At 64.1% G+C, this 56,595-nt stretch carries 49 protein-coding genes, 4 tRNA genes and 1 pseudogene (1 of these 54 only partly in view); 18 read left to right on the top strand and 36 right to left on the bottom strand.

Going from position 1 to position 56,595, the window contains the following annotated elements:
* Positions 1-306: the final stretch of a multidrug effflux MFS transporter gene (locus tag NYR54_RS11870; RefSeq protein WP_261515874.1), read on the top strand. The gene continues 942 nt to the left of window position 1, outside the view; the window shows 306 of its 1,248 coding nt (coding positions 943-1,248); the start codon falls outside the window, past its left edge; the stop codon is at positions 304-306.
* A gap of 46 nt (positions 307-352) precedes the next feature.
* Here the strand turns inward: NYR54_RS11870 and NYR54_RS11865 are convergent, their stop codons facing one another.
* From NYR54_RS11865 to tuf, 12 genes are all read right to left on the bottom strand, one after another.
* On the bottom strand, positions 353-1,180 hold the full coding sequence (locus NYR54_RS11865) for an inositol monophosphatase family protein (protein WP_261515873.1): 828 nt from the start codon (positions 1,178-1,180) through the stop codon (positions 353-355).
* Positions 1,170-2,048 carry a tRNA 2-thiocytidine(32) synthetase TtcA gene (gene ttcA / locus NYR54_RS11860; protein WP_261515872.1) on the bottom strand — a complete coding sequence of 293 codons (879 nt, stop codon included), beginning with the start codon at positions 2,046-2,048 and terminating at the stop codon, positions 1,170-1,172. The genes NYR54_RS11865 and ttcA overlap by 11 nt, the downstream gene beginning before the upstream one ends.
* A gap of 228 nt (positions 2,049-2,276) precedes the next feature.
* Positions 2,277-6,476 carry a DNA-directed RNA polymerase subunit beta' gene (gene rpoC, locus NYR54_RS11855; protein WP_261515871.1) on the bottom strand — a complete coding sequence of 1,400 codons (4,200 nt, stop codon included), beginning with the start codon at positions 6,474-6,476 and terminating at the stop codon, positions 2,277-2,279.
* A gap of 143 nt (positions 6,477-6,619) precedes the next feature.
* Positions 6,620-10,759: a DNA-directed RNA polymerase subunit beta gene (gene rpoB, locus NYR54_RS11850; RefSeq protein ID WP_261515870.1), complete on the bottom strand. Its 4,140-nt coding sequence runs from the start codon at positions 10,757-10,759 to the stop codon at positions 6,620-6,622.
* Between the two features lie 189 nt (positions 10,760-10,948).
* Positions 10,949-11,329: a 50S ribosomal protein L7/L12 gene (gene rplL / locus NYR54_RS11845; RefSeq protein WP_261515869.1), complete on the bottom strand. Its 381-nt coding sequence runs from the start codon at positions 11,327-11,329 to the stop codon at positions 10,949-10,951.
* A gap of 51 nt (positions 11,330-11,380) precedes the next feature.
* On the bottom strand, positions 11,381-11,899 hold the full coding sequence (rplJ, locus tag NYR54_RS11840) for a 50S ribosomal protein L10 (protein WP_261515868.1): 519 nt from the start codon (positions 11,897-11,899) through the stop codon (positions 11,381-11,383).
* 351 nt (positions 11,900-12,250) lie between these two features.
* The gene (gene rplA, locus NYR54_RS11835; RefSeq protein WP_261515867.1) at positions 12,251-12,952 is read right to left on the bottom strand and encodes a 50S ribosomal protein L1; all 702 of its coding nucleotides are present in this window, start codon (positions 12,950-12,952) and stop codon (positions 12,251-12,253) included.
* Positions 12,953-12,956: 4 nt separating this feature from the next.
* Positions 12,957-13,385 (bottom strand): 50S ribosomal protein L11, encoded by a 429-nt coding sequence (rplK, locus tag NYR54_RS11830; RefSeq protein ID WP_261515866.1) that lies wholly within the window; start codon positions 13,383-13,385, stop codon positions 12,957-12,959.
* A 137-nt stretch (positions 13,386-13,522) separates the two neighbouring features.
* Positions 13,523-14,050 (bottom strand): transcription termination/antitermination protein NusG, encoded by a 528-nt coding sequence (gene nusG, locus NYR54_RS11825; RefSeq protein WP_261515865.1) that lies wholly within the window; start codon positions 14,048-14,050, stop codon positions 13,523-13,525.
* Between the two features lie 29 nt (positions 14,051-14,079).
* On the bottom strand, positions 14,080-14,283 hold the full coding sequence (secE, locus tag NYR54_RS11820) for a preprotein translocase subunit SecE (RefSeq protein WP_261515864.1): 204 nt from the start codon (positions 14,281-14,283) through the stop codon (positions 14,080-14,082).
* A gap of 260 nt (positions 14,284-14,543) precedes the next feature.
* Positions 14,544-14,619: transfer RNA gene (locus NYR54_RS11815), tRNA-Trp, on the bottom strand.
* A gap of 168 nt (positions 14,620-14,787) precedes the next feature.
* Positions 14,788-15,963 carry an elongation factor Tu gene (gene tuf / locus NYR54_RS11810; protein WP_261515863.1) on the bottom strand — a complete coding sequence of 392 codons (1,176 nt, stop codon included), beginning with the start codon at positions 15,961-15,963 and terminating at the stop codon, positions 14,788-14,790.
* A gap of 223 nt (positions 15,964-16,186) precedes the next feature.
* Between tuf and NYR54_RS11805 the strand changes: the two genes are divergently transcribed.
* On the top strand, positions 16,187-16,414 hold the full coding sequence (locus tag NYR54_RS11805; protein WP_261515862.1) for a hypothetical protein: 228 nt from the start codon (positions 16,187-16,189) through the stop codon (positions 16,412-16,414).
* A 51-nt stretch (positions 16,415-16,465) separates the two neighbouring features.
* On the opposite strand, the gene NYR54_RS11800 is transcribed toward NYR54_RS11805, so the two are convergent.
* Together NYR54_RS11800 and NYR54_RS11795 are read right to left on the bottom strand one after the other, a co-directional pair.
* A tRNA-Gly gene (locus NYR54_RS11800) sits at positions 16,466-16,539 on the bottom strand.
* An 81-nt stretch (positions 16,540-16,620) separates the two neighbouring features.
* A tRNA-Tyr gene (locus NYR54_RS11795) sits at positions 16,621-16,705 on the bottom strand.
* A 191-nt stretch (positions 16,706-16,896) separates the two neighbouring features.
* On the opposite strand from NYR54_RS11795, the gene NYR54_RS11790 reads away from it, so the two are divergent.
* From NYR54_RS11790 to NYR54_RS11775, 4 genes are all read left to right on the top strand, one after another.
* Entirely contained in the window at positions 16,897-17,739 is an 843-nt protein-coding gene (locus NYR54_RS11790; protein WP_261515861.1) for a TrmH family RNA methyltransferase, read from the top strand.
* 207 nt (positions 17,740-17,946) lie between these two features.
* Positions 17,947-18,022, top strand: a tRNA-Thr gene (locus tag NYR54_RS11785).
* Positions 18,023-18,087: 65 nt separating this feature from the next.
* A complete protein-coding gene (locus NYR54_RS11780) occupies positions 18,088-18,864 on the top strand; it encodes an NAD kinase (RefSeq protein ID WP_261515860.1) in 777 nt (258 codons plus the stop codon).
* A gap of 296 nt (positions 18,865-19,160) precedes the next feature.
* On the top strand, positions 19,161-20,576 hold the full coding sequence (locus NYR54_RS11775) for a DEAD/DEAH box helicase (protein ID WP_261515859.1): 1,416 nt from the start codon (positions 19,161-19,163) through the stop codon (positions 20,574-20,576).
* 43 nt (positions 20,577-20,619) lie between these two features.
* Here the strand turns inward: NYR54_RS11775 and NYR54_RS11770 are convergent, their stop codons facing one another.
* Together NYR54_RS11770 and NYR54_RS11765 are read right to left on the bottom strand one after the other, a co-directional pair.
* On the bottom strand, positions 20,620-21,051 hold the full coding sequence (locus NYR54_RS11770) for a CBS domain-containing protein (protein ID WP_261515858.1): 432 nt from the start codon (positions 21,049-21,051) through the stop codon (positions 20,620-20,622).
* Positions 21,052-21,135: 84 nt separating this feature from the next.
* Positions 21,136-21,876 (bottom strand): rhomboid family intramembrane serine protease, encoded by a 741-nt coding sequence (locus NYR54_RS11765; protein WP_261515857.1) that lies wholly within the window; start codon positions 21,874-21,876, stop codon positions 21,136-21,138.
* A gap of 370 nt (positions 21,877-22,246) precedes the next feature.
* Here NYR54_RS11765 and NYR54_RS11760 point away from each other — a divergent pair, with 370 nt between their 5' ends.
* Positions 22,247-22,882, top strand: a complete 636-nt coding sequence (locus tag NYR54_RS11760) for a PAS domain-containing protein (RefSeq protein WP_261515856.1) — start codon at positions 22,247-22,249, stop codon at positions 22,880-22,882.
* Positions 22,883-22,960: 78 nt separating this feature from the next.
* Complete coding sequence (locus tag NYR54_RS11755) at positions 22,961-23,572, top strand: PilZ domain-containing protein (protein ID WP_261515855.1); 612 nt, start codon at positions 22,961-22,963, stop codon at positions 23,570-23,572.
* Between the two features lie 145 nt (positions 23,573-23,717).
* Here NYR54_RS11755 and dksA read toward each other — a convergent pair whose 3' ends face one another.
* On the bottom strand, positions 23,718-24,134 hold the full coding sequence (dksA, locus tag NYR54_RS11750; RefSeq protein WP_261515854.1) for an RNA polymerase-binding protein DksA: 417 nt from the start codon (positions 24,132-24,134) through the stop codon (positions 23,718-23,720).
* Between the two features lie 250 nt (positions 24,135-24,384).
* Between dksA and NYR54_RS11745 the strand changes: the two genes are divergently transcribed.
* The 4 genes from NYR54_RS11745 (at position 24,385) to NYR54_RS11730 (ending at position 28,201) form a co-directional block, all read left to right on the top strand.
* Complete coding sequence (locus tag NYR54_RS11745; RefSeq protein ID WP_261515853.1) at positions 24,385-24,891, top strand: SixA phosphatase family protein; 507 nt, start codon at positions 24,385-24,387, stop codon at positions 24,889-24,891.
* A 103-nt stretch (positions 24,892-24,994) separates the two neighbouring features.
* Positions 24,995-26,461: a YcjX family GTP-binding protein gene (locus NYR54_RS11740; protein ID WP_261515852.1), complete on the top strand. Its 1,467-nt coding sequence runs from the start codon at positions 24,995-24,997 to the stop codon at positions 26,459-26,461.
* Positions 26,458-27,534, top strand: coding sequence for a YcjF family protein (locus NYR54_RS11735; protein ID WP_261515851.1), 1,077 nt, complete (start codon positions 26,458-26,460; stop codon positions 27,532-27,534). The genes NYR54_RS11740 and NYR54_RS11735 overlap by 4 nt, the downstream gene beginning before the upstream one ends.
* 112 nt (positions 27,535-27,646) lie before the next feature.
* Positions 27,647-28,201 (top strand): hypothetical protein, encoded by a 555-nt coding sequence (locus tag NYR54_RS11730; protein ID WP_261515850.1) that lies wholly within the window; start codon positions 27,647-27,649, stop codon positions 28,199-28,201.
* Positions 28,202-28,274: 73 nt separating this feature from the next.
* Here the strand turns inward: NYR54_RS11730 and folK are convergent, their stop codons facing one another.
* From folK to folP, 3 genes are all read right to left on the bottom strand, one after another.
* Positions 28,275-28,805, bottom strand: a complete 531-nt coding sequence (gene folK / locus NYR54_RS11725) for a 2-amino-4-hydroxy-6-hydroxymethyldihydropteridine diphosphokinase (protein WP_261515849.1) — start codon at positions 28,803-28,805, stop codon at positions 28,275-28,277.
* Positions 28,789-29,148, bottom strand: a complete 360-nt coding sequence (gene folB / locus NYR54_RS11720; protein WP_261515848.1) for a dihydroneopterin aldolase — start codon at positions 29,146-29,148, stop codon at positions 28,789-28,791. The genes folK and folB overlap by 17 nt, the downstream gene beginning before the upstream one ends.
* Before the next feature lie 75 nt (positions 29,149-29,223).
* The gene (gene folP, locus NYR54_RS11715; protein ID WP_261515847.1) at positions 29,224-30,066 is read right to left on the bottom strand and encodes a dihydropteroate synthase; all 843 of its coding nucleotides are present in this window, start codon (positions 30,064-30,066) and stop codon (positions 29,224-29,226) included.
* A gap of 175 nt (positions 30,067-30,241) precedes the next feature.
* Between folP and NYR54_RS11710 the strand changes: the two genes are divergently transcribed.
* Positions 30,242-30,856, top strand: a complete 615-nt coding sequence (locus NYR54_RS11710) for a DUF922 domain-containing Zn-dependent protease (protein WP_261515846.1) — start codon at positions 30,242-30,244, stop codon at positions 30,854-30,856.
* Positions 30,857-30,858: 2 nt separating this feature from the next.
* Here NYR54_RS11710 and NYR54_RS11705 read toward each other — a convergent pair whose 3' ends face one another.
* From NYR54_RS11705 to NYR54_RS11695, 3 genes are all read right to left on the bottom strand, one after another.
* Positions 30,859-31,887, bottom strand: coding sequence for an NAD(P)/FAD-dependent oxidoreductase (locus NYR54_RS11705; protein ID WP_261515845.1), 1,029 nt, complete (start codon positions 31,885-31,887; stop codon positions 30,859-30,861).
* 51 nt (positions 31,888-31,938) lie between these two features.
* Complete coding sequence (locus tag NYR54_RS11700) at positions 31,939-32,259, bottom strand: (2Fe-2S)-binding protein (RefSeq protein WP_261515844.1); 321 nt, start codon at positions 32,257-32,259, stop codon at positions 31,939-31,941.
* A gap of 106 nt (positions 32,260-32,365) precedes the next feature.
* Entirely contained in the window at positions 32,366-32,713 is a 348-nt protein-coding gene (locus NYR54_RS11695; RefSeq protein WP_261515843.1) for an Hpt domain-containing protein, read from the bottom strand.
* A 282-nt stretch (positions 32,714-32,995) separates the two neighbouring features.
* On the opposite strand from NYR54_RS11695, the gene NYR54_RS11690 reads away from it, so the two are divergent.
* A complete protein-coding gene (locus NYR54_RS11690) occupies positions 32,996-37,849 on the top strand; it encodes an apolipoprotein A-IV repeat region-like domain-containing protein (RefSeq protein WP_261515842.1) in 4,854 nt (1,617 codons plus the stop codon).
* Between the two features lie 217 nt (positions 37,850-38,066).
* The gene (locus NYR54_RS11685) at positions 38,067-38,918 is read left to right on the top strand and encodes a helix-turn-helix transcriptional regulator (protein ID WP_261515841.1); all 852 of its coding nucleotides are present in this window, start codon (positions 38,067-38,069) and stop codon (positions 38,916-38,918) included.
* Between the two features lie 239 nt (positions 38,919-39,157).
* On the opposite strand, the gene tgt is transcribed toward NYR54_RS11685, so the two are convergent.
* Genes tgt through NYR54_RS11650 form a run of 7 tightly spaced genes read right to left on the bottom strand, consistent with a single transcriptional unit; the run spans position 39,158 to position 44,041 of the window.
* Entirely contained in the window at positions 39,158-40,291 is a 1,134-nt protein-coding gene (gene tgt / locus NYR54_RS11680) for a tRNA guanosine(34) transglycosylase Tgt (protein WP_261515840.1), read from the bottom strand.
* Positions 40,288-41,364, bottom strand: coding sequence for a tRNA preQ1(34) S-adenosylmethionine ribosyltransferase-isomerase QueA (queA, locus tag NYR54_RS11675; protein ID WP_261515839.1), 1,077 nt, complete (start codon positions 41,362-41,364; stop codon positions 40,288-40,290). Before queA ends, tgt begins: the two co-directional genes overlap by 4 nt.
* A gap of 8 nt (positions 41,365-41,372) precedes the next feature.
* Positions 41,373-41,762, bottom strand: coding sequence for a hypothetical protein (locus NYR54_RS11670; protein ID WP_261515838.1), 390 nt, complete (start codon positions 41,760-41,762; stop codon positions 41,373-41,375).
* A gap of 3 nt (positions 41,763-41,765) precedes the next feature.
* A complete protein-coding gene (locus tag NYR54_RS11665) occupies positions 41,766-42,239 on the bottom strand; it encodes a peptidylprolyl isomerase (protein ID WP_261515837.1) in 474 nt (157 codons plus the stop codon).
* Positions 42,240-42,259: 20 nt separating this feature from the next.
* Positions 42,260-42,844, bottom strand: coding sequence for a peptidylprolyl isomerase (locus NYR54_RS11660; protein ID WP_261515836.1), 585 nt, complete (start codon positions 42,842-42,844; stop codon positions 42,260-42,262).
* Between the two features lie 32 nt (positions 42,845-42,876).
* On the bottom strand, positions 42,877-43,371 hold the full coding sequence (gene coaD / locus NYR54_RS11655) for a pantetheine-phosphate adenylyltransferase (RefSeq protein WP_261515835.1): 495 nt from the start codon (positions 43,369-43,371) through the stop codon (positions 42,877-42,879).
* Positions 43,372-43,417: 46 nt separating this feature from the next.
* Positions 43,418-44,041 carry a LysE family translocator gene (locus tag NYR54_RS11650; protein WP_261515834.1) on the bottom strand — a complete coding sequence of 208 codons (624 nt, stop codon included), beginning with the start codon at positions 44,039-44,041 and terminating at the stop codon, positions 43,418-43,420.
* 289 nt (positions 44,042-44,330) lie between these two features.
* Between NYR54_RS11650 and NYR54_RS11645 the strand changes: the two genes are divergently transcribed.
* Positions 44,331-44,462 (top strand): hypothetical protein, encoded by a 132-nt coding sequence (locus tag NYR54_RS11645; protein ID WP_261515833.1) that lies wholly within the window; start codon positions 44,331-44,333, stop codon positions 44,460-44,462.
* 12 nt (positions 44,463-44,474) lie between these two features.
* Here the strand turns inward: NYR54_RS11645 and gyrA are convergent, their stop codons facing one another.
* The gene (gene gyrA, locus NYR54_RS11640) at positions 44,475-47,246 is read right to left on the bottom strand and encodes a DNA gyrase subunit A (protein ID WP_261515832.1); all 2,772 of its coding nucleotides are present in this window, start codon (positions 47,244-47,246) and stop codon (positions 44,475-44,477) included.
* 326 nt (positions 47,247-47,572) lie between these two features.
* Between gyrA and NYR54_RS11635 the strand changes: the two genes are divergently transcribed.
* On the top strand, positions 47,573-48,205 hold the full coding sequence (locus NYR54_RS11635) for a MarC family protein (RefSeq protein WP_261515831.1): 633 nt from the start codon (positions 47,573-47,575) through the stop codon (positions 48,203-48,205).
* A 355-nt stretch (positions 48,206-48,560) separates the two neighbouring features.
* Here the strand turns inward: NYR54_RS11635 and NYR54_RS11630 are convergent, their stop codons facing one another.
* The 3 genes and pseudogenes from NYR54_RS11630 to NYR54_RS11620 form a co-directional block, all read right to left on the bottom strand.
* Positions 48,561-48,968, bottom strand: coding sequence for a DUF4168 domain-containing protein (locus tag NYR54_RS11630; protein WP_261515830.1), 408 nt, complete (start codon positions 48,966-48,968; stop codon positions 48,561-48,563).
* 246 nt (positions 48,969-49,214) lie between these two features.
* Positions 49,215-49,643 (bottom strand): annotated as a pseudogene (locus NYR54_RS11625) (IS5 family transposase); the annotation flags it as partial.
* A 164-nt stretch (positions 49,644-49,807) separates the two neighbouring features.
* Positions 49,808-50,287, bottom strand: a complete 480-nt coding sequence (locus NYR54_RS11620) for a single-stranded DNA-binding protein (RefSeq protein ID WP_279327510.1) — start codon at positions 50,285-50,287, stop codon at positions 49,808-49,810.
* 875 nt (positions 50,288-51,162) lie between these two features.
* Here NYR54_RS11620 and uvrA point away from each other — a divergent pair.
* On the top strand, positions 51,163-54,087 hold the full coding sequence (gene uvrA / locus NYR54_RS11615; RefSeq protein ID WP_261515828.1) for an excinuclease ABC subunit UvrA: 2,925 nt from the start codon (positions 51,163-51,165) through the stop codon (positions 54,085-54,087).
* A 146-nt stretch (positions 54,088-54,233) separates the two neighbouring features.
* Here the strand turns inward: uvrA and NYR54_RS11610 are convergent, their stop codons facing one another.
* Positions 54,234-55,847 (bottom strand): ATP-binding protein, encoded by a 1,614-nt coding sequence (locus NYR54_RS11610; protein WP_261515827.1) that lies wholly within the window; start codon positions 55,845-55,847, stop codon positions 54,234-54,236.
* Between the two features lie 101 nt (positions 55,848-55,948).
* Positions 55,949-56,302, bottom strand: a complete 354-nt coding sequence (locus tag NYR54_RS11605; RefSeq protein ID WP_261515826.1) for an endonuclease domain-containing protein — start codon at positions 56,300-56,302, stop codon at positions 55,949-55,951.
* Positions 56,303-56,595: the final 293 nt, after the last annotated feature.

Below are 56,595 nucleotides of genomic sequence, written 5' to 3'. Positions count from 1 at the left end.
CCCATCCCCTTCCTTCTCTTTTTCGTTCTATTCTCGGTGTCCATGTTCCAGTTCGGCTGGATGGGCTCGAACTTCAACGCCATCGCCATGGAGCCGCTTGGCCATGTGGCAGGAACGGCCGCAGCCGTGCTCGGCTTCGTGACGACGCTGGGCGGCGGCGTCATCGGCGCCATCATCGGGCAGGCATTCGACGGCACGCTGACGCCGCTCGCCGCAGGCTACTTCATTGTGGGCTTGATCGGGCTCGTGCTGGTGCTTGCCGGCGAGCGCTGGCGGCTCTTCCGGCAGGTCAATCCGGCAGTGTAAAGAGGCCATCGGCCCGGAGGCTGTCAAACGCCTCCGGGCCGTTCCGTCAGCGGGCCCAGAGTTCCGCCCGCAGCGCCTGCCAGCTCTCCTTGTCCGGCGCGACCAGCAGGCCCCCTTCCCTGTGCTGCGGCTCGTATGCGCTGCCGTCGAAACGGGCGACATATCCGCCCGCCTCGCGATGAATGAGTGTGCCGGGAAGATGATCCCACGGCATCAGCTTGGAGTATACGGCGAAATGGGCGTGGCCCGTGGCGATCAGCCGATATTCGTGCGCGGCACAGCGGTAGCCGATGGCTGCGCGGCACTTGGCATGATTGCGTGCCAGCACTGAACGCTCAGGCTCGGCCATGAATTGCCAGGAGATCGAACCGCTCATCTCCGACACCGCGGCAGGCGGGGCGACGCGCACCCTGCTCAAACCTCCGTCCGGCGCGCGAATATGGCTGCCCGCCCCCTTCGCGCCGATCAGCCAGCCGCCCCCGACGGGATCGTGAATGATCCCGGCCACCACCTCGCCCTCCGAAACCACGCTCAGCATGACGCCGAACAGCGGCACGCCGGAGGCGAAATTGAAGGTGCCGTCAACGGGGTCCACGGTGAAGGCGAGCCCCGCATCGTCCAGCGCCGGGAGAAGAGAGGGATCTTCCGCGCAGGCCTCCTCCCCCACCACGAGCGCATCGGGATAGTGCGCCTTCAGCTCCTTCGTGATCGCCCGTTCCGCATTGATATCCGCTTCGGTCACCAGATCGACTGGCGAGGACTTCTCCCGTACCGCATCGTCTCCAAGCCGGCGGAAGCGGGGCATGATCTCGGCTTCGGCGGCCCGCGCCAGCAGGTCGGCGAGCCACTCGATTTCATTGTCGTCAAAGCGCATCCGTGTGCGTCTCCTGATGGTGGGAAAGGGCAAGGTTCGCGAAGTCGAACAGCTTGCGGTCGAGCAGATGTGACGGGCGCACATTCGCAAGCGCCCGGATCATCGTGTCCTTGCGGCCCGGCATCCGTCGCTCGATGTCGGCGAGCATCGCCTTCATGGCTCCGCGCTGCAGCCCGTCCTGGCTGCCGCACAGATCGCACGGGATGATGGGGAAGCGCATGGCCTCTGCGAATTTTTCCAGATCGGCCTCCGCGCAATAGGCCAGCGGGCGCAGAACCATCACGTCGCCCTCGTCATTCACGAGTTTCGGCGGCATGGCCGCAAGCCGTCCACCGTGAAACAGGTTCATGAAGAAGGTTTCGAGAATGTCCTCGCGATGATGGCCGAGCACCAGGGCCGAACAACCCTCTTCCCGCGCGATGCGGTAGAGATGGCCGCGCCGCAGGCGCGAGCAGAGCGAGCAATAAGTGCGGCTTTCCGGGATTTTGTCCGTCACGATCGAATAGGTGTCCTGATATTCGATGCGGTGCGACACGCCGATGCGCGTCAGATATTCCGGCAGCACGTGCTTGGGAAAGTTCGGCTGGCCCTGATCGAGATTGCAGGCAAGAAGCTCGACCGGCAGAAGACCGCGCCATTTGAGATCGAGTAGGATGGCCAGAAGGCCATAGGAATCCTTCCCCCCTGACAGGGCGACGAGCCAGCGCTCGCCCGGCGTCACCATCGCGAAATCGGCTATCGCCTGCCGCACGTGTCGCAGGAGGCGCTTCCTCAGCTTGTTGAACTCCACTGAGGAAGGCGCTTCCGCAAAAAGCGGATGGCATTCCCCATTGCCTCCGGCGTCATCGGCCTCCGGCCGTATCTCCATGTCAAGCAATGCTCGCGGCCTTTCCTTCCAAAATGGCTTCCTGGACGCTGGCCTGTGTTAGTGCCTTTCGCGGCTCTGTTGAAGCCATTCTGTTTCCTGTCCCGCCGCTTGGCGCGAAGCGCACCTGATCCCCTCAAGCCGCCGCACCACAGAGCAAAGACACGGCCTATAAAAAAAGCCGCCCCGAGTGTACGGGGCGGCTCGTGGATGGACGATTTTCCGGCCTGATTACTGAGCCGGCTGATTCGTCATGTCGGCAAGCATGGGCCCTGCGATTTCGGCACCCTGCTCCTTGCGGCGCTCGTCGAGGATCAGCTCGTCGCGAGCGCGCGCGATACGCCGGATCTGGGTCATCGCGCCGCCGGTACCGGCCGGGATGAGGCGGCCGACGATCACGTTCTCCTTGAGGCCCTGCAGCGTGTCGATCTTGCCGGCGACGGCCGCCTCGGTCAGCACGCGTGTGGTTTCCTGGAAGGAGGCGGCGGAGATGAAGGACGGCGTCTGCAGCGAGGCCTTGGTGATGCCGAGCAGCACCGGCTGGCCTTCCGCCGGCTTCTTGCCTTCCTCGATAAGGCGTTCGTTGACCTCCTCGAACTCGACCGCGTCCACGTGGTCGCCGGGGATGTAGGTCGAGTCGCCCGGAGCAGTGATCTCGACCTTCTGCAGCATCTGGCGAACGATCACCTCGATGTGCTTGTCGTTGATCACCACGCCCTGCAGCCGGTAGACCTCCTGAATCTCGTTGACGAGATAGGAAGCCAGCGCCTCCACGCCCTTGATCGCCAGGATGTCGTGCGGCGCCGGATTGCCGTCGAGGATGAAGTCGCCCTTCTCGATGACGTCGCCATCCTGCAGATGGAACGGCTTACCCTTGGGGATAAGATATTCCACCGGCTCCAGCGAGGAGTCGTGCGGCTCGATGATGATGCGCCGTTTGTTCTTGTAGTCGCGGCCAAGGCGCACGGTACCGTCGATCTCGGCCAGGATGGCGTGATCCTTCGGGCGCCGCGCCTCGAAGAGTTCCGCCACGCGCGGCAGACCACCGGTGATGTCCTTGGTGCGCGCGCTTTCGGTCGGGATACGCGCGATCACGTCGCCCGGCTTCACCTTGGCGCCGGCATCCACCGAGAGCACCGCCTCCACCGAGAGCAGGAAGCGCGCGTCGCCGCCGCGGGCGAGCTTGGCCACCTTGCCCTTCTCGTCGAGGATGGTGATCGCCGGCCGGAGATCCGCGCCACGCGGCGTGGAGCGCCAGTCGATGACCTCGCGTTTGGTGATGCCCGTCGACTCGTCCGTGGTCTCCTGCACCGACACGCCGTCCACCAGGTCCTCGAAGGCGACCGTGCCTTCCACCTCGGTGAGCATCGGGCGGGTGTAGGGGTCCCACTCGGCGATGCGCTGGCCGCGCTTCACCTTGTCGCCGTCATCCACATAGAGGCGCGCGCCGTAGGTGACACGATGCGAGGCGCGCTCGTTGCCGCCCTCGTCCAGGATCAGCACCGCCATGTTGCGGCCCATCACGACCAGATGGCCGTCCGAGTTGCGCACCACGTTGCGGTTGCGGATCTTCACCGTGCCCTCGAAGGAGGCTTCGAGGAAGGACTGGTCCACCACCTGCGCGGTACCGCCCATGTGGAAGGTGCGCATGGTGAGCTGCGTGCCCGGCTCGCCGATCGACTGGGCGGCGATGACGCCGACCGCCTCGCCGATGTTGACCGGCGTGCCGCGTGCAAGATCCCGACCGTAGCAGACCGCACAGACGCCGTTACGCACCTCGCAGGTCAGCGCCGAACGGATACGGACCGTCTGAATGCCCGCACCTTCGATCGCCTCCACGTCGCGCTCGTCGATCAGCTTGCCGGCCGGCACGATCACCTCGCCCGAAACCGGATGCACGACATCCTCAAGCGCCGTGCGGCCAAGCACGCGCTGGCCGATGGAAGCCACCACCTGACCGGCGTCCACGATGGGCTGCATGGTGAGGCCCTTGTCGGTGCCGCAATCTTGCACCGTCACGATGCAGTCCTGCGCCACGTCCACCAGACGGCGGGTGAGGTAACCGGAGTTCGCCGTCTTTAGCGCCGTGTCGGCCAGGCCCTTGCGCGCGCCGTGGGTGGAGTTGAAGTACTCCATCACGGTCAGGCCTTCCTTGAAGTTCGAGATGATCGGCGTCTCGATGATCGAGCCGTCCGGGCGGGCCATCAGGCCGCGCATCCCGGCAAGCTGGCGCATCTGCGCCGGCGAGCCGCGGGCGCCCGAATGGCTCATCATGTAGATCGAGTTCATCGGCTTCTGCCGGCCGTTCTCGTCGAACTCGATCGCCTTGATGCGCTTCATCATCTCGTCGGCCACGCGCTCGGAGCACTTGGCCCAGGCATCGACGACCTTGTTGTACTTCTCGCCCTGCGTGATGAGGCCGTCGTTGTACTGCTGTTCGTATTCCTTGGCGAGCGCCTCGGTCTCAGCAATCAGCTTGGCCTTCGTCTCGGGGATGACCATGTCGTCCTTGCCGAAGGAGATGCCCGCCTTGCACGCTTGGGCGAAGCCTAGCGCCATGATGCGGTCGCAGAAGATCACCGTCTCCTTCTGGCCGCAGTGACGGTAGACCGTGTCGATCATCTTGGAGATGGCCTTCTTGGTCATCTCCTGATTGCAGATGTCGAACGGCACGTTCGGGTTTTTCGGCAGAAGCTCGCCGATGATCATGCGCCCCGGCGTCGTCTCGTAAATCTTGGAAACCGGATTGCCGTCCTGATCGACGGTCTTGTACCGGCCCTTGATCTTGGTGTGCAGGGTGACGACCTTGTTTTCGAGCGCGTGGTGCAGCTCGCCCATATCGGCGAACGCCATCCCCTCGCCCGGCTCGTTCTGGTTCATGATGGACAGGTAGTAGAGTCCCAGAACCATGTCCTGCGACGGCACGATGATCGGCGCGCCCGAAGCCGGGTGCAGGATGTTGTTGGTCGACATCATCAGCACGCGCGCTTCAAGCTGGGCTTCCAGCGAAAGCGGCACGTGCACGGCCATCTGGTCGCCGTCGAAGTCCGCGTTGAACGCCGTGCAGACGAGCGGATGAAGCTGGATCGCCTTGCCCTCGATCAGCACCGGCTCGAAGGCCTGGATGCCGAGGCGGTGCAAGGTCGGCGCGCGGTTGAGCAGCACCGGATGCTCGCGGATTACCTCATCCAGAATGTCCCAGACCTCCGGACGCTCCTTCTCGACCAGCTTCTTGGCCTGCTTGACGGTGGACGAATAGCCCTTCGCGTCAAGCCGCGCGTAGATGAACGGCTTGAAGAGCTCCAGCGCCATCTTCTTCGGCAGGCCGCACTGGTGCAGCTTGAGCTCCGGGCCTGTCACGATCACCGAACGGCCCGAATAGTCCACGCGCTTGCCGAGCAGGTTCTGGCGGAAGCGGCCCTGCTTGCCCTTCAGCATGTCCGACAGCGACTTCAGCGGGCGCTTGTTGGCACCCGTGATGACGCGGCCGCGGCGTCCGTTGTCGAACAGCGCGTCCACCGCCTCCTGCAGCATGCGCTTCTCGTTGCGGATGATGATGCCTGGCGCCTTGAGCTCGATCAGCCGCTTCAGGCGGTTGTTGCGGTTGATCACGCGGCGGTAGAGATCGTTCAGATCCGACGTCGCGAAGCGGCCGCCGTCGAGGGGCACGAGCGGGCGCAGATCCGGCGGAATGACGGGGATGATCTTCATCACCATCCATTCCGGCCGGTTGCCGGACTCGATGAAGTTCTCCACCACCTTGAGCCGCTTCAGAAGCTTCTTCTGCTTCAGCTCGGACGTCGTGGAGGCGAGCTCGGACCTCAGGTCGTTCGCCACCTTCTGGAGGTCTAGCGTCTCGAGCATGTGGTGGATGGCCTCAGCGCCGATCATGGCGGTGAAGGAATCCTCGCCATACTCGTCCACGGCCATCATGTACTCCTCTTCGGAGAGGAGCTGATGTTCCTTGAGCGCCGTGAGGCCCGGCTCGGTAACGATGTAGTTCTCGAAGTAGAGCACGCGCTCGATGTCCTTGAGCGTCATGTCGAGCAGCGTGCCGATGCGGGACGGCAGCGACTTCAGGAACCAGATATGCGCCACCGGGGCGGCAAGCTCTATGTGCCCCATGCGCTCGCGGCGCACGCGGGAGAGCGTAACCTCCACGCCGCACTTCTCGCAGATGACGCCCTTGTACTTCATGCGCTTGTACTTGCCGCACAGGCACTCGTAGTCCTTGATGGGACCGAAGATGCGCGCGCAGAAGAGGCCGTCACGCTCCGGCTTGAAGGTGCGGTAGTTGATGGTCTCCGGCTTCTTGATCTCGCCGTAGGACCAGGACAGGATCTTCTCCGGGCTCGCGAGCGAGATCCGGATGGAATCGAAGGTCTGTGCCGGCGCCTGAGGGTTGAACAGGTTCATGACCTCTTGGTTCATGCCGATCTCCTTTGCGGGACGTGAGGTCCCTTAAATCTTCTTGTTCCTGGCGGGCATTCGGCGACACCGCCTCGCTCGTTCGTCGCCGCACCGCTGTCACGGCGCGCCGCAAAAGGCCGCGGCGCGCCGGTATCGCATCTTGGTCACTCAGCCGCTTCGGGCAGTTGCGCCGGTGGCGGGGTATCGAGCCGCGAGTTCTCCAGCTCCACGTTGAGACCCAGCGAACGCATCTCCTTGACGAGCACGTTGAAGCTTTCAGGGATGCCCGCCTCGAAGGTGTCGTCGCCGCGCACGATGGCCTCGTAGACCTTGGTGCGGCCGGCCACGTCGTCCGACTTGACGGTAAGCATCTCCTGCAGCGTGTAGGCCGCGCCATAGGCTTCGAGCGCCCACACCTCCATTTCGCCGAAACGCTGGCCGCCGAACTGCGCCTTGCCGCCCAGAGGCTGCTGGGTGACCAGCGAGTACGGGCCAATGGAGCGGGCGTGGATCTTGTCGTCCACAAGGTGATGCAGCTTGAGCATGTAGATATAGCCCACCGTCACCTTGCGGTCGAATGGCTCGCCCGTGCGTCCGTCGTAGAGCGTCACCTGACCGCTCTTGTCGAGGCCCGCCTCTTCCAGCATCTGGTTTATGTCGGCCTCGTGAGCGCCGTCGAAGACAGGCGTCGCTACTGAAACGCCGCGGCGCATCTGCTCGCCCAGCCGCAGGAGGCTTTCGTCATCGTACTGGCGGACAGGCTCGTTGCGGTCGTTGTCCGGGATCAGCGATTCGATCTTCTGCCTAAGCGGCTTGATGTCGCCGGTCTCGCGATAGGCGTCGATCAGCTCGCCGACCTGCTTGCCGAGACCCGCACACGCCCAGCCCAGATGCGTCTCCAGGATCTGGCCGACATTCATGCGGCTCGGCACGCCGAGCGGGTTCAGCACGATGTCCACCGGCGTGCCGTCCTCGAGGAACGGCATGTCCTCGATGGGAACGATCTTGGAGACCACACCCTTGTTGCCGTGCCGGCCGGCCATCTTGTCTCCCGGCTGCATCTTGCGCTTCACGGCAACGAAGACCTTGACCATCTTCATGACGCCGGGCGGCATCTCGTCGCCGCGCTGCACCTTCTCGACCTTGTCCATGAAGCGCTGCTCGAGCGCCTTCTTGGACTCGTCATACTGGGCGCGAAGCGCTTCGAGGGCGCTCTGCAGCTTTTCATCCTCGACGGCAAACTGCCACCATTGCGAACGCGGATACTCCTCAAGCAGTTCCGCGGTGAGCGTGGTGCCCTTCTTGAAGCCCTTCGGTCCCGCAATCGCCTGCTTGCCGGTCAGCATCTCCGCCAGGCGCGCGTAGACGTTCCTGTCAAGGATCGACTGCTCGTCGTCACGGTCCTTGGCCAGCCGCTCTATCTCCTCGCGCTCGATGGCCATCGCGCGCTCGTCTTTCTCCACACCGTGGCGGTTGAAGACGCGCACCTCGACCACCGTGCCGTAGGCGCCGGGCGGCATGCGCATGGAGGTGTCGCGGACGTCTGAGGCCTTTTCGCCGAAGATGGCGCGCAGCAGCTTCTCCTCCGGCGTCATCGGGCTTTCGCCCTTCGGCGTGATCTTGCCGACCAGGATGTCGCCCGGCTGCACCTCGGCACCGATATAGACGATGCCCGCCTCATCGAGGTTCTTCAGCGCCTCTTCCGAAACGTTCGGAATGTCGCGCGTGATCTCCTCCGGCCCGAGCTTGGTGTCGCGGGCCATCACCTCGAACTCCTCGATGTGGATCGAGGTGAAGACGTCGTCGCGCACGATGCGCTCGGAAAGCAGGATGGAGTCCTCGTAGTTGTAGCCGTTCCAGGGCATGAAGGCGACGAGCACGTTACGGCCAAGCGCCAGATCGCCAAGGTCCGTCGACGGGCCGTCAGCGATGATGTCGCCCTTGTTCACGTGATCGCCCACGCGCACCAGCGGACGCTGGTTGATGCAGGTGTTCTGGTTCGAGCGCTGGAACTTCTGCAGCCGGTAGATATCGACGCCCGACTGGGACGCATCCACGTCCTCCGTCGCGCGGATGACGATACGCGTCGCGTCCACCTGGTCCACGATGCCCGTCCGGCGCGCGGCGATGGCCGCGCCCGAATCGCGCGCCACGATCGGCTCCATGCCAGTGCCGACGAAGGGCGCCTCGGCGCGCACCAGCGGCACGGCCTGACGCTGCATGTTCGAGCCCATGAGCGCGCGGTTGGCGTCGTCGTTCTCGAGGAACGGGATGAGCGCCGCGGCAACCGAGACGAGCTGCTTCGGCGAGACGTCCATCAGATCGACGTTCTCGCGCGGGGCCATCATGACCTCGCCGGCATGACGGCAGACGACGAACTCGTCCGCGAAGCGGCCTTCCTCATCGAGCGCGGCATTGGCCTGTGCAACGTAGTGCTTGGCCTCCTCCATCGCCGAGAGATACACCACCTCGTCGGTGACCTTCCCGTCCACGATCTTGCGGTACGGCGTCTCGATGAAGCCGTACTTGTTCACGCGGGCGAAGGTGGCCAGCGAGTTGATGAGGCCGATGTTCGGGCCTTCCGGCGTCTCGATCGGGCAGATGCGGCCATAGTGCGTCGGGTGCACGTCGCGCACCTCGAAGCCCGCCCGCTCGCGCGTCAGGCCGCCCGGGCCAAGCGCCGAAAGGCGCCGTTTGTGCGTGATCTCGGACAGAGGATTTGTCTGGTCCATGAACTGCGAAAGCTGCGAGGAGCCGAAGAACTCGCGCACGGCCGCCGCCGCGGGCTTCGCGTTGATCAGGTCCTGCGGCATGACAGTGTCGATGTCGATCGAGGACATGCGCTCCTTGATCGCACGCTCCATGCGCAAGAGACCCACCCGGTACTGGTTCTCCATCAGCTCGCCGACCGAGCGCACACGGCGGTTGCCGAGATTGTCGATGTCGTCGATCTCACCCTTGCCGTCGCGCAGATCGACCAGCGTCTTGACCACCGCGACGATGTCCTCCTTGCGCAGCACGCGCACGGTATCAGGGCAGTCGAGCTCCAGCCGCATGTTCATCTTCACGCGGCCCACCGCCGAAAGGTCGTAGCGCTCGGGGTCGAAGAACAGCGAGTGGAACATCGCCTCGGCCGTCTCCAGCGTCGGCGGCTCGCCCGGGCGCATCACCCGGTAGATGTCGAACAGCGCTTCCTGCCGGCTCTCGTTCTTGTCGGCCACCAGCGTGTTTCGGATGTAGGCGCCGACATTGACGTGGTCGATGTCGAGGAAGGGAACCTCATCCACGCCCGCATCCAGAAGCACCTTCAGCGTCTTGTCGTCGATCTCGTCGCCGGCTTCCAGATAGATCTCGCCCGTCTCCATGTTGACGATGTCCTCGGCAAGGTAATTGCCGAGGAGATCGTCGTCGGTGGCGCGGATCGCCTTCAGCCCCTTCTCTGCAAGCTGCCGTGCCTGACGGGCCGTCATCTTCTTGCCGGCCTCGAGCACCACCTCGCCCGTGTCGGCGTCGATGATGTCGGTGGCCGCCTTCATGCCGCGGAAGCGCTCGGCCGAGAACGGCACGCGCCAGTTCTCGCCGTCACGGATGTAGGTGAGACGGTCGTAGAAGGTGGAGAGGATTTCCTCGCCGTCCATGCCAAGCGCCATGAGCAGCGAAGTCACCGGAATCTTGCGGCGCCGGTCGATGCGGGCATGCACGATATCCTTGGCGTCGAACTCGATGTCGAGCCAGGAGCCGCGATAGGGAATGACGCGCGCCGCGAAGAGAAGCTTACCGGAAGAGTGTGACTTGCCCTTGTCGTGGTCGAAGAAGACGCCCGGCGAGCGGTGCATCTGCGAGACGATCACGCGCTCGGTGCCGTTCACGATGAAGGTGCCATTGTCCGTCATGAGCGGCATGTCGCCCATGTAGACGTCCTGCTCCTTGATGTCCTTGATGGACTTGGCGCCCGTGTCCTCGTCAACGTCGAACACGATGAGGCGCAGCGTCACCTTGAGCGGCGCCGCATAGGTCAGGTCGCGCTGGCGGCACTCCTCGACGTCGAACTTGGGCGCCTCGAACTCGTACTTGACGAATTCGAGCATCGCGGTGCCCGCGAAATCCTGGATCGGGAAGACGGACTTGAAGACCGCCTGCAGCCCCTCGTCGGGCCGCCCGCCCTCAGGCTCCTCGACCATGAGGAACTGGTCGTAGGATGCTTTCTGAACCTCGATGAGGTTCGGCATCTCCGCAACTTCCGGAATCTTACCGAAAAACTTGCGTACGCGCCTGCGACCGTTGAAAGTCTGGGTCTGGGCCATCGTCGCTCCTTGCCTGCCGCTTGCCTGCCAATACGAGCCGTCTTCCGAACCCGGTCAGAGAGACGGCCAATCCAAACGGATGAAAACCCGTTTCCTGAAAGCCGCCTTTCCGGCCTTCAGGAAAAAGGTTTTCGCGTCTTCGGGGCCGCTTCGGTCCGCGGGCATGTGCCCGCGGACCGGCGGCTAAAATTACTTCAGCTCGACCTTGGCGCCGGCTCCCTCGAGCTGCGCCTTGATCTTCTCGGCTTCGTCCTTCGCCACGCCTTCCTTCACCGGCTTGGGCGCGGACTCGACCAGATCCTTGGCCTCCTTCAGGCCCAGGCCCGTGATGGCGCGCACTTCCTTGATCACGTTGATCTTCTGGGCGCCGGCATCGGCCAGGATGACGTCGAACTCGGTCTTCTCCTCAGCCGCCGCAGCCGGAGCCGCAGCACCGCCGGCTACCGCCGCAACCGCCACAGGAGCAGCCGCCGAGACGCCCCACTTCTCTTCAAGCATCTTCGAAAGCTCTGCCGCCTCAAGCACGGTCAGGTTCGAAAGGTCTTCCACGATCTTCGCAAGATCAGCCATTGTTCATTTCCTTCAGAAAGTTCGAACTGTGTTTGTGTCTCAGGAACGGCCTCACGCCGCCTCGTCCTTCCGGGCATAGGCGCCAAAAACGCGGGCAAGCTGGCCTGCCGGCGCATTGACGACCTGGGCGATCCGGGTTGCCGGCGTGTTGATCATGCCGACGATCTTGGCCCTCAGCTCGTCGAGCGACGGCAGCGCGGCAAGCGCCTTCACACCGTCCGCGTCGAGCGTGGTCTCGCCCATCGCTCCGCCGAGAATGATCAGCTTCTCATTCGTCTTGGCGAAGTCGTTGGCGACCTTGGGAGCCGCGACCGGATCATCCGAGTAGGCAATCAGGGTCTGTCCCTCGAAGAGGGCCTGAATGCCTTCGGACTTCGTACCCTGAAGAGCGATCTTGGCGAGGCGGTTCTTCGCGACCTTGACCGTGCCGCCGGCCGCGCGCATCTTCGACCTCAGGTCGTTCAACTGCGCGACCGTCAGGCCGGAATAGTGCGCCACGACCACCGAACCGGTGCTTTCAAACACCTTGTTCAGGCTCGCGACAAACTCGCGTTTCTCCGCTCTGTCCACAGCCTTTCTCCAGTTGGCGACGCACCCTTTCTGGGGATTGCCGCCGGGTTGCCTTTTGCCGATCGGGCTTTCCGGTTAAGGATCACCCGAACGACGCTCGAGGATCCTGTCCCCTTTCGCCTTGCCGGCACAAAGGCCAGCCTCGGACAAAAGGCCAACACGGTTCGAACCTTCCACGGCCAGGAGCCTGTCCCAGCGTCATGTCCAGTTCACCCGTCTCATGCAGGCCCCATCAGGAATTAAGGCAAGCCGCCTGCAATCTCGGACAGGATGTCCGGAGGTCTCCCTCCGGCTCCGGGCCGTTGCCGGCCCGGACGGGGTTCGGGAAGGACGCGCCTTCCCGCAATTCGTCTACGACGCCGCGAGCGTCGACAGGTCGACCTTCACGCCCGGCCCCATGGTCGAGGTGATGGCCACGCGCTTCACGTAGTTGCCCCTGGCGCCGGACGGCTTGGCCTTGATGACGGCGTCGGCAAAGGCGCGCACATTCTCGGCAAGCGCCTTCTCGTCGAAGGAGACCTTGCCGACACCGGCATGCACGATGCCGGCCTTCTCGACGCGGAACTCGACGGCACCGCCCTTGGAGGCCTTCACCGCACCCGCGACGTCCGTCGTCACCGTGCCCACCTTCGGGTTTGGCATCAGGCCGCGCGGGCCCAGCACCTTACCCAGCCGGCCGACCAGCGGCATCATGTCGGGCGTGGCGATGCAGCGGTCGAAATTGATCTCACCGTTCTGCACGGCCTCCACCAGATCCTCGGCGCCAACCACCTCTGCACCGGCAGCCTTCGCCTCCTCGGCCTTGTCGCCCCTGGCGAAGACGGCGACCCGCACCGCACGGCCCGTGCCATGCGGCAGGTTGACCACGCCGCGCACCATCTGGTCCGCATGACGGGGATCGACCCCCAGATTCATCGCCACCTCGACGGTCTCGTCGAACTTCGCCGACGCACGCTCCTTGATCAGCTTGACAGCTTCCTCGAGCGCGTACTGCTTGTTGCGGTCGATGCCCTCGCGGCTCTTGGCCACACGCTTGGAAAGTTTCCTTGCCATCTCGTCAGCCCACCACTTCAAGGCCCATGGAACGGGCCGAGCCCTCGACCATGCGCACGGCCGCTTCGATGTCGTACGCGTTCAGATCCTTCATCTTCGCCTCGGCGATCTGCCGCACCTTGTCGCGGGAGATCTGGCCGACCGTCTGCTTGCCCGGCTCCTTCGCGCCCGAGGTGATCTTCGCTTCCTTCTTCAGGAAGTAGCTCACCGGCGGTGTCTTCATGGTGAAGGTGAAGGACTTGTCCTGGTAGTAGGTGATGACCACCGGGATGGGCGCGCCCTTCTCCATGTCCTGGCTCTGCGCGTTGAACGCCTTGCAGAACTCCATGATGTTTATGCCGCGCTGACCAAGCGCAGGTCCGATCGGCGGCGACGGCGTCGCCGACCCCGCGGGAACCTGAAGCTTGAGCTGGCCTGCAACTTTCTTAGCCATATCTCATCTGCCTTGTTGTCCAAGCCAGCTCTCGTCTGAAGAGCCGGCGGTTGCAGTCTGGTGGTGCGGAACGCTTGGGCGCCGGCTCAGCGCCCGGTTCCTTCCACCCTTCCGCTCCGGAAAACCGGAGCCGCCGGTCAGGTCTTCTCGACCTGACCGAACTCCAGATCGACGGGCACGGCACGCCCGAAGATCGAAACCTCGACTTTGAGCCGCGAGCGCTCCTCGTCCACTTCCTGCACATAGCCATTGAAGGATGCGAAGGGTCCGTCGGAGACGCGCACCTGCTCGCCGATCTCGAAGGTGACGGAAGGCTTCGGCCGGTCCACGCCCTCCTGCACCTGGGTCAGAATGCGCTGCGCCTCGGCTTCCGTGATCGGGACGGGCCGGGAGTCGCCCAGAAAGCCAGTCACCTTAGGCGTGTTCTTGATCAGGCTGAACACCGCATCCGTCAGTTCGGCCTTGACCAGCACATATCCCGGAAAGAACTTGCGTTCAGCATCCACCTTGCGGCCGCGCCGGACCTCGACGACCTTCTCAGTCGGCACAACGACATGCTCGATCAGGTGACTCAAGCCCTTCTGGCGCGCCTGCTCCTCGATCGATTCGGCAACCTTCTTCTCGAAATTCGAATAGGCGTGGACGATGTACCACCGCGCAGTCATCTTAAAATGGTCTCCCTTTACCGCCGACTTCACACGCCGATCCCGAGGATCAGCTCGATCGCCCACGCCATGATCTGATCGGCGGCAAAGAAGAAGAGCGCAGCCAGGCAAGCGAACACAAGCACCATCACCGTCGAAATCATGGTCTCCCGCCGCGAAGGCCACGTCACCTTCGCGGTTTCGGACCGCACCTGCTGAAGAAATGTAAAGGGATTCGTGGTCTTGGAGGCCATCTACCGCTCTTGTTCTTGAAACGCCCGGAAACTCCGGAACCTCTGAGTCACGCCGGCCGTCGAACCGCGACGAACTGCTGCAGCCGCCACATACCCAACGCACACACGGCCTTTGTGCCTACGGCTACGCCGCACACGCAACAAAGGCGCGTAAAGCCCTTCGCCGGCTCCACGCACCGTCTGTCTTGGCTCACTACATAATTGCTCTTGCCCTGGGGCGCAAGTGGGTTTCGCATCCATTCGCCCGGCATCCGGGAGGATGGCAGGGGCAGAGGGGCTCGAACCCCCGACCTGCGGTTTTGGAGACCGCCGCTCTACCAACTGAGCTATACCCCTATCGCAGCGCTCTGCTGCCCGATGCTTCTAGAGCCTGAACGGCGATGCTTCAAGCCCGTTGCTTCGAGTCCGCAGCGCCCCGCAACCCATATAAGCAATATTCGCCGCTGCGCCAGACGGTTGCGGCGCGCGTGAAGCGCGCCGCGGTGCCGAGTGCGTACGGCCTTGTTACTCGGTGATGGAGGCGACGATGCCGGCACCCACGGTGCGGCCGCCCTCGCGGATGGCGAAGCGAAGACGCTCCTCCATCGCAATCGGCACGATCAGCTCCACATCCATCGTCACATTGTCGCCCGGCATCACCATCTCGGTGCCCTCGGGCAGCTTCACCACGCCCGTCACGTCCGTCGTCCGGAAATAGAACTGCGGACGGTAGTTGGTGAAGAACGGCGTGTGACGCCCGCCCTCCTCCTTCGTCAGGATGTAGGCCTCGGCCTTGAACTTCGTGTGCGGCGTCACGGAACCGGGCTTCGCAAGAACCTGCCCGCGCTCCACCCCGTCGCGGTCGATGCCGCGCAGAAGCGCGCCGATGTTGTCGCCCGCCTGGCCCTGGTCGAGCAGCTTGCGGAACATCTCGACGCCCGTCACCGTCGTCTTCTGCGTCGGACGGATGCCGATGATCTCAACCTCATCGCCAACCTTCACGATGCCGCGCTCCACACGGCCCGTCACAACCGTGCCGCGGCCCGAGATCGAGAACACGTCCTCGATCGGCATCAGGAACGGCTGGTCGATCGGACGCTCCGGCGTCGGAATGTACTCGTCAACCGCCTTCATCAGCTCGCGAACCGCGTTCTCGCCGATCTCGGGGCTGTTGCCCTCCAGCGCAGCCAGCGCCGACCCCTTCACAATCGGAATCTCGTCGCCCGGGAACTCATAGGACGACAGAAGCTCGCGCACCTCAAGCTCCACCAGCTCCAGAAGCTCCGGATCGTCAACCTGGTCAACCTTGTTCATGAACACAACGATCGCCGGAACACCCACCTGGCGCGCCAGAAGAATGTGCTCGCGCGTCTGCGGCATCGGGCCGTCGGCCGCCGAAACCACCAATATCGCCCCGTCCATCTGCGCCGCACCCGTGATCATGTTCTTCACGTAGTCCGCGTGCCCAGGGCAGTCCACATGCGCGTAGTGCCGGTTCTCCGTCTCGTACTCCACATGCGACGTCGAGATCGTGATGCCGCGCGCCTTCTCTTCCGGCGCAGCGTCAATCTGATCGTACTCCTTGAACTCACCGAAAAACTTCGTGATCGCCGCCGTCAAGGTCGTCTTCCCATGGTCAACGTGACCAATCGTCCCGACATTCACATGCGGCTTCGTGCGCTCGAATTTTCCTTTGGCCATCTCAAACTTCCCTGGGCGGCTTGGTTGGTTTCGGGTTGCGGGGCGATTAGCGACAAAGCCTGAAAAATACAAGCCCTTTACGGCCGGAGAATGCCACATCCGGCCAATCCACAGGCCAAACGGCCACCGCCGGCACCCGTGACCCGTCTTCTTTACATCGAGAATACCGCGCATCATTCTGCAAGAGCAAGGAATCGAAACGCCACTTCCTCAAGGACGCTCCATGTCCCGCAAGAAGCCCCCGCAAAGGCAGACGAGCCAGAAACCCGCCCCCGCAAGGAGCGGCGTTCACATCCATTGGGTCTGGACCCCGCTTGTGGCCGGGCTCCTGTTCGGCGGAACGTCGGGCTATTTCATCGGCCAGGCCGTGCCGGCGGGCGAGAACGGCCTTGTCTCGGACAGGTATGGACGCGGGCCCGCACACCCTCATTACGGCCATAACCACCCGTGACATGAAATAAGCCAGCGCGAAAGAACTTCAGGAAAGCGCACAAACGGCAGATGGAGCGGGTAGCGGGAATCGAACCCGCATATTCAGCTTGGAAGGCTGCTGCTCTACCATTGAGCTATACCCGCTCACCTTACGCACGCCCCTCGCTGGCGGGCGCGGAGCGCTTTCCGTTCGGGCCTTGAGGAAGGTCCCGGACGGGCGAACGGTGGTGGAGGGGGCTGGATTCGAACCAGCGTAGGCGAAGCCAACGGATTTACAGTCCGTCTCCTTTAACCACTCGGACACCCCTCCGAACGGCCACCTTTACGGCAGCCATTATCTGGGAAATGCAGCCGCCCCGGTCAACAGGGCACCGCACTGCGATGCGCCTTATGGCGACCTCATCGGCGAGTGTCAACATCATGTGTGGCCTCGCACAAGAAAATCACACTTGAGCCCCGGGGGCCATGGGCGCGCCGCCCCGCGTCGGCTATAGGGATGCCATGAGCAAAGCCAGAAAGAACGGAACGCCCCAGGACCGTCACTACGCGCGGCTGCGGCGCGCGCATCGCCGCGGCACGGGCAGTGCGCGGTCCACGGACCCCGGCGCGCCGCCGCCGGAAGGCGTGGTCCGCCTTTACGGGCTGCACACGGTCCGCGCGGCGCTCGACAATCCTGCGCGCCGCATCCACCGCATGCTGGTGACCCGCAACGCCGCCGGCCGGCTTGAGCTCGACGATCTTGCCGCCCTGCCCTTCCCGGCCGAACTGGTCGAGCCGCGCGCCATCGACATGCTAACCGGCTCCGACGCGGTCCATCAGGGCGTCCTCATCGAAGCGGATGCCCTTGCCGCAAAGCCGCTTTCGGCGCTTGGGGAGGCCGCGCTCGTTCTGGTACTCGACCAGGTGACCGACCCGCACAATGTCGGCGCCATCATGCGCTCAGCGGTCGCCTTCGGCGCCGAGGCGCTGGTGACGACGGCGCGCCACAGCCCAGCCGAATCAGGCGTGCTCGCCAAGGCGGCCTCCGGCGCGCTCGAACACATCAACCACATCGTGGTGCGCAATCTGGCCGACGCGCTTTCCGACCTCCATGCCGCGGGTTTCCACACCGTAGGCCTCGATTCGGAGGCGGGGCAGCCGCTGGAGCGGGCGCTGGAGGGCCGCAGGCTCGCTTTGGTCCTCGGCGCGGAGGGCAAGGGCCTCAGGCAGAAGACACGCCAGACCGTGCGCATGCTGGCCCAGCTCGACATGCCCGGCGCCATCCGCTCCCTCAATGTGTCCAACGCGGCGGCCGTGGCGCTCTACGTGGCCCGCCGCTTCCTCGATGGCTCGGGGCAGCCCTGAAGGCGGCTCACATGGCCGGCCCAGACGCCTGCCGGTGCCGAGCCGCCTGTCAGAAATATTTGCCCCAGAGACAGCGCGGCGGCCGGCATGATTCCACCCCTGAATTCATTAAACCTGCCCCTCTGGGATTGATCGAGATTTGAACAGGCCCCATCTTCGCGAAGGCGTTTTACTTGGCTGGCGATTGTGCTATCGCGTGCTGGCCATGCCCTTGTAGCTCAGTTGGTAGAGCACCTGATTTGTAATCAGGGGGTCGCGGGTTCGAGTCCTGCCGGGGGCACCACGCTTTGCAGATTCGCATCTGCATGCTACCGGTTGGCATCCGCGAAACCGAACCGCCAGCCCGACATGAACAAGCCGTCCTCGCTCGCCCTCGCCTTCGTCTCGGCGGACACGGAGGATGCCCGCAATGCTGCCGCCCGGCTTTCCGCGCTCTATGGCCAGGAGCGGCCGGAGGACGCGGATGTGATCGTCGCGCTCGGCGGCGACGGCTTCATGCTGCAGACCCTCCACGCCACCATGGGCACAGGCAAGAAGATCTACGGCATGAATCGCGGCACGGTCGGGTTCCTGATGAACGAGTATCACGAACAGGACCTTCGCCGCCGCGTCGCGGAGGCCATTCCGGAGACCATCCGCCCGCTGGAGATGGAAGCGACGGACGCTTCCGGCAGGACGAGCAAGGCGCTCGCCATCAACGAGGTCTCCCTCCTGCGCCAGTCCTATCAGGCGGCCAAGATCCGAATCGCCATCGATGGCAAGGTCCGGTTGGAGGAACTGATCTGCGACGGCGTTATGGTGGCGACGCCCGCTGGCTCCACCGCCTACAACCTCTCGGCGCACGGGCCGATCCTTCCGCTGGACGCGCCGCTCCTGGCGCTCACGCCGGTAAGTCCGTTCCGCCCGCGGCGCTGGCGCGGCGCGCTCCTGCCCAACCGGTCGACGGTGGAGCTCGTCATCCTTGAGGCCGACAAGCGGCCCGTGAACGCCGTGGCCGACCACACGGAAATCAAGTCGGTCACAAGGGTTCAGGTGCGCGAATCGCGCGATCTGACGGCGACGATCCTCTTCGACGCCAGCCATTCCTGGGATGAAAGGATTCTTGCGGAACAATTCCGTTACTAGCGCAAATCCGGGAAAAGCGGTTACAGGCTTTCCCCCCGGAATTGCGCAACTATATTCCTTCAGTGTTTCTGCCAAACACTCAATCCAGCGGCGTCCCAGCCGGCGAAAGGCTGGGCGGGCAAGGTAACATCCCCGCAGGATGCCCATGTTATTGTTGACATTGGCCGCACCAGGCTCTAGGCCCCAAACCCGGGTCGAGTTTCCGCTCGGCCACTCGCGGCATGTGCGGCCACCGCATAGAGCAGTTTGAAGACAGCCACTCAGTGTCAGACATTCAGGAACCCGCACAGCAAGCTGTGACTTTCTCGGACCTCGGCCTGTCGCCGAAGGTTCTTTCGGCCGTGGCCGATGCCGGCTACACCACGCCCACCCCCATCCAGGCGGGCGCGATTCCGCATGCGCTTGCAGGCAAGGACGTCCTGGGCATCGCCCAGACAGGCACCGGCAAGACCGCCTCCTTCGTGCTTCCCATGCTCACGCGGCTCGAACGGGGCCGAGCGCGCGCCCGCATGCCGCGCACACTCATTCTGGAGCCGACGCGGGAGCTTGCCGCGCAAGTGGAGGAAAATTTCGCGCGCTACGGCAAGAATCACCGCCTCAACATCGCGCTCCTCATCGGCGGCGTGTCCTTCGAGGATCAGGAGCGCAAGCTCGAGCGGGGGGCCGACGTGCTGATCGCGACGCCCGGCCGCCTGCTCGACCATTTCGAGCGGGGCAAGCTGCTTCTCACCGGCGTCGAGATTCTGGTCATCGACGAGGCCGACCGGATGCTCGACATGGGCTTCATCCCGGACATCGAGCGCATCTGCAAGCTCATCCCCTTCACGCGGCAGACGCTGTTCTTCTCCGCCACCATGCCGCCGGAGATTACTAAGCTTACAGAGCAGTTCCTGCAGGCGCCCGTGCGTGTCGAGGTGGCGAGGCCCGCAACCACCGCCGCCAACATCGAGCAGTTCCTGGTAAAGTCGGGCTCGAAGCCCTGGGCGAAGCGCGCGCGGCTGCGTGAACTCATCCGCGCGGAAGGTGAAGGGCTCAGCAACGCCATCATCTTCTGCAACCGCAAGACAGAGGTCTCGACGCTCTTCCGCTCGCTCGTGCGTCACGAGTTCGACGCCGGCGCGCTCCATGGCGACATGGACCAGCGCGCGCGTATGACCATGCTGGAAAATTTCCGGCGCGGAAAGCTGAAGCTGCTCGTCGCCTCTGATGTCGCCGCCCGTGGCCTCGATATTCCGGACGTGAGCCACGTCTTCAACTTCGATGTTCCGACCCACTCGGAGGACTATGTCCACCGCATCGGCCGTACCGGCCGCGCCGGCCGTTCGGGCAAGGCGTTCACCCTCGTCACTCACGCCGACCGTAAATATGTGGAAGGCATCGAGAAGCTGATCGGACAGAAGATCCCCTGGCTCGACGGCGATCTCTCCACCCTCGGCGAGGAGGATGAAGAACGCGAAAAGCCAAGGCGCGGGCGCGAGAGAGGCAGAAAGCCCGAAGGGCGCAAGCGCCGGGAGGAAGGCCGGGCCGAGGAGGTCCCCGCGCCTGCCAAGGCTCAGGAAGGCCGGAAGGAAAGCCGCCGCCCCGGCAAGGAGGCTGGTGCGCACAAGAAACCGGACAGGAAACCCGAGCGGCACCTGGAGCCCGAGTCGGAAACGGTCATCGGCTTCGGTGACGCCATCCCCGATTTCATGAAGGTGCCCGGCAAGGCCTGACGGCCTTTCGCCTGCGTCTGACGGGCTTTCGGAAGCTGTCGGCTTACGCCGTGGCGATATAGGTCCGGATTTCCTCCGCCTCGCGCTCCACCTCTTCGATACGGCGTTTGACGACGTCGCCGATGGAGACGATTCCCGCGAGGCGCCCGTCCTTCTCCACAGGCAGATGGCGGAAGCGGCCCTCCGTCATGATCTGCATCACCTCATTGACAGTGTGGCTTTCCCGGCAGACCTGCACGCGTGCGGTCATCACCGCTGAAACCGGTTTTTCCAGCACTTCAGCCCCTTCCCTGCCGATGGCGCGCACGATGTCGCGTTCGGAAAGAATGCCGCTGATGCGGTCATCGTCCACGGTGACGACCAGCGCGCCAATGCGGTGTTCGGCAAGCAGGGACACCGCCTCGCGCAGCGTCCTGCTGGCCGCGATCGTAACCACATCGCGGCCCTTGGCATCGAGAATGGCCTTGACTGTCATGGCGACCTCCTGTCTCACAGCCGCCCCGACCTCCCCCTTCAAAAGCCGGATGTTGCGCCGGAGTGCGAAACTTTGCAAGCAGGCTCAGCTGCCGCTCTCCGGCTGCTGCCGCGGCGAACGGTCGAAAACGGGCAGGGCGAGAAACCCGGCCAGGAACCCGCCGATATGCGCCTCCCAGGCGATGCTGGGCGTGCCGCCGGTCCCGGAACCAAGGCCCACCACCAGGTTCACCACGAACCAGACGGCCAGGAAAACCACCGTCATGCGCGAGCGGAACACGATTGGCACCGGCAGCACAGGTCCCGCAAAGCCCGGCCGTCGCGCGCTGCGATCGATGCGGAAGGCGAAGCGCGCCGCCGCTCCCATCATGCCGGAGATGGCGCCGGACGCCCCCACCAGCGGCACCGGGTCCGAAGGATGAAGCACAAAGTGGAGAAGCACCGCCGCAAGCGCGGTGGCCGCCCAAAAGAAGATGAAGCGGGCCGTGCCGATCCGATTGGCGAGCGGCGAGCCGAATGCCGCCATCCAGATCATGTTGACGGCAAGATGCATCGCACTCCCGTGCAGGAACGCATAAGTGAACGGGCTTGCAAAAGCGGAGGCGTCCAGCGGATAGCCGCCCGTAAAGCGCAGGGGCACGAAGGCAAAATGCAGGATTACCCAAGCATCCGCCGCGGGACTCAGGAGATAGAGCCGCGCCAAATGCACGAGGATGCACAGGCCGATGATGGCCGTCACGATTCCGGAAAGATTGAAGAAGGGCTCGCGCGCCGGAGCCTGTCCGCCCTGCGGCTGTTCCTGGGTGGCGCTGTCGTGGTCGGTCATGACATCCTGCGGATCGGCTTGCTGCAGCCTGCGGTATCAGACCTCACGAAAAAACAGAAGCCGCCCAGCGTTCCCGCTGGACGGCTTCCCGGTCGAGTCCCCGCCTCCTCCCCGGTCGAGTCCCCCGCCTCTGCCACTGGCTAGGCAAGGGCCATGCCAACTTCGGACCGCGGGAGCAGGATCACTGCAAAATGCTTTCAAGTCAGTCGTTTAGGCGATTTACCGCTTCTTTACCCCAACAAACCCTTCCCGTGCACAAACCCATAACGGGACTGGCACGCCTCCTGCTTCTCCTCCAAACAGACGGAAGGAGCGCGGCTCCCGTCCAGATTTGGGACAGGACAAGGCAGGGAAAGTGAGAGCGGCAGGCATGAATCGGGACGGCACCATGGCTTTGTTCCAATATTGGAACAGGCTGCGTGGCAGCCGCCTTGCTCCGCGGCGTACCGAAATAGAACCCGCCGACATCAAGGGGCTTCTCGCCGACACGTTCATTCTGGAACGCGGGATGCGCGGCGAACCCGTCTTCCGGCTTGCCGGCACGCGCATCTGCGCCACCTACGGCAAGGAATTGCGCGGCCTTGTCTTCCCTTCGCTCTGGGCGGCAAGGGATCAGGCCCTTGTGAGCCGCCTCGTCTCCCAAGCGCTGGAGGAATCGACGGTCGCCGTCATCACCTTCGAGGGAAAGAGCCGCGACGGCCGGCTGAACCGCTTTGAGCTGCTCATCCTGCCGCTCGACGGCGGCAGGGAAGGCGCGCGGGCGCTCGGCACCATCCAGCCCTTCATGAAGCCCTACTGGCTGGGTGCCGATCCGATCGTGGAAAACCGGGTGGAAAGCTTCCGGATGCTCGATCCCGACCGCGAAGCGCCCTTCGTTTCCCTCCGCCACGGCATGCCGGTGCCGCCCCTGTCGCCCAGCAAGCAGGAATTGTCGGCCCGCCTCGACGGCTTCGGGCGGCGGATCCGCCACCTCGTCGTCCTGCAGGGCGGGCGGCGCGACCCGTAACTTACCCGTTTTTTAACGTTTCCCGCCTAATTCGCGGATTCATCCGGCGCTTGAGCGGCAGCCGGAGGGGCGGGCACGATGACGGTTTCGGTGGCAACACATCCCATGCCGATGCGGGGCTCTGAGAGGCGGCGTTTTCAGCGGGTAAAGGTCACGCTTTACGGCCGCTACATGCTGCAAGACCACTCCGAGCATCCCTGCCGGGTCATCGACATGTCGCCCGGCGGCGTGGCCCTCCTTGCGCAGCGCACGGGCAGCCCCGGCGAGCGCGTAGTGGCCTATCTGGACCATGTCGGACGGATCGAGGGCCGGATCGCGCGCCTTTTCGACGGCGGCTTCGCCATGACGATCAACGCGTCGGACCGCAAGCGGGACAAGCTCGCGGCGCAGCTCACCTGGCTTGCCAACCGGCACGAGCTCAATCTGTCCGAGGACCGGCGGCACGAGCGAATCACACCCCGCAATCAGGTCGCGACCATCCACATCCCCGGCGAAGGCCGCTATCCCTGCCGGATCGTGGACCTCTCGCTCTCCGGCGCCGCCGTGGAGACGGAGATCAAGCCCGAGGTGGGATCGCAGGTCTTCCTCGGCCCCTTGCGCAGCATGGTTGTGCGTCATTTCGACGGCGGAATCGCCGTCGAATTCGCCGTCGTTCAGGAGCAGAGCACGCTGCTTTCCACCTTTTCCTGATAAGCCGCCCAGGGCCACAGGTAGGTGCGGCGCGCAGGTTGCTTAGCGCAGTTCAAGAAAAGCGGATACCGGTTCTTCCGTCTGGATTGGGAAACTTGGACCCTTTCAGTGGCGTCATGAAGCACCGAAAGGATCCTCAAAAGGATCAGTCGTCGCGATAGATCTTCTCGCGCCGCTCGTGACGTTCCTGCGCCTCGATCGACAGCGTGGCGATGGGACGCGCATCCAAGCGTTTCAAGGAAATGGGCTCCCCCGTTTCCTCGCAATAGCCGTAGGTGCCATCTTCCAGGCGCTGCAGCGCCGCATCGATCTTCGCGATCAGCTTGCGTTGACGGTCGCGCGCCCTGAGCTCGATCGCCCGGTCGGTCTCCGAGGAGGCGCGGTCAGCGAGATCGGGATGATTCGCGCTTTCACGCTGCAATGCTTCCAGAGTCTCGCGTGCCTCCTTCAGGATTTCGTTCTTCCACCTGATGAGTTTGTTGCGAAAATAAGCCCGCTGACGCTCGTTCATAAACGGCTCGTCTTCGGAGGGCACATAGTCGGCATCGAGGACTTCGGACATGGACCTACCCCACAACTTGCCAGCGGCGCCTATATATTCGTGCGCGACAACGCCGACAAGCATAAACGGCATTCAAATAACATAATTGTCAAAAGCACAAAGACTCTTCCGCTCCTCGCCGCAAGTCCGGACGATTTCAGGCTTTTCTGCGCCGTCGGGCCGCCGCCGGCCATTGAGCGGCCGGATTTTGCGCCGCGCGGCCGACAGGGTAACATCGGCTCCGGCAGGCTGCGGGATTCGGGAGGATGTCATGCACCGGCTCTATCTCTTGCGGCACGCCGAGGCATCGAGAACACGGCCCGGCGAGAGCGACGTGGACCGCCCGCTTACCGAGCGTGGCCTCAGCTCCGCTGCCGCCTTGGGCCGGCTGATGCGCGCCCAGGGCCATGTGCCCGCCTTCGTCTTCTGCTCGACCGCCTTGCGCGCACGCCAAACCTGGGATGCGGTCGCCGCGAGCCTTGCCGATCTCGCCCCCGAGACGCTGCACCTGCCGGAGCTCTATCGCGGTGACGCCGGCGACTACCGTGTCATCCTCGCCACCGCGCCGACGGAGGATTCGGTTCTCCTCGTCGGGCACAATCCGGCGATCGCGGAGCTTGCCTCGCAGCTTGCGGCTGGCGGCGAAGCCGGCGCGCTTGCGGCGATGCACGCGGGCTTCCCGCCCGGCGCGCTCGCCGTGTTCGAGGTGGCCGAGCCCTGGTGGGGACTTGCCCCGCGCTGTGCGACCCTTGCGGCCTTTATCCCCCCGCAGGCATGAAGCCGTCTAGGAGTTTCATCAGCGCAGTCCATCGCCTATTGGTTTCATCATCACCTGCCATTGCCTATATGCGGGTAGCGCAACGGATTGAGGATTTCTGGCATTGCCATCGCTGACCACGCTTGCCGACGAGGCGCTGATCGCACTCGACACAATGGCGGATCGCGCCACGGCACTGTGGTCGCCCTCGCTGCGGCTTGGCGTTACCGGTCTCTCGCGCGCGGGCAAGACGGTCTTCATCTCCGCGCTCGTCCACAATCTGGTGCATGGTGGCCGCCTGCCGCTCTTCGAGGCGCAGGCCTCGGGCCGCATAGCCAAGGCCTATCTGGAGCACCAGCCGGACGATAACGTGCCGCGCTTCCAGTATGAGGATCACATTGCCGATCTGGTGGACCGCCGCGTCTGGCCGGCTTCCACCCGCGCCGTTTCCGAGCTCAGGCTCACCATCGAGTACGAATCGGCCTCCGCCTGGGGGCGGATGTTCTCACGCGGCAGGCTTTCCATTGACATCGTCGATTATCCCGGCGAATGGCTGCTCGACCTGCCTCTCCTCGGCAAGAACTACGAAATATTCAGCCGCGAGGCGATGGAGCTTGCCGATCTTCCCGTCCGCCGCGACGTATCCGGCGCCTGGCGCGAGCTTGCCGCCAGCGTCGATCCAGACGCCGACGCGGACGAAGTACTGGCGCAGCGCCTCGCCGAACGGTTCACCGCCTATCTGAGGGCCTGCAAGGAGGATGGGCGCGCGCTGTCCACCCTGCCTCCCGGACGTTTTCTCATGCCGGGCGATCTCGAGGGCTCCCCTGCCCTCACCTTCGCGCCGCTGCCCATACCGGACGGGCGCAAGACCCGCCCCGGTTCCATGCGTGCCCTGATGGAGCGGCGCTTCGAGGCCTATAAGACCCACGTCATCAAGCCGTTCTTCCGCGAGCACATCGCCCGCCTCGACCGGCAGATCGTCCTTATCGACGCCATGCAGGCCATCAATGCGGGGCCTGCATCGGTGGCCGATCTGGAGCGGGCGCTCACGGAAATCCTGGCCTGCTTCCGACCGGGACGCGGCAATCTGCTCACCGGCCTCGTCTCTCGCAAGATCGACCGCATTCTGATTGCCGCCACCAAGGCCGATCATGTCCACCATGAAGGCCACGACCGGCTGCAGGCAATCGTGCGCAGGCTTGCCGAGCGCGCCATCGCGCGGGCCGACTTCTCTGGCGCCACCGTCGATGTGGTCGCCATGGCGGCGGTGCGGGCGACACGTGAAGGAGAAGTCACGCGCGGGGGCCAGCGCCTGCCGGTGATCATCGGCACGCCGCTTGCCGGTGAAACCATCGGCTCGGAGACGTTCGACGGCGAGACGGAAACGGCGATCTTCCCCGGCGACCTGCCGGAGAGCCCCTCCGCCCTGTTCCGGAAAGACGCGCCCCCTCCCTCCGGCGACGCTGCCATTCGGTTCGTGCGCTTCCGCCCGCCGAAGCTGGAACGCACGGCGGAGGGCGTAACCCTCTCCCTCCCCCACATCCGGCTCGACCGCGCCTTGCAGTTCCTCCTTGGAGACAGGCTCTCATGAGCGATTCGCGCCAACCGGCCGCCTTCCCGGTCAAGCAGCCGCCGCAGCCCGCACCGGAGACCCGGAAGGAGCCGCCGCTACGCAGGCCCCAGGCCGTGAGGATCGACGAGACGGTGTCGATCACGCCGGCCGAGCTCGACATATTCGACCAGCAGGAAACGGTTGTCGCCCCGCCTCCGCCTGCCGTTCCGCGCAGGAAGCGATTCCGGCTCGGCACCATCTTTTTCACGTCGGTGGGCCTCATCCTTTCCCTGGCCGCTGGGCTCTGGGCTGACCGGTTCATCCGCGATCTGTTCGCGCGCGCCGACTGGCTCGGCTGGCTGGGAACCTTGCTCGTCGCCGCCGCCGCGCTCGCCGCTCTCATCGTCATCGGGCGCGAGCTGTTCGCCCTCGCCCGGCTTGCCTCCGTGGACAAAATGCGGCGGCGCGCCGATGACGCCCATGAGCGGGACGACGCCGGCGCGGCCCGCGCATTGGTGGCGGACCTTTCCGCCCTGCTCGCCAGTCATCCCGATACGGCCGCCGGACGGCGGCGGCTCGAAGAGCTGAAGGACGATGTGATCGACGCCCGCGATCTCCTGGGCATCGCCGAGAAGGAGCTCCTCGCTCCCATCGACCGGCGCGCGCGCAAGCTCGTGCTCGATGCGGCCAAGCGCGTTTCCGTGGTAACGGCGGTCAGCCCCCGGGCGCTGATGGATGTCGGCTATGTGATGTTCGAGGCCACCCGCCTCGTGCGCCGCCTCTCGGAGCTTTACTGCGGAAGGCCGGGCTTCCTCGGCTTCTTCCGCCTGGCGCGCAACGTTCTGGCGCATCTGGCCGTGACCGGCTCCATGGCCATGGGCGAGACGCTGGTGCAGCAGCTCGTCGGGCACGGCATCGCAGCCAGGCTTTCTGCGCGCCTCGGCGAAGGTGTGGTCAACGGCATGATGACGGCGCGAATCGGCATTGCCGCCATCGACGCGATTCGGCCGCTCGCTTTCCGCGCCGTCGAGCGGCCCGGCATGGGCGACTTCCTCAAGGCCCTGGCTCAGTTCACCGCAAAAGCCGAAGGTGGGTCCGCCGGAAAGGCCTGATGATCCTGGCTTACAGCGGGCGGAAATTTTCCGCCTGCCGCACCGGCGACGAGTGGTTGGTTATAAAGCTTTAACCAAAATTCCTCATGCTTCGGCATTATCGGAACGTACGGTGTTCGGTTCCATGTGCCATCTCCCGCTGAGACTAGCGATCCTTTCGGCTGCCGCGCTCGCCGCGGGAAGCTCGGTTCCCGCCGCCGCATATGATCGCGACCTGGCCTTTTTCGAGCGCGTGGCCGGCCGTTGGTCGGGCGCCGGCGAGATCGTCGCGGGCAAGTACAAGGGCACGAAATTCGTCTGCGATTTCGACGGTTCCGCGCGCGAGGACGGCGTCGGCATGGCCCTCGACGGCGGCTGCCGGGTCGGCCTGTTCAATCAACCGATGTCGGCCAGCATCGAGCGGGCTCAATCCGGTTTTCGCGGCACGTTCATGGATGGCGCCGCGGGCAACGGGCTCGATGTGGTCGGCGGCGTGGTGAAAGACCAGTACGCCGTCTTCGCCATTCACCGCAACGAGCTAACAGGCGCCATGCGCGCTCAGCTTGACGGCCCCGACACCATGGCGGTGACGATCTCCGTCCATGTCGAGGACGAGCTCGTGCCCGTCATCGGCGTCACCCTCAAGCGCACCGAGCCCAGTGCCGTCAGCTCGGTTAGGCGGGACTAAGCAATTTCACGAAAAGCGGTTGCCGGTTTTCCGTCCAAAACAGGGAAAATCAAAACTTAGCGCACCCGGCTTTTCATAACGCCTGCTCCTGCATTGTCCACCACCCGCCACCGGCGCGGACCCGTTCGATCCCCGAGGCGTCGAGCCGCAAGAGGTGATCGCTTATCGCCCTGCCCTCCAGCCTCAATTCCGGCGCGATCTCGGAAAGCGGCACCAGTACGAAGGCCCGCTCCAGCATGCGCGGATGGGGAACCTGCAGATCCCTCTCCTCGATCCGCTCCTCATCATAGAGCAGAAGATCGATGTCGATCACGCGCGGCCCCCAGCGCTCGTGGCGCTCACGCTTCAGCGCACTTTCGGTTGCAAGGCACAGTTGGAGCAATTCATGCGCCGAAAGCGTGGTGTCGATTTCCGCCACCGCGTTCAGGAAATCGGGCTGATCCACGACGCCCCAGGGCGGCGTGCGATAGATCGAGGAAACCTGCAGCACCGAAACCCGCTCATCCTCATTGAGCGCGCGCAGGGCTGCCGCCATCGCCTTCGCGGGCTCGCCGATGTTGCCGCCAAGGCAGAGGAACGCCCGGCTCTTACTGTGGCCAGACAACGGTCACCTCCACATAATCGAGCACGCCCTGCACCGGCGCCCCCGGCTTGCGGATGGTGATGGAGGCACGCGCGATCTGCGGAAAACGGCGGGTCAGCGCCTTGGCCACTTCCAGCGCCAGCGATTCGATCAGAAATCGCCGCTTGCCGGTGATGATCTCCTGAATGACAGAGAAAGCCTCTCCGTAATCCACCGTGCCTTCGATGGAATCCTTGACCAGTGCCTCGCCCGGGTCCACCGTCAGCTCCGCATCCACATAGAACCGCTGCCCGAGCGCCCCCTCTTCCTCGTAAACGCCGTGGCGCGCGAAGAAGGCGCAGTTCTTCATCCGGATCACATACATCGGTCTCGTCACCTCCGGCCCCGTGCCTCTCACGCTGTCCCGGCGAGCTCCGCTCGGCAGGCAGCTAGATCTGCTTTAATCCCGCGCGCGTTCGGCCGCCAGAAGGGCGTCGGCGATTCGCAGGGCGTCCCTGTTGGCTGCCACGTCGTGGACGCGGAAGATGGCCGCCCCCTTCATCCTCAAAAGGGCGCTCGTCGCCGCCGTGCCGACGTCGCGGTCTGCCACATCCCGGCCCGTGAAATGCCCGATGAAGCGCTTGCGCGAGGTGCCGACCAGGAACGGAAATCCGAGATCGGCCAGTTCCGTGAAGCGCGCTATGATCTCCATATTCTCCCCCGGATCCTTGGCAAAGCCGAATCCGGGATCAAGCATGATCTGCTCGTCCGGCACACCTGCCGCACGCGCGATCTCGATCGCGCCGCGCAGAAAGGCGAACTGGTCCTCAATGACGTCAGGCAGCTTCTGCCGCTCCCGGCCGGTATGCATCAGCACGAGCCCCGCCCCGGTCGCGGCCGCAATCTCGGCTATGCCCGCATCCTTCCTGAGCCCCCAGACGTCGTTGACGATGTGCGCGCCCGCCGAAACCGCGAGCCGCGCCGTCTCGGCGCGATAGGTATCAATGGAAAGAAGAACATCCGTCTCCTTCGCCAGCGCCTCGATGACGGGCAGCACCCGTGCTTGCTCCTCCGCCGCCGCGATGGGCGCAGCGCCGGGGCGGGTCGATTCGCCGCCCACATCGACGATCGCCGCCCCCTCCTCTATCATCGCCCGGGCGGCTGCCACCGCGCCTTCCACGGACGTGTACCGACCGCCGTCCGAAAAGCTGTCAGGCGTGACGTTGAGCACGCCCATGATGAGCGCCTCGGCGCCCAGTTCGAGCTCACGGCCATGGGCGAGCCTCCACCGCCTAACCTGCATCCCGCGTCGTCCTTCCCGCTTGTTTTTCTTCTGCAGCCGCACTCTTCTGCGGCGGCCTTAGGGCAAAATCAATTACATTTGCGAAACCTGCGAGCGACACATCCGTTGCCCGTTTCCGGCTTTTCCATTGCGCCGGACTGAAGCTTGCCGCAATCTGTCGGCACAGGAGGTTTCCATGCGACGCGCCGCCCTCGCCCTTATCGTCCTTGGTGCCTTCCTGGCGCCTTCGGCCGCCGCGACCCTTTCCAAGACCTACAGCTACTTTCCCATCCGCGGAAAAACGCTGACGGAAATCGAGCGCCAGCTACAGGCGCGCGGCCCCCGGCTCGACAGCACGGGCCAGAGGCATCCCGGCGCCACCAACCTGGAGTTCAACACGCGCGTGCAATATGGCGAAAGCCGCGGGCGCTGCGTGGTGGCCGATGCTCGGGTCTCCGTCACGGCGAAGGTGACCCTGCCGAACTGGCGCGACCGGGCACGGGCCGAGCATGACGTGCGGATTATCTGGGACACGCTCGCCCGCGACATCAGGCGCCACGAGGAAAGCCATCTCGTAATCGCCAAGACGCATGCGCGTATGCTCGAAGATGAGCTCAAGAGCCTGCCATGGCGGCGAGATTGCCGCAGGCTCGTTCGGGACGTCGAGCGGACGAGCGCTAGGATCCTTGCAACGCATGACGAAGCTCAGGAGCGGTTCGACCGCGTCGAAGCCATTAATTTCGAAAGCCGGATCATGCGGCTTCTGCGCTACCGCCTCGAACAGATCGAGGCCGGACGGCTTGAGCCTTAACTTTACCCTGCGACGCCCAGCTTCTTCTGCAGGCTCGTCGAGGACGTGGTGTACTGGAAGACCACGCGCTGATCCGGGTGGACAATGCGCTTGGCCGCCTGTGCCATCAGCGCCGCCTCGTGGAAGCCCGAAAGGATCAGCTTCAGCTTCCCCGGATAGTGGTTGATGTCGCCGATGGCGAAGATGCCGGGCTCGGAAGTTTCAAATTTTTCAGTATCTACCGGGATCAGGTTCTCGTGGAGGTTGAGCCCCCAATTCGCGATGGGCCCGAGCTTCATGGTCAGGCCGAAGAAAGGCAGAAGCCGCGTGCAGGCGATCTCCACCTCCCCGTCCGGCCCCTTGACCCTCGCACCTGTAAGCTGGCCGTCCTCTCCCGTCAGCGCGGTCACCTGCCCGATCTGGAAGGTGAGCTTGCCTTCGTCCCTCAGCGCCAGCATCTTGTTCACGCTGTCAGGCGCGGCGCGGAACTCGGGCCTGCGGTGCACGAGCGTCAGCCGGCGTGCGATGGGCTGCAGGTTCAGCGTCCAGTCCAGCGCGGAGTCGCCGCCGCCGACGATGAGCAGGTCCTCGTCGCGGAACTCCTCCATGCGCCGCACGGCATAAAAGACGCTCTTGCCCTCGAAGGCCTCGATGCCCGGTATGGGCGGGCGCTTCGGCTGGAAGGAGCCACCGCCTGCGGCGATCACCACCACCTTCGCCTCGAAGACCTCCCCTTCGTCGGTCGTCACCCGGAAGGAGCCGTCCTCCAGGCGTTCGAGGGCGCACACCATGCGGTTGAAGGTGAATTGCGGCTGAAAGGGCTTGATCTGCTCCATCAGCCGGTCCACCAGTTCCTGGCCGGAGATCACCGGCCATGCGGGAATGTCGTAGATCGGCTTTTCCGGGTAGAGTTCGGCGCATTGGCCGCCCGGCCGGTCGAGGATGTCGATGAGGTGGCATTTGAGATCGAGCAGGCCGAGCTCGAACACGGCGAACAGGCCCACCGGGCCTGCCCCGACGATCACCACGTCCGTTCTGGTCACCTGTGTCATCCCCGGCCCACCTTCTCCTGCGATATAGGTAAGGATCGATGTAACGTCGCCCTACGCCTGACGTTCGGGCACCGTCACCACCAGCCCGTCCAGCTCGTCGCGCACGCGGATCTGACAGGACAGCCGGGAATTGGGCCGCACGTCGTAGGCGAAATCGAGCATATCCTCTTCCATGGCCTCTGGCGCACCCACCGTGTCGGTCCATTCCTCGTCCACATAGACATGGCAGGTCGCGCAGGCGCACGCGCCGCCGCATTCGGCCTCGATTCCGGGGACGCCGTTGCGGATGGCGTTCTCCATGACGGTCGAGCCGTTTTCGGCTTCCACATCGTAACGCGTTCCGTCGGGAGCAATGAAGGTAATTCTGGTCATGAGACGGCCCTGGCGGGGGCGCGGCAGGCCGCGCCGGCAAAGAAGATCGGCTCTGCCGGAGATAATCGCTGTGCGCGGCGTGTCAACAGAGGTGATGCGGGGCTTATCATCGCACGTGCCGGGCGATGAATGCCGCCGTTTCCTCGATGAGTTCGAGAAGCCGCTTCGCCGCGGCGTCGGAAGATGGCGCGGCTTCCAGCCGGGACGCCCCCTCCGCGAGCGCGAAGGCACCCAGGGCGCGCGCGGATCCCGCAAGCCGGTGCGCCAGCTGGCGCCGCTCGTCCTCGTCCGCTTCGGCAAGACCGGCGCGTACGGCATTCATCTGTTCGTCGAAAAGCGCCATAACATCGCGTCTGAGGCTTTCATCACCCATGGTCTGCCGTTCGAGATGAGCAAGATCCAGCGGTGCCTTCTTCTCCTCAACGGCCGGTCCGCCGTATCCCTCATCCATCATGCGGCGCCCCCCGTCCCGCAGTGAAACACGCAAGGGCTTGTAGCCCGGATCAATGGCGTTAAAATCTAATTTACGCGTGTGCACAAGCGGTTAACGGCGGGGCGGCAATGCCCTCGCATGAGCCAGCAACACGTTAACCTTATATTTAAACTTTTGGATATCGCCGCGAAGACGTATTTTCAGCACAAGCCTGTGCCACTACGATACGATTTGGCGAGGTACGGGTGTAAGCGGGCCAGGAGGCGCTGTCCTTCTAGGCCCGAAAAACAGGGTAGCGGCGGTATGGCGCGTAGCAGTGTATCCACCAAGAAGACGTTCACGGACGATTTCGCAAAAGAGCTCGAGGAAGCACTTGAGCTAGAAACGGCCGCTCTTGCCGCGGAAAGCGGCGACCTGGACATCGCCGCTTCGATGGAGGAACTTGAGGCGCAGATAGCGATGGCGGCCGAAGAGCTTGCGCGCGAGGGGCAGCAGGACCGCGTCGAAGACGAAGCGGCAGAAAGCCCCGCCGTCTCCTCGGTCGAAGCCCCTGCCGCCTTGGCCGATGCCGAAGCCAGCGCTGCCGCGGAAAAGGATGGGCCCCATCTGGCGGAGCCACCGCTTGCGGAAACCGAACCTTCCCGTTTCGACAAGACGGGCCGCGACGGAAATCTGCATCGCGCGGAAACCGCTCCCAGCAGCTCATCCGTCCTCCTGCCCGCAAATGACGACAGGCAGGGCGAATATCACGTCTTTGCAGGCAAGCTTGAACAGCGCCCCCCCAACACGATCTACTGGATTGCCGCCGTCCTGTCGGTGGCTTGGATCGTGGGTGGGCTTGGCGTTGCCCATCTCCTCTACGGCACGCAGATTTGGCAGGCCAGCTCTCTCGGCGGGCTTCTGACGGCGCCTGGCGCTGTCGGCGTGGTGTTGGGCATCATCTTGCCGGTGCTCCTCTTCTGGGGCTTTGCTGTCATGATCCGCCGCGCCCAGGAGATGCGTCTTGCAGCGCGCCACATGACGGAGGCCGCCTTCCGCCTTATCGAACCCGAGAACATTGCCCGCGACCGCATAATGATGGTCGGACAGGCGGTTCGCCGCGAGGTCCAGGCGATGGGCGAAGGCATCGAGCGGACGCTCGCGCGCGCCGTCGAGCTCGAAACCCTGGTGCATACCGAGGTCAACGAGCTGGAGCGCGCCTACTCGGAGAACGAGGCCCGCATCCGCCTTCTTGTCGATACCCTCGGCGCCGAGCGCGAGGGCATCGTCGGCCATGCGGAGCGCGTGCGCGCCTCCATCACCGGGGCTCACGAGGTCATCAAGCAGGAGCTCGATGCGGCCGGAGAGCAGATCCGGCTCAGCGTCGACAGCGCCGCCGAACGGTTCATGGCCAATCTCGGCCGCTCCGGCGAAGCGCTTGTCGCGCGGCTCAACGACGCGGGTGAAGCCGTCAGCAAGTCAGTGCAGGAGCGCGTCGAGACCCTTTCCAGCCAGCTTGCCTCTTCCGGCGAAACGCTGGCGGGCCTGCTCGATTCACGCATTGCCACGCTCGACACTTCGGGCGAAGCCTTCATCCAGCGCCTGAGCAGTTCGAGCGAGATGGCAAGCCGCCTTCTCGACGAGCGCATCGGCGACCTGTCGCAGCGCATCACAACCTCCGGCGACGGAATCGCCGCCCTTATCGATACCCGCATTGCGGCCCTCACCGAGCAGGCCGATCAGGCCACCCGTTCTTTGGACCAGATGCTGGAGGCGCGCAGCCTTGGCCTCGTCAGCTCCGTGAGCGAGGCTACGGAGCGGCTCAACGCGCTGTTCGCCGACCGCATGAGCGAGATCGAACGGACGCTCTCGGAGCGCGGCAACGCGCTCATTTCGGAATTCTCCACCCGCGCTGAAGCGCTCGACACCGGTATCGAACGGCTGGAATCGGCGCTCGAAGCGCGTGCGCGCAGCATCAACGATTCACTGGTGGAGCGGGCGCGCGAGATCGCGGACACCTTCGCGCGCGGCCGCGAGGAGGTTTCCTCCGTCATCGAAGCGGGCAAGAACACCATCGACGGGGAACTCTCCGACCTGGTCGCCTCCACCTCCATCATGCTGCAGAGCCGGGCCGACGAGTTCGCCGCCCGCCTGCGCGAGAGCCATGCCGAACTGGACGCCAAGCTCGATGGCGGCCTGGAGCGTTTCGCATCCCTGCAGGAGCGCATGGATGCCGCCGTCCAGAACCAGATCAGCGTCTTCAACGAAAATCAGGACAGGCTCGCCAATCTTCTCGAGGACGATGTCCGCAAGCTCGATGAGCTCCATGCCAGCTTCGAAACTCGCATCAAGGGGCAGATCGAAAAGCTTATCGAGACGCGCTCCAGCTTCGCCGCCGCTCTGGACGAGGACATCGCCAAGATCGGCGAGCGCCGCGAGGAGCTGACATCCGCCATCCGTGCCGACATCGAACGGGTCAACGAGGCCTTCGCCACCCATTCGGGCGTGATCGAGGAGCGGACGCGCACCATGGAGCGTGCTCTGGCGTCGGGTGTCGACAATGTGCGTCACACGCTCGAAAACAGCGCGATCGTGATCGCCGGAGCCCTGCGCGACAAGGTCATGGAGGCCACCGGCTCGCTGAGCGAGGAAACTGCGAAAGTCCTCGATGGCGTGGAAGAGCGCATCAGCAACCGCGTCGCGCAGGTGGCCGAAACGCTCAACGCCCAGGTCGACAGGATCGACAGCAGCTTCGACGGCGTGGACGAGCGCCTGGCCGAGCGCGTCGCGAGCGTGGCCGCCGCACTCGGCGAACAGATCGATCGCATCGATCTGTCCTTCGACGGCGCGGCAAACCGTATCACCGAACATGTGGAAAGCGCCGCCCGGAACCTGGGCGAGCGCGTAAACGAGCTCGACCGCACCTTCGACAGCGCGGCGGATCGCATTGCGGCCCGTGCCGAATACGTCCAGAAGGGCTTCGACGAGCTTGACCACCGCATTGCCGAGCGCATTGCCGAATCCGCCCGGATGCTCAGCAGCAGGGCCGAAAATGTCGCCCACACCTTCGAGGAGGTGGACAACCGCATTTCGGCGCGCATCGCCGAGGCCGCGGAGATGCTCGGAGCCCGCGCCGAAGGCGTGGCCCGCACCTTCGAGGAGGTCGACCACCGCATCATCGCGCGCACGCATCAGACGTCGGCCGAGCTCGACGCACGTGCTCAGGCCATCACCGAAAAGCTGGGCGAGATCGAAAGCCGCCTGAAGTCGGCGGCAGGTTCAACGGCGGCAGCCATCCTCGGCGGCATGATGGAGGTCGAAAAGCGCCTGGGCGAGAGTGCCGACCGCACGAAGGCCATGCTGGAAACGGGCATTGGCGACATGGAAGAGCGGCTGAAGCTGGGCGCGGAACAGGCCGCCCACCACGTCAGCCAGCAGCTTTCGCGCACGCAGGCCGAGCTGGTATCCACCGCGGATACGATCGGCCAGACCTTCGCGCAGATCAACGAGCACATCTCCAGCCGCACCGGCGAGACCGTGCGCACGCTGGAGGAGCGCACGCGCGAGCTCAATGCCGTCCTGGCCAGCAGGACCTCGGAGATCGCACGCATCCTGGACGAAACCGCCCGCCCGCTGGTCGAGCGCTTCGAAGCCAGCGGCGGCGAGCTGCAGCGGGAGATTGCTGCCGTCACTCAGGAGGCCGCCGGGCGTCTGCAGCAGGAGAACGCCGCCCTCATCAACGCCCTGGCAAGCCGCACGGCCGACACGCTCAGCGCCATCGAGCGCGCCCGGGGCAGCCTCGTGAACGAGGTGAACGAGCTGCTCGGCCGGCTGGATTCGTCGGGCGACCGGCTGAGCCAGTTCGTGGAGGTTGCCGCGCAGAATCTCTCCGAGGTCGACGAGAAGCTTTCCGGCACCACCCGCGAATTTGCCGAGAAGGCGGAAAAGGCGGCGGAGAGCCTTGCCAATTCGGCAAGTCTCATCAATGCGAATTCCGGGCGCCTCACCGATTTCTCGGAGCGCACCCTGCGGGAGGTTTCGGCCATCGCCAGCCGCTTCGAGGATCACAGCAGGCTGCTCGAAGAAGCCTCCGAACTTCTGGAGAAGGCACAGTCTCGCCTCACCTCCACGCTCGACGGACGCCAGCAGGCCCTTGCCGAGCTCGCCAGCGGGCTGGTCGAGAAGTCGGAGCAGGTCGAGCGCATCATGCACTCGTTCGAGCATCTGGTCTCCGGCGCTCTCAAGAACGCCGAGGGGCGCACGCGCCAGTCGATCGAATCCATCCGCGACGCCATCAATCAGGTCGTGGAGGTGGCGACCAGCCGCTTCTCCGGCGCGACGGAAGATCTGCGTCGCACGGCCGCCGAAATCCGCAACGAGCTGGAAGAGACGCGCGCCGACATGAAGCGCGGCATCGTCGAGCTGCCGGAAGAGGCGCGGCAATCCACCACCGCCATGCGCAGGGCCATCACGGAGCAGATCAACGCGCTCAAGGAACTATCGGAGATCGTTGCAAAATCCGGCCGTCTCCACGATGTGGGAATGAGCGTCGCAGCTCCAGAAGCGCCGCTCGAGCGACCGCGCGGCCCGGCGGCGGCGGCCGCCAACCCCGGCGCGCAGGTGGCCGTGCTGCCGCGTGCCGCGGAACGGCCGCGCGCGGAGGGTGCCGTGCAGCCCCCACGGTCGCAGCCTGCCCCGATCGATCGCCGCGGAAGCGAACCCAGCGGGAATGGCGGATGGATCCGCGATCTCCTGCGCAGCGCCTCCCGCGAGGACGATGAGACCGTCACAGCCCCCGCCTCCGCCACCAAGGGCGGCGACCGGTCGGCCCTGCATGTGGTGGAATCGCTAAACTCGCTTTCGGTCGACATCGCCCGTGCGATCGACCACGAAGCCTCCGTCGAGCTCTGGGAGCGCTACCGCCGCGGTGAGCGCAACGTGTTCACCCGCAGGCTTTACACGCTCAAGGGTCAGCAGACCTTCGACGAGATCCAGCGCAAGTACCGGGCCGACGCCGAGTTCCGCAAGGCCGTGGACCAGTACTGCCGCGATTTCGAGAGGCTTCTGGCCGATGTCTCGCGCTCAGACCGAGACAACATCATGAGCCAGACCTATCTCACCTCCGATACCGGCAAGGTCTACACAATGCTCGCGCATGCGAGCGGCCGTCTGAGCTGAGGCTGAAGACACGAGACGGGCATTCTCTCCCCGACCGCAGCCGATCATCAAAGCCCCGGCCTTGTGCCGGGGTTTTGATTCGCCCGAACGGAACCCTTTTCACCGGGCAGGCCAATGAACTTCCCTCAAACCGGCCAGGCGCCAAACACTCACGTGCTTAAATCACATTCCCAACTTCCGCTCCCAATGGTCCCGTCCATCCGGGCCAGCTTTCCGCGTGGTTTTTTTGCCCTCCGTTTACCAATCGTTGGTTTGTGAAGAGCTGCACAAGGGCCTATACACCTGCTTGCAAACGACTCGGCTACAATGCAATCTGAAGTGGGAAGAAACCGGGGGTCGCATGCATCGTGGCCGCGAAAAGCTGGTCCGGCTAACCCAGACCGAAATTATCGAGGCGATGAACGAGCCAGGCAGCGTCGAGGACGCCATCTTCCTCCTGCGCGACAGCCTCGAGCTCAAGCACGTAACGTTCCACATGAACGTTTCGCGCGCCGGGCCGATCAATTATCCGTTTGTGCGCACAACCACGCCGGAGTGGATATTCCGCTACATGCTCATGAACTACGTGAGTATCGATCCTGTCGTGCGCGCCGGGTTCAGCGCGACCGAACCTTTCGGCTGGCACGAGATCCAGATGAACGAGCGCGAAAAGGCGGTCATAACCGATTCGCAGGCCCATGGCGTCGGTGCGCATGGCCATTGTTTCCCGACCGTCGACCGGTTCTCCCGTCGCTCGATCCTTTCGATCAGCGGGGATGGGTCGCTTGAAGGCTGGTTGAGCTTCATTGAGCAGAATTTCAGCTTTCTCCGGCAAGCCGCTCAATTGATTCACGAAAAGGCTCTGGCTGAGCTCTCCCTTTCGATTGCCGCCCCGGCCCTTGCGCCGCGCGAGGCCGAGTGCCTGCTGTGGACCGCGCGCGGAAAGGACTCCAAGGCCATCGCGGCCATCCTGGAAATCTCCGAATACACGGTGCGCAGCTATCTCCGCACGGCCCGGCAGAAACTGGAATGCCGGACGCTCTCACAGGCCGTCGCCAAGGCCATCCAGCAGGGGCTTATCGACCCCTGAAGCGCCGCCATCGCCTCACGGCACGAGGAGGATGCCCGTTGCCTGAGCTTCCTATGGCTGGCGGGAAGCCTTCGCCTCATGGCGATTTGGTTCGAGATAAAGGGATTGGCGAGAGCCGCAGTCGGGATAGGTCGAGTCAAGCCCGCCGGAACTGAGCCAAACCTGTCCCTCCGGACCTCCCTCCAGCGTCCGGTCGCCTCATGTTCGCGGCGCCGGGCCGGTGTCCCCGAACAAGGCTTTCACCCCAAGGCCGGCAGGTCGCCGCGCGCCCACTCCTCCTGGATTTCGGCCACCCGTTCCTTGAACCGCCCCTGCTCTATCGCCGCGCGGATATCGGCCATGAGGCTCTGGTAGTAGGCCAGATTGTTCCAGGTAAGCAGCATGCCGCCCAGCGCCTCGCCGGACTTGACCAGATGATGCAGATAGGCGCGCGAATAGTCGCGCGCGGCCGGACAATCGCTCTCCTCGTCCAGCGGGCGGGGATCGTCGGCATGGCGCGCGTTCTTCAGGTTGATCTTGCCGCGCCGCGTGAAGGCCAGGCCATGGCGGCCCGCGCGTGTCGGCATAACACAGTCGAACATGTCGATGCCGCGAGCCACGGACTTCAGAATGTCATCCGGCGTGCCGACGCCCATAAGATAGCGCGGCTTGTCCGCGGGCAGTGCCGGGCAGGTCGCCTCCAGAATCTCCAGCATCACGGCCTGCGGCTCGCCCACCGCCAGGCCGCCCACGGCATAGCCCTTGAGTTCCATGGCCGCCAGCGCCTCCGCCGAGCGCAGGCGCAGATGCACCTTGTCGCCGCCCTGCACGATCCCGAACATCGCTTTGCCGGGCTGGTCGCCGAAGGCCGTCTTGCAGCGCTCTGCCCAGCGCAGCGACAGCTCCATGGCCCGTTCGATCTCCCGCTCGGGCGCCGGCAGCGCGATGCACTCGTCGAGCTGCATCTGAATGTCGGCGTCGAGCAGCCCCTGGATTTCGATGGAGCGCTCCGGCGACATGTGGTGCACCTTGCCGTCCACGTGGGAACGGAAGGTCACGCCGTCCTCCCTGATCTTGCGCAGGGCCGCAAGCGACATCACCTGGAAGCCGCCCGAATCGGTGAGGATCGGATAGGGCCAGCGGGCAAACTCATGCAGCCCGCCCAGACTGGCCACGCGCTCGGCCCCGGGCCTCAGCATCAGATGATAGGTGTTGCCGAGGATGATGTCGGTTCCCAGCGCGCGCACCTGGTCCATATACATGGCCTTAACCGTGCCCGCCGTTCCCACGGGCATGAAGGCCGGCGTGCGGATGGTGCCGCGCGGCATGGTGATTTCCCCGCGCCGTGCCAGCCCGTCCGTGGCCAGCACGCGGAATGTAAAATGATCGCTCACCATTCTTCCCTGAAAAGCAGGCTGGCGTCGCCATAGGAATAGAAGCGATAGCCGCCTTCAATCGCGTGGCGGTAGGCGGCCTTCATGGTTTCAAGGCCGCTGAAGGCCGAAACCAGCATGAAAAGCGTCGAGCGCGGCAGGTGGAAATTCGTCATGAGGATGTCCACCGCCCTGAACCGATAGCCGGGCACGATGAAGATGTCCGTTTCGCCCGACCATGCCGCGATCCGACCCGAAGCATCGGTCGCGCTTTCAAGAAGCCGGAGCGAGGTGGTGCCGACGGAAACGATGCGCCCTCCCCGCGCCCGCACCCCGTTGAGCGCGTCGGCGGTCTCCGCGTCCACCTCCCCCCATTCCGCGTGCATCTTGTGGGCTTCCGTATCCTCAGCCTTCACCGGCAGGAACGTCCCCGCCCCCACATGTAGCGTCACGAACTGCCGCTCGATTCCGGCGGCATCGAGCGCCTGAAACAGCTCCGGCGTGAAATGCAGCCCCGCCGTGGGGGCGGCGACCGCCCCCTCCTCGCGCGCGAAGATCGTCTGGTAGTCGGTCCGGTCGCGGTCGTCGTCCATGCGTCTGGACGCGATATAGGGCGGCAGGGGAACGCGCCCCGCCGCGGCGATCGCCTCGTCCAGCACGGGCCCGGAAAGGTCGAAGACGAGCAGCGCCTCGCCGCCCTCGCCCTTTTCCGCCACGGTCGCTTCCAGCGAGCCGAGCAGACACACCCGCGCGTCGTGGCCGAATTGAATACGCTCGCCCACCTCGACGCGTTTGGCAGGCCGCAGAAAGGCCTTCCAGCGGTCCGGGCCGGCACGCATGTGTAACGTCGCGTCGATCTGCGCGATGGACCCGCCGCGCCTGCGAAAACCGGAAAGGCGCGCTGGGATCACCTTCGTATCGTTGAACACCAGCGCATCGCCAGGCCGCAGGAACTCCGGCAAATCGCGCACCGTGCGGTCCTCGAAAGTCCCTCCCGGGCGGACCACGAGCATCCGCGCCGAATCGCGCGGGCTTGCAGGCCTCAGCGCAATCCGGTCTTCCGGCAGCTCGAAATCGAACAGATCGACCCGCATGGCTTGCCCTATGGCCCGGAGCAGATCAGAGCCCAGGCGCCCGCGCCGGGAATTTTCAGGGTCCCGGCCATTGCCATGTCTCTGCCTTCCGTCGCGGAAAAAAGGCGAAGCTCCGCCAACACGCGTTCGACATTCGGATCGGTGAAATCGACCCGCATCTCGTCTTCCGTGGCAAAAGCCTGCCCGACAGCCATCACCTCGTCCCCTTCCCGGTTGAGCCCCAGGCTCCTGCCGCCCGCCTCGATCTCGGCGCCAACCACCGCCAATACCGGAAGGCTGCCGATGGTGAGGCTCAGCCGCGCGCCCTCATCCGCGGAGGCGCACTCGACCGTGCCGGAGGCGAAGGCGGGCAGCGAGCCAAGAGACAACAGAAGGAATGCGGCGGCGAAACGCTTCATGGTTCAGACGTCGGCCGCCACCTTCATGGAGATGATCCTGTCCGGGTCGCGCACCGGCTCCCCGCGCTTGATGCGGTCGATGTTTTCCATTCCTTCGATCACGCGGCCCCAGACCGAATACTGCCGGTCGAGCCAGGGCGCATCATCGAAGCAGATGAAAAACTGCGAATTGGCCGAGTTCGGATTCTGGGTGCGGGCCATGGAGCAGGTGCCGCGCAGGTGCGGCAGATCCGAAAACTCCGCTTTCAGATCCGGCTTGTCGGAGCCGCCGGTACCCGTACCGGTCGGATCGCCCGTCTGCGCCATGAAACCCTCGATCACTCGGTGGAAGACGACCCCGTCATAAAAGCCCTCGCGCGCGAGTTCCTTGATGCGGGCCGCATGGGCGGGCGCCTTGTCGGGAAAGAGCTCGATCACCACACTTCCCTTGGTGGTCTCCATGAGAATCGTGTTCTCGGGGTCTTTGATCTCGGCCATTTCGTGCCCTTTCCAGGTTGTTATTCGTCGGCGGCGATGTAAACGCGCAGCATGCGGTCGGGGTCCTGAACCATACCATTGGCGGCCGGATTGCCCTTCTTGATCTGATCCACATATTCCATGCCGGATTCCACTTGGCCGACCACCGTGTAGCCTCCGTTCAGGTGGGGTGCCGGCGCGAACATGATGAAGAACTGGGAATTGGCCGAGTTCGGGTCCTGCGCGCGGGCCATGCCGACCGTGCCGCGCTCGAAAGGCTCGTCGGAAAACTCGGCCGGCAGATCAGGCAGATGCGAGCCCCCGGTCCCCGCGCGCTGCGGGTTGTAGCCGTCTTCCATATCGCCGTACTGCACGTCGCCCGTCTGCGCCATGAAGCCGTCGATCACCCGGTGAAAGGCCACATTGTCATAGGCTCCGTCCCGGGCAAGCTGCTTGATGCGCTCCACATGCTGGGGCGCCAGATCCGGCCTCAATCCTATTTCCACCTTCCCGCTTTCAAGCTCGATCACCAACGTGTTTTCCGGCTCTGCGGCCTGCCCTTCCGCGGCGCCAAGCGCGATGCATGCGGCAAGACAAAGGGATGCGGCGAAGGAAGAAAAGCGCATGAGGTAACTCTCCGGTTGTGTCCGTGTCCGTTTCAGGCGGCGAACTTCGCCTTCAGCGCGTCGGCCACGACGGCCGGCACGAAGGGACTCACGTCCCCGCCCATGGAGGCGATCTGCCGCACGAGTGTGGCCGTAATCGTGCGCACGGAGGGGCTCGCCGGCAGAAAAACGGTCTGCAGGTCCGGCGCCATGGTCTCGTTCATGCCGGCCATCTGCATCTCGTAGTCGAGATCGGTACCGTCGCGCAGGCCCCGGATCATGATCGAGGCCCCATGGGCACGTGCGGCATCCACCACCAGATTGTCGAAAGCCACGACCCGGATGCGGGCGGCATCCACGCCAAGCTCCGCCTCCGCCCAGCGCTCGATCAGCGACACGCGCTCCTCATAGGTGAAAAGCGGCTTCTTGCCCGGATGGATGCCGATGCCCACCACCACCGTATCGGCCACCGTCAGTGCGCCCCGCAGAACGTCCAGATGACCGTTGGTAAGCGGGTCGAAGGACCCGGCGTAAAAGGCCGTGCGCATTGTCATGTCCGAGCTTTATCGCGCCTCGCGGAGGATGGCAATTCACCTACCGCCGCGAAAGCGCCAGCCACAGGCCGCCGCCAATCAGGCAGGTTCCGGAGATGCGTTCGGCAAGGCGCATCCGCGCGCGCGTCAGCCTGGCGCCCGCTCCCCCGGCGGCGAGCGCGTAGAGCGAATCGAACAGCGTCGCCACCGCCATGAAGATCACACCCAGAAGCAGGGTCTGCCGGACCGGATCGCCCGCCGGATCAACGAATTGGGGAATGAAGGCACCGAAAAAGAGAAGCGCCTTGGGATTCGACCAGATTACGATGAATCCCTGCAGGACAAAGGAGCGGCTTGCCGGCATATTCGCCTCCTTGTCTTCGACAAGCCTGCCGTCCGAACGCCACATGCGGATGCCGAGCCAGACGAGATAGGCCGCTCCCAGGAACCGCAGGATCTCGAAAATGCTGCCCATGGCGCTCACCACTGCCGCCATGCCGAAGGCGAGCACGCCGATCATCAGAACCAGGCCGATCTGCGTTCCCAGAACGTTGAGAAGACCTGCCCGGGCGCCATGGCGCATGGCATTGGCCACGATGACCGTCACCGACGGTCCGGGCACGATCACGATCGCAAAGCAGGCAATGACGTAGGATACGAGCGCAGCATATTCGGGCATCGGCATCTTCCCCGTTTCGGCACCGGATCGTTCCGCGGCTCGGGAGAACGCCGGAACGATCTGGCCATCATTCTTCGCAACTCCGGACGGAAAGCGGGCAACCGCCTGTCCTGGAACCGCTCCGCTACGAAGCCACAGCCGGCCTTCAAACACAAGAGACGAGCCCGGGCCGGATGAACGCAAGTTGAACGCGGCGTTCAGCGCCGGTTGCGGCGCGATAGGTCACAGTGAACATCAAGAGCGGCGATGAAACCAAGGACGCGCTGGCTCGTTATTGCGACAAGGAGGCAAACCAATGCTGATCTTCACACTCGCAGCCGCCATGACCTTCGCAATGCTGATCGCCACCGCGTTCGGCCTTCATCAGGAAGCCCAGCGCGTGAGGCTGGAAGCCCGCACACGCCGGGATCATTTCCCCCGCCGATAGGATAGCAGCAGGTTATACGCCGCCGCTTCCCTCGTTGACCGGTGACGAAGCCTCATCTTCCGCGCCGTTGCCTTCGCCGTTTTGCGGCTCGGAAATGCGCTCCACCGAAACCACGCGCTCACCCTCGGCCGTGTTGAAGATGGTCACGCCCTTGGTGGCGCGGCTTGCGATGCGGATGCCCGACACCGGCACGCGAATGATCTGCCCGCCATTGGTGACCAGCATGATCTGATCGTCGTGCGCCACAGGGAAAGCGGCCACCAGCGCGCCGATCTCGTCGCGCTTGGATACGTCCGTTGCGCGGATGCCCTTGCCGCCGCGCCCCGTCAGGCGGAAATCGTAGGAGGAGGAGCGCTTCCCGTAGCCGTATTCGCTGACGGTCAGCACGAACTGCTCGCGCCGCTTCAGCTCCTCGTAGCGCTCGGGCGGGAGTACGGTCTCCTCGCCGATATCCTCATTGGTCAGCGTGATCTCCTCTTCCTCGCCGCCATTGGCAAGCCGGCGCTCGGCCGTCGCCTGCTTCAGATAGGCCGCGCGCTCAGCCGGAGTGGCCTCCACATGGCCGAGAATGGCCATGGAAATGACGCGGTCGCCCTCTGCCAGGCTGATGCCGCGCACGCCTACCGAGCTGCGCCCGGCGAAGACGCGCACATCCGTCACGGGGAAGCGGATGCACTGGCCGGACGCCGCCGTCAGCAGCACGTCGTCATCTTCAGTGCAGGTGTAGACCGCCAGGATCTCGTCCCCCGCATCGAGCTTCATGGCGATCTTGCCGTTGCGGTTCACCTGCACGAAATCCGACAGCTTGTTGCGCCGCACCGTGCCCCGCGTGGTGGCGAACATGACGTGAAGCTGATCCCAGCTCTCCTCGTCCTCCGGCAGGGGCATGATGGAGGTGATGCGCTCCCCCTCCTCCAGCGGCAGCATGTTGCGCAGGAACTTGCCCACCGATTGCGGCGTGCCCACCGGCAGCCGCCACACCTTCTCCTTGTAAACGATGCCGCGCGAGGAGAAGAAGAGGATCGGCGTATGGGTGCTCGCCACGAAAAGCCCGGTGACGAAATCCTCGTCCTTGGTCGACATGCCCGAGCGGCCCTTGCCGCCACGCGCCTGCGCCCGGTAAATGGAAAGCGGCACCCGCTTGATGTAGCCCTTGTGGGTGACGGTGACGACCATATCCTCGCGCTGGATAAGGTCCTCATCCTCCATGTCCGCGCCGCCGTCCACGATCTCGGTGCGCCGGGGCGTGCCGAATTCGTCGCGAACGGCGATCAGCTCGTCCTTGACGATGCCCAGAATGCGCGCGCGCGAGGACAGGATGTCGAGATAGTCCTGTATCTCCTCTCCGATCTTGTTCAGCTCGTCCGAGATTTCGTCGCGCCCGAGAGCGGTGAGCCTCTGCAGGCGCAGGTCGAGAATGGCGCGCGCCTGCTCCTCAGAGAGATTGTAGGTGCCGTCCTCGTTGATCCTGTGGCGCGGGTCGGCAATCAGCGTGATCAGCGCTTCCACGTCGCGCGCCGGCCAGCGCCGCTCCATGAGCTGTTCGCGCGCGCTCTGCGGATCGGGCGCATGGCGGATCAGCCGGATCACCTCGTCGATATTCGCCACCGCGATCGCAAGGCCCACCAGCACATGCGCCCGCTCGCGCGCCTTGCGCAACAGATATTTCGTGCGCCGGCTCACCACCTCCTCACGGAAGGCGATGAAGGCCTTGAGCATGTCGATGAGCATCAGCTGCTCCGGCTTGCCGCCATTGAGCGCCACCATGTTGGCGCCGAAGGTGCTCTGTAGCGGCGTGAAGCGGTAGAGCTGGTTGAGGATCACCTCCGCATTGGCATCCCGCTTCAGCTCAATGACGACGCGGTAGCCCTGCCGGTCGCTCTCGTCGCGGATGTCGGAGATGCCCTCGATGCGCTTGTCGCGCACGAGCTCGGCCATCTTCTCGATCATCTGGGCCTTGTTGACCTGATAGGGCACCTCGGTGACGATGATCGCCTCGCGGTCGCCGCGCACGCGCTCCACCGATGCTCTGCCGCGCATGATGATCGCGCCGCGCCCGGTGGAATAGGCGCTGTGAATGCCGGAACGGCCGAGGATGATCCCGCCGGTCGGGAAGTCCGGCCCGGGAATGATCTCCAGAAGCTGCGAAAGCTCCAGCGCCGGATTGTCGATCAGCGCCACGCAGCCCTCGATCACCTCGGACAGGTTGTGCGGCGGAATGTTGGTGGCCATGCCGACGGCGATGCCGCCCGAGCCGTTGACGAGCAGATTGGGGAACCTGGCAGGCAGAACCTCCGGCTCCTGCTTGGCGCCGTCATAGGTGTCGCGCCAGTTGACCGTCTCCTTGTCGATGTCCTCGAGCAGCTCGTGCGCCGCCTTGGTCAGCCGCGCCTCGGTGTAGCGCATGGCCGCCGGCGGATCGCCGTCGATGGAGCCGAAATTGCCCTGCCCGTCGATGAGCGGCAGGCGCATGGACCAGTCCTGCGCCATGCGCACCAGCGCGTCATAGATGGCAGCGTCGCCGTGCGGATGGTAGTTACCCATCACGTCGGCCACGGGGCGGGCCGATTTCACATATTTGCGGTTCCAGTGATAGCCGCTCTCGTGCGAGGCATAGAGAATGCGCCGATGCACGGGCTTCAGCCCGTCGCGCACGTCCGGCAGCGCCCTGCTCACGATTACGCTCATCGCGTAAGCGAGGTAGGACTGCTGCATTTCCTCGATGATCGAGATGGGCTCGATGTCGTCGGGGCCGCCGGGTTCCGGCGTGGTCTGGTCAGTCAAAACAGATCACATCTTTTTTGAGAGAATCATGTGCCCCTTATATAGGAAGCGGCGCGGAAACTCCAATGCGCCCATGCGCATTCCACCGTCGAAATTGGAACGGAAATCAAAAGGATAAGCCCCTTTTTCGCAATTGCAGCATGAGAGCGGCCATATGCCGCCGCAAAGAGCGGCTAACAGGCACCTCAGCGTGCCGCGCGCCATTCGCGCCCCGTTCTGCCCTGTCCCGATACGGCCCATCGGCGGGCTGCGATCCTGCGCCGCCTGGCGGTGACTATGGCTTAATCCGTCTGCGTGCTAGGGATCGGCAAACGGGAGAAAAACCAATGCCGGGATTCGACGCGCTCCTGAACGCCTTCGTCACGCTTCTGGTGACGGTGGACCCGTTCGGCCTAGCCCCGCTGTTTCTGGCGCTGACGGCGGGCATGGGGCGGGCGGAGCGCAACCAGGTGGCGGTTCGGGCCAGCCTCATCGGTCTCGGCGTGCTTGTTCTTTTCGCGCTGGCGGGCAGCGCGATCCTGGGCCTTCTTGGCATCACGCTCCCGGCCTTCCGCGTGGCCGGCGGCCTGCTCCTGTTCTACATCGCCTTCGAAATGATCTTCGAGCGGCGGCAGGAACGCCATGAAAGAAGCGCGGAGCGGGCAACGACGCGCGACATGATCGCCGATGTCGCAACCTTTCCCCTGGCCATTCCCCTGATCGCCGGTCCCGGCGCGATATCGGCCACGGTGCTCCTGTCAGGCAGCTTCGCCGGGGCGGCAAGCCTTGTGGCACTCACCCTCATCATCGCCGCGGTCATTGCAGTCACCTACGCCGTCTTCGTGCTCGCCGAGCGCATCGAGCGCTTTCTCGGCGAGACGGGCCGCTCCATCCTCACCCGCCTTCTCGGCGTGCTTCTGGCCGCGCTCGCCGTGCAGTTCGTCGCCGACGGAACGCGCGCGCTCGTCAACGCCGGGTGAGCAGCCCGCCCCGCGCCGCAAGGCGCTCAAGTGGGCGAACGCATCCTGGAAGCCTGCATCCTCCACCGTCATCCCGGAGCCGCGCAGCGGCTGTCCGGGACCCAGCAGCGCATCTCCACCGCCTCTCTGGGTCCCGGGTCTCGCTACGCTCGCCCGGGATGACGGTGGGAGGTGGTCGGATGATTCGATGAGTCCGGGATTGCAGCGAACGACTTCCCGGCGAGGCGGACCGCCTTCCCTTACCTCCTTCCCGGCGCGCCCTGACATTTGTCGTGCAACGCCGCCAGTTGGGATGAGCACACCTGCCGCTGCCGGCTGAGCATCCGGCACCACGATCGCGCCGGGCTTTAAACGATTACTGGTTTGCCGCGCCGATCGCGTTCGACAGTCTCTGCGCCAGGTCGGGATCGGCCTGCGCCGACTGGATGATCTGGTTGTACTCATCGACCGTGATGCCCTCGGTCGCTTCCACCGCCTGCAGCATCTTTTGACCGGCCTCGTTCTGGATCTGCTGCTGCTCGGCCTCGGAACCGGCCTGTTGAAGCCGCTGCGTATACTCCTGCTTGATCTTTTCCACCTCGAGGAAAGCCACGGCGAAGGAGTTCAGCTTCTCGTCGGGAACGGCGGGCGCCTCGATGGCGGGGGCCGGCGTCGCGGGCTGCTCGGAGCCCTGAGCCAGCACATTGGGAGCGAAGGCAATGCCTGCACACAGGGCCGCCACGGCAGCCAAGGTTTTCGAGCGGTTCACGATCATGGTCTTCATCCTCTGAAGCTCTTGTCTCAACGGCCGGGCGAATCCCGAACCGCGCCGCCGGCGGACCTTGCCAACCGGGCGGAAGTGCTACCATCGGGGATGAATGCGGCCGTTATGGCCAAATCCGGCGCACCGGCCATCATTTCCGGTTAACCCCGGTAATGAAGCCTGACCGACCGTGACCGACCCCCATAAAGTTGGACACAGCTTTCAGAGGTCAGTTCACCCGTCACGCAGGCCCTTTAGGGCCCAGACTCATAACCAGTAGCTCACGGTTGCTGCGATGCAGACGGCGTCCAGAAAGTTCGTGGCAAGCCTGTCATAGCGGGTGCCGATGCGTCGGAAGTCCTTGAGGCGGCAGAACATGCGCTCGATGGCGTTGCGGTCGCGGTAGAAAATAGGGCGAGAAGCAGTTCTTCCACTTCCGGTTTGCCTTCAGCGGTATGTTTGCGAAGGCGCCGCGCTCCTTGACCTGACGACGGATGGCGTCGCTATCATACCCTTTGTCGGCATTCAGAAGAGATGTCGGCGGCATCAGCTGCTGGATGAGCACTTCGCCAGCTTTGCAGTCGGCGATGTGGCCTTCGGTCAGAAGAAGAAGATTGGCCTGCAAAGCTCATCGGTCAGGGCCTGGATCTTGGTGGTGTAGCCGCCGCGCAATCTGCCGATCGCCTGCCGCTGATCACTCGTCGGTCATCCACGCGCGCCTATCTTGATCCAACACCTATTTTGCCGGCGCGAAACGCGCCGGCCACCCGCCGATGCCGATCGAGGCCATTTTGCAAATCCGTCTCACCGACTGTTGCGGCCGCCGCAGAGCCTGAGTGTCCGCTCGCCCAGCCTCCTGCCTAGAATGGAATCTCGTCGTCCAGCTCGCGCGAATAACCTCCGCCACCGCCGGGATTCTCCGCCGGTCCGGACTGGCCGAAATCGCCGCGGCCGATGCCATAGCCGATCTGGTTCTCGCCGCCCTGCCCGCGTGAATCGAGCATCTGCAGCTCCCCGCGATACTTCTGCAGCACAACCTCTGTCGTGTAGCGGTCCTGGCCGGACTGGTCCTGCCATTTGCGCGTCTGGAGCTGGCCCTCGATATAGACCTTCATTCCCTTCTTCAGATACTGCTCAGCAACCTTCGCCAGATTGTCGTTGAAGATCACCACATTGTGCCACTCGGTGCGCTCGCGGCGTTCGCCCGTATTGCGGTCGCGCCAGGTCTCCGAGGTCGCAATCCTGAGATTGGCCACCGGGTCGCCGGAAGGCAGCCGCCGGATCTCCGGATCGGCGCCCAGATTGCCCACCAGAATGACCTTGTTTACGCTGCCCGCCATCACATCACTCCACTCGTGTCGGTCACCGTCCCGGAGCTGCCGTTTCCCGAAAAGGAGAGCAGCACATCTCCGCCTGACCGTCGACCATACCCCATATGCACCCGCCGCGCCTTCCGCCAGAGCTCAAAGCCATCGGCCGTCCACAGCTCATTTGTTCTCATTTTGTTCTAGCATGGAGCGCCCTCGCCTGCAACCGTGAACTTCGGTGAGCCTCCCGGAAATCATATATCGGGCATACAGGAGGCCCTGCCGCCGCTCTGTCTCCGGGCGCGCAGGGCCGGTTCGACTTATATCGTCAATGCCGGGAATGGATTACCGGCCATTTACGGACGGCATGAACCGTCCGGTGCAGTTTCCGGTTTTTCGAAATCCGGCCGGACTGGACTTTCCGGACCAAAGCGCGCCTTGCCATGCCGGACATGTGCGCGCGGAGCGGTTGCCGTTTCAGTCCCGAGCCGGCCGTGGCTCCACCGAGGTGGAGCCGCTCGGACTGTCGGGTGGAGTCATGCCTCCCTCCTTGAGCCGGTTGCTCCAAATTGCCGCGGCGCTCGCGCCTCGCCTGCCGGTTCCGGCGCCAGCCGCCCTTTCGGCAACAGAGAGTCTGCGACGACCCGGGCCCGCCGTCAACCCCTGCCGCGCATTTCTGCGAAATCCGTTCGCTTACCAGGACGCTTGGGAACGGCACGATCTGTCAGGATGTTGTTCGGCCTTTGTTCTTTTCGCTTGCCCTTGCGGCGAAAAAGCTGGAAAAGACGCCAGCGCCTCTTTGAAGGCAGGAGACGTCCAAGCTCTTCGACACGCGCGGCACCGCTCCCATATATGCAGGGCCGGCGCACCTGTTGGTATGTGTCGGATCCACTGAGACAAGGCAGGGCATGCCCGAGCACAAGTTCATTTCCATTCGCGGCGCGCGCGAGCACAATCTGAAGAACGTCGATCTCGATCTCCCGCGCGAGAAGCTGATCGTCATGACCGGGCTTTCGGGCTCCGGCAAGTCGTCGCTCGCCTTCGACACGATCTATGCCGAGGGCCAGCGGCGCTATGTGGAAAGCCTGTCGGCTTATGCGCGCCAGTTCTTGGAGATGATGCAGAAGCCGGACGTCGACCAGATCAATGGCCTGTCGCCCGCCATCTCCATCGAGCAGAAGACCACCTCGAAGAACCCGCGCTCCACCGTCGGTACGGTCACCGAGATCTACGACTACATGCGCCTGCTCTTCGCGCGGGTGGGCGTGCCCTATTCGCCGGCCACCGGCCTGCCGATCGAGAGCCAGACGGTGAGCCAGATGGTGGACCGGGTGCTGGCGCTGGAGGAAGGCACGCGCCTCTACATCCTCGCCCCCATCGTGCGCGGGCGTAAGGGCGAATACCGCAAGGAGCTCGCCGAGCTTCAGAAGAAGGGCTTCCAGCGCGTCAAGGTCGACGGCCAGTTCTACGAGATCGCGGACGTCCCCGCGCTCGACAAGAAATACAAGCACGACATCGACGTGGTGGTGGACCGCATCGTGGTCCGTGCCGACATCGCCACGCGCCTTGCTGACTCGCTCGAGACCTGCCTCAAGCTCTCCGACGGCCTCGCCATCGCCGAGTTCGCCGACCGGCCCCTGCCGCCCGAGCAGACGGCCGAAGGGGGCGCCGCCAACAAATCCAAGAACGAAACGCACGAGCGTATCGTCTTCTCGGAAAAATTCGCCTGCCCGGTCTCGGGCTTCACCATCCCCGAGATAGAGCCGCGCCTCTTCTCCTTCAACAACCCCGCCGGCGCCTGCCCCGCCTGCGACGGGCTCGGCAGCCAGCGCGCCATCGACCCGGACCTCGTGGTGCCGGACGAGAACGCCATCCTGCGCGAGGGCGCCATCGCCCCCTGGGCGAAGTCCACCTCGCCCTATTACCTGCAGACGCTGGAAGCCCTCGGCAAGGAATACGGCTTCAAGGTCGGCAACCGCTGGAAGGACCTGTCCGAGGAGGCGAAGAACGCCATCCTCTTCGGCACGGGCGAGAAGAAGATCGCCTTCGACTACAATGACGGCCTGCGCTCATACCGCACGTCAAAACCCTTCGAGGGCGTCGTCAACAATCTGCAGCGCCGCTGGAAGGAGACGGAATCGGCCTGGATGCGCGAGGAGATCGAGCGCTTCATGTCGTCCTACCCCTGCCCGGCCTGCAACGGCTATCGGCTGAAGCCAGAGGCGCTCGCCGTCAAGATCGACGGTCTTCACATCGGCGAAGTCACCGAAATGTCGATCCGCAAGGCCGGCGCCTGGTTCGAGGCGCTGCCCGAAAAACTCAACGACAAGCAGAACGAGATCGCCGCGCGCATCCTCAAGGAGATCCGCGAGCGCCTCAACTTCCTCAACGACGTCGGCCTCGACTATCTCACCCTCTCGCGCAATTCCGGCTCGCTTTCGGGCGGCGAGAGCCAGCGCATCCGCCTTGCCTCGCAGATCGGCTCGGGGCTGACCGGCGTGCTCTACGTGCTCGACGAGCCCTCCATCGGCCTTCACCAGCGCGACAACGACCGGCTCCTTGCCACGCTCAAGCACCTGCGCGACCTCGGCAACACGGTCATCGTGGTCGAGCACGACGAGGACGCCATCCTTTCCGCCGACCACGTGGTGGACATCGGCCCCGCCGCGGGCGTCCATGGCGGCCGCGTCATCGCCGAGGGCACGCCGCAGGACATCATGGCGAACCCCGCCTCCATCACCGGCAAGTATCTCACCGGCGAGCTCTCCATCCCCATGCCCGCCCGCCGCCGCGAGATCTCGAAGAAGCGGCGCATCCGCGTCGTCGGCGCGCGCGGCAACAACCTCAAGAACGTCACGGCCGAGATCCCGCTCGGCACCTTCACCTGCGTCACCGGCGTGTCGGGCGGCGGCAAGTCCACCTTCCTCATCGAAACGCTCTACAAGGCCGCCTCCCGCCGCATCATGGGCTCGAAGGAGCACCCGGCCGAGCATGACCGCATCGAGGGCCTCGAATTCCTCGACAAGGTCATCGACATCGACCAGTCCCCCATCGGCCGCACGCCGCGCTCCAATCCCGCCACCTACACCGGCGCCTTCACGCCGATCCGCGACTGGTTTGCGGGCCTGCCCGAAGCCAAGGCGCGCGGCTACCAGCCCGGCCGCTTCTCCTTCAACGTCAAGGGCGGGCGCTGCGAGGCCTGCCAGGGCGACGGCGTCATCAAGATCGAGATGCACTTCCTGCCGGACGTGTACGTGACCTGCGACGTCTGCCACGGCAAGCGCTACAATCGCGAAACGCTGGAAGTCCTCTTCAAGGGCAAGTCGATCGCCGACGTGCTGGAAATGACGGTCGATGAGGGCGTCGAGTTCTTCTCCGCCGTGCCCGCCGTGCGCGACAAGCTCCTCACCCTCTCCCGCGTCGGCCTCGGCTACATCCATATCGGCCAGCAGGCCACCACGCTTTCAGGCGGCGAGGCGCAGCGCATCAAGCTCGCCAAGGAGCTGTCGAAGAAGGCCACCGGCCGCACGCTCTACATCCTCGACGAGCCCACCACCGGCCTCCACTTCCACGACGTCGCCAAGCTGCTCGAAGTCCTGCACGAGCTGGTCGACCAGGGCAACACCGTGGTCGTCATCGAGCACAATCTGGAGGTCATCAAGACCGCCGACTGGATTCTCGACTTAGGGCCGGAGGGCGGCGACGGCGGCGGCGAACTCGTCGTCGCCGGCTCCATCGACGACGTCATGGCCGAACCGCGCAGCTACACCGGCAAGTTCCTGCGGGAGTTGTTGGAGAGAAGGCCGGGGAGGAAGAGGGAAGCGGCGGAGTAACATTGCGAATGAAGGTTTAAGGCCGCAAGGAACGCACAGTTCGTGCGGTAGTTGATCGATTAACAGACGTTAAGCGAAGCTAGGGCTTTCATTGCCGCAGGGACAGGGCGCGCGTAGATAACCACTGGTTGAGCGCACGATGTTCATTATCCTGTGATTTCTTCATAGAGTCCGTCGAACAAGGTGCGCATGAAGGTCAATGCGTCCTGATCCTCCTGAAGCAACTTTCGAACCGCAGCCTCGTACTTGGGGCGTGCAAGTCCTAAACCATTGACAATGCGAGCTAGCGCACCGCTCTCGCGCAACGGGTACCGTTGCAGAAGACCTTCCAGGTCGCGTCCTTTGATCAGTGTATCAATTGCCGTGATCTCCGCAGCCCGGATAGCATCAACGTCAACCCGAATTTCGACAGTAGGTTTGTTACGGATATCGTCCTTGTTAGGAAGATGATCGAAAATCTGCCGCCGAACCAAACGCTCAACTGCGTTCTGGACCAGGTGCTCTCGGCTCACCGTAACGGCCTCGATCGCCCCAGTGACAGCGCGATCAAAAAGCTCTTGGTAGTCTTCCCCTGTCACGGCCGCTTGACGCATGGCAATTCGCCGCACCATCTCAGGATGGAAGTACAGCGCCTCAACCGAAAAATGGGAAAGAACATAAACGCCCAATGCCTGTAGGCGGGCTATGTCCTCAGCTGAACGTCGATCGTTATCAACGATTCCCCAAGCATGCACCCAATGGATGTCCTTTGCTTCGCGCAGGCCACGCACGGCATGTTCAACATCCCTGCAGCTGGACTTAGGAACAATAGAGACTTGAGGGAAAATCAGGCTGTAGAGCGGTGCGTCTAGGCTTTGCGGTGTACCTTCAACGAACACGATCTTCTGCCTAGCTCCAAGAATATCCCGCTTCAACTCGTCATCGACAGCGGCATTAGGTTCTAACAGATCCGCAGACCAATAATCTGGCCGAGAGCCGTTATAGACACAGGATCGGACAAGGAGAGTCTGCGAGCCAGGATTATCGACAGGCAACATTAGCTCATGGGTAGAGATGATGAAAGCGCAGTCAGGGCGCTTTTCAAAGAGTAGCGTCAGCAGTGGTGAAATGATCGCCCGATGCAAGTGGCGCTCAGGCTCGTCGATGAGCACCAGGCTCTCCGGAGCTGCCGTCAGAACGTTGGCTGCAATGAGGAAGGCATTTCTCTCCCCATCTGACAATTCGGCAACGCTGTAGGCGGCTCCTCCATTGCGACGGGCAACGACCTTCTGCCGTTCTTCAAGGCTAATCTCGATTGGAATGTTCGAAAGTCGCATCAGTTCATTGATCACTTGGATTGGGCCGGGAATCCTGGCTTTCTCCTGGGCGCCTGCTGGATTCCCTGACCGAACTAGAGCAGCAATCTCACGCTCCAACATGATGTCAGAATCAATCAGATCATAGATCGCGACACTCGCTCGCTGGGCCGCATATTCTTCCCGATACCGAGCGTATAGCTGCTGGTCCTGAGAGCGGATGTCCCGCTCGAGGTTGTCGCGCAACTGCGGCGTCATATCGAGGGCGTCGGAGGTGAACCACGTTTGACGGTGGGCAGATATTCGCTTCGCATGCTGGCTGTGGGCTTGGAAGAATCGCGATATCAGGCTGGACTTCCCAGTACCGTTAGCGCCGAGAATGAAGAGGATTTCTCCTACATTCAGCTCCCTGCGGAATTCCCTTCCATCTTTGAGTGGAAAACTTAATTGGAAACTCTTGGGCATATTATCTTTTTCCTCCTACTACTCGTTAGTGGACAGGATGCAAGGTCGAACCAATAGCAAGCTTTGCCAGACGGTGGATCAGCATCCAGACAATCACATCCTCACCTCCCCCTCCCCGCCGCCATCAATATCTCCGCGCACACTCCGTCGATGTTGCGGATCACGTCGTCGTTCCAGAACCTGAGCACCCTGAAGCCGCTTGCGCGAAAATGCGCGTCGCGCACTTGATCCCGCACCGATTCCGCATGCTGCCCGCCATCCACCTCAACGATCAGCTTCGGGCGAAAGCAGACGAAGTCGAGAATGTAGCCGTCGAGCGGATATTGCCGGCGGAAGGTCAGCCCCTCGAGCCGGCTGCGCCGCAGCGCCTGCCAGAGCAGGTTTTCCGCCTTGGTCGCGTCCTTGCGCATGGCGCGCGCATGGGCACGGTGGCTCACCGGCGGCTGGTAGCGCATCAGTCCCCCCGATCATTCCCCTTGCGGGAAGATTAATGCCTGGCGGGGCTAGGGCCAAGAATTCGTGTTCCGGTGGGAGTGTTTGGGGCAGAATTATCCCCCCTCTTGCGAATTCTAAGGGCTTGGCTTCGCCAAACCCAAGAATTCGCTTTCTCCCCCGCAAAGGGGGGAGATAACGCCGGCATCGGCCTCGCTGCCAGTCGCAGATGCTGCGATTTGCGGAGGCGACAGCGCAGCGCGCCCTATCTCCCCCCTTTGCGGGGGAGAAAGCAAAATCAACATCTTGGCGAAGC

The sequence above is a fragment of the Chelativorans petroleitrophicus genome, assembly GCF_025398195.1.
Taxonomy (GTDB): Bacteria; Pseudomonadota; Alphaproteobacteria; order Rhizobiales; family Rhizobiaceae; genus Chelativorans; species Chelativorans petroleitrophicus.
The sequence above is the reverse complement of the archived record's forward strand: the minus strand, read 5'-3'. Positions and strand labels throughout refer to the sequence as shown.

Excerpts from the sequence above, each read along its gene's own strand:
- folB (WP_261515848.1), bottom strand. The coding sequence starts at position 29,148 with ATGTATGTGATCCGGATGAAGAACTGCGCCTTCTTCGCGCGCCACGGC.
- rplA (WP_261515867.1), bottom strand. The coding sequence starts at position 12,952 with ATGGCAAGGAAACTTTCCAAGCGTGTGGCCAAGAGCCGCGAGGGCATC.
- coaD (WP_261515835.1), bottom strand. The coding sequence starts at position 43,371 with ATGCGCACGGCCTTTTACGCCGGGTCCTTCGACCCGCTTACCAACGGT.
- queA (WP_261515839.1), bottom strand. The coding sequence starts at position 41,364 with ATGCGGGTCGATCTGTTCGATTTCGAGCTGCCGGAAGACCGGATTGCG.
- NYR54_RS11610 (WP_261515827.1), bottom strand. The coding sequence starts at position 55,847 with ATGCCCAAGAGTTTCCAATTAAGTTTTCCACTCAAAGATGGAAGGGAA.
- ttcA (WP_261515872.1), bottom strand. The coding sequence starts at position 2,048 with ATGGAGATACGGCCGGAGGCCGATGACGCCGGAGGCAATGGGGAATGC.
- NYR54_RS11780 (WP_261515860.1), top strand. The coding sequence starts at position 18,088 with ATGAACAAGCCGTCCTCGCTCGCCCTCGCCTTCGTCTCGGCGGACACG.
- NYR54_RS11620 (WP_279327510.1), bottom strand. The coding sequence starts at position 50,287 with ATGGCGGGCAGCGTAAACAAGGTCATTCTGGTGGGCAATCTGGGCGCC.
- NYR54_RS11805 (WP_261515862.1), top strand. The coding sequence starts at position 16,187 with ATGTCCCGCAAGAAGCCCCCGCAAAGGCAGACGAGCCAGAAACCCGCC.
- NYR54_RS11755 (WP_261515855.1), top strand. The coding sequence starts at position 22,961 with ATGACGGTTTCGGTGGCAACACATCCCATGCCGATGCGGGGCTCTGAG.
- rplL (WP_261515869.1), bottom strand. The coding sequence starts at position 11,329 with ATGGCTGATCTTGCGAAGATCGTGGAAGACCTTTCGAACCTGACCGTG.
- NYR54_RS11770 (WP_261515858.1), bottom strand. The coding sequence starts at position 21,051 with ATGACAGTCAAGGCCATTCTCGATGCCAAGGGCCGCGATGTGGTTACG.
- NYR54_RS11710 (WP_261515846.1), top strand. The coding sequence starts at position 30,242 with ATGCGACGCGCCGCCCTCGCCCTTATCGTCCTTGGTGCCTTCCTGGCG.
- tuf (WP_261515863.1), bottom strand. The coding sequence starts at position 15,963 with ATGGCCAAAGGAAAATTCGAGCGCACGAAGCCGCATGTGAATGTCGGG.
- folP (WP_261515847.1), bottom strand. The coding sequence starts at position 30,066 with ATGCAGGTTAGGCGGTGGAGGCTCGCCCATGGCCGTGAGCTCGAACTG.
- dksA (WP_261515854.1), bottom strand. The coding sequence starts at position 24,134 with ATGTCCGAAGTCCTCGATGCCGACTATGTGCCCTCCGAAGACGAGCCG.
- NYR54_RS11705 (WP_261515845.1), bottom strand. The coding sequence starts at position 31,887 with ATGACACAGGTGACCAGAACGGACGTGGTGATCGTCGGGGCAGGCCCG.
- NYR54_RS11765 (WP_261515857.1), bottom strand. The coding sequence starts at position 21,876 with ATGACCGACCACGACAGCGCCACCCAGGAACAGCCGCAGGGCGGACAG.
- NYR54_RS11665 (WP_261515837.1), bottom strand. The coding sequence starts at position 42,239 with ATGGCCGAGATCAAAGACCCCGAGAACACGATTCTCATGGAGACCACC.
- uvrA (WP_261515828.1), top strand. The coding sequence starts at position 51,163 with ATGCCCGAGCACAAGTTCATTTCCATTCGCGGCGCGCGCGAGCACAAT.
- NYR54_RS11650 (WP_261515834.1), bottom strand. The coding sequence starts at position 44,041 with ATGCCGATGCCCGAATATGCTGCGCTCGTATCCTACGTCATTGCCTGC.
- rpoC (WP_261515871.1), bottom strand. The coding sequence starts at position 6,476 with ATGAACCAAGAGGTCATGAACCTGTTCAACCCTCAGGCGCCGGCACAG.
- NYR54_RS11690 (WP_261515842.1), top strand. The coding sequence starts at position 32,996 with ATGGCGCGTAGCAGTGTATCCACCAAGAAGACGTTCACGGACGATTTC.
- rplK (WP_261515866.1), bottom strand. The coding sequence starts at position 13,385 with ATGGCTAAGAAAGTTGCAGGCCAGCTCAAGCTTCAGGTTCCCGCGGGG.
- NYR54_RS11790 (WP_261515861.1), top strand. The coding sequence starts at position 16,897 with ATGAGCAAAGCCAGAAAGAACGGAACGCCCCAGGACCGTCACTACGCG.
- NYR54_RS11745 (WP_261515853.1), top strand. The coding sequence starts at position 24,385 with ATGCACCGGCTCTATCTCTTGCGGCACGCCGAGGCATCGAGAACACGG.
- NYR54_RS11660 (WP_261515836.1), bottom strand. The coding sequence starts at position 42,844 with ATGCGCTTTTCTTCCTTCGCCGCATCCCTTTGTCTTGCCGCATGCATC.
- NYR54_RS11865 (WP_261515873.1), bottom strand. The coding sequence starts at position 1,180 with ATGCGCTTTGACGACAATGAAATCGAGTGGCTCGCCGACCTGCTGGCG.
- NYR54_RS11630 (WP_261515830.1), bottom strand. The coding sequence starts at position 48,968 with ATGAAGACCATGATCGTGAACCGCTCGAAAACCTTGGCTGCCGTGGCG.
- NYR54_RS11760 (WP_261515856.1), top strand. The coding sequence starts at position 22,247 with ATGAATCGGGACGGCACCATGGCTTTGTTCCAATATTGGAACAGGCTG.
- secE (WP_261515864.1), bottom strand. The coding sequence starts at position 14,283 with ATGGCCTCCAAGACCACGAATCCCTTTACATTTCTTCAGCAGGTGCGG.
- NYR54_RS11605 (WP_261515826.1), bottom strand. The coding sequence starts at position 56,302 with ATGCGCTACCAGCCGCCGGTGAGCCACCGTGCCCATGCGCGCGCCATG.
- nusG (WP_261515865.1), bottom strand. The coding sequence starts at position 14,050 with ATGACTGCGCGGTGGTACATCGTCCACGCCTATTCGAATTTCGAGAAG.
- NYR54_RS11735 (WP_261515851.1), top strand. The coding sequence starts at position 26,458 with ATGAGCGATTCGCGCCAACCGGCCGCCTTCCCGGTCAAGCAGCCGCCG.
- NYR54_RS11700 (WP_261515844.1), bottom strand. The coding sequence starts at position 32,259 with ATGACCAGAATTACCTTCATTGCTCCCGACGGAACGCGTTACGATGTG.
- NYR54_RS11635 (WP_261515831.1), top strand. The coding sequence starts at position 47,573 with ATGCCGGGATTCGACGCGCTCCTGAACGCCTTCGTCACGCTTCTGGTG.
- NYR54_RS11670 (WP_261515838.1), bottom strand. The coding sequence starts at position 41,762 with ATGAAGCGTTTCGCCGCCGCATTCCTTCTGTTGTCTCTTGGCTCGCTG.
- NYR54_RS11695 (WP_261515843.1), bottom strand. The coding sequence starts at position 32,713 with ATGATGGATGAGGGATACGGCGGACCGGCCGTTGAGGAGAAGAAGGCA.
- rpoB (WP_261515870.1), bottom strand. The coding sequence starts at position 10,759 with ATGGCCCAGACCCAGACTTTCAACGGTCGCAGGCGCGTACGCAAGTTT.
- NYR54_RS11645 (WP_261515833.1), top strand. The coding sequence starts at position 44,331 with ATGCTGATCTTCACACTCGCAGCCGCCATGACCTTCGCAATGCTGATC.